Raw genomic sequence first — 57,671 nt, 5'->3', positions numbered from 1 at the left:
GCTGGCCTGCTGCCGTAACGGCATAGTCGGAAGCTTTCCGGCGTTGAATCAACGAGAAAGCAGTGGCTTCAAAGCCTGGCTGGAGGAAATCGAAGCCGGGCTGGCAGAAATGACCAACCCCGCGCCCTACGCCGTCAACCTGATAGTGCACAACAGCAACCCGCGCCTGCAGGCTGACCTGGATATCTGTATCGAGCACAAAGTGCCAATCGTGATTACCAGCCTGGGCGCGGTCAAAGAACTGGTGGATGCCGTGCATAGCTATGGCGGGCTGGTGTTCCATGACGTCACCACTCGCCGCCATGCAGAAAAAGCGGCGCAAGCCGGTGTCGATGGATTGATCGCCGTCGCGGCCGGTGCCGGTGGGCACGCCGGGACCTGGAGTCCGTTTTCTCTGATCGCCGAGATCCGTCAGTTCTTCGATAAAACATTGCTGCTGGCCGGTTGTCTGAACCACGGTCACGAGATTCTTGCCGCCCAGTTGCTGGGCGCGGACCTGGCCTACTTTGGTACGCGCTTTATCGCTACCCGAGAAAGCCATGCGCCTGACGCTTATAAAGAGATGCTGATGACCGCCAAAGCGGCCGACATCGTGCACACGGCCGCAGTTTCCGGCGTGCCGGCAAGCTTTATGCGGCAGAGTCTAGAGAACGCAGGCTTTGACTTGGCCGCTTTACAAGGCAAAGGAGAGATCAATTTTGGCGCTAAACTCAAGCCCATCAGTGATGAAGCCAAAGCCTGGAAAACGGTGTGGTCTGCCGGACAAGGCGTCGGTGAGATCGACGATCTGCCCGGCACCGATGAGCTGATTGAGCGTCTGGATGCCGAATACCGCCAGGCACAAAAGCGCATGAGCGAGCTGGCAGGCGTTTGGCCGCGCTAAAGGTTTGTGACCTGTCTCGCCGGCAGGTCATCGATTAAATTGGAACACCACCTCCGCGCCACCGAGACAAGGAAGCCAGATATGGCAGACACCCACTTCAAGATTATTTTCGAAGGGACGTTACGCAACGGCGTCGACCTTGAGACGGCCAAGCTGAATCTGGCTGCCTTGTTCAAAAGTGATACTGCGGTGGTGGAACGACTGTTCGGTGGCAAAGCTGTGATCCTCAAGCGCGGTCTGTCGCAAGAGAAAGCCAATCAGTATTTGAGCGCGCTGAATGATGCCGGGGTAGAGGCACGGATCGAGCCCGAGCCGGCGCCCGTCGTGCTTCAGGCAGAGGTTCGCGAACCTGATATTTACCGGGCGCCTTTGGAACAAAACGCACAGGACTCATCGCCTTACACTCCCCCTCGTGCCCCTGTCGGCGCCATGCTATCGGAGTACGCGGAACTCAAGGTGTTCAGCCTTCAGGGCCGAATCGGCCGGGTCCGTTATCTGGCCTGGAGCCTGGTGCTGATGGTCGCGCTCTTGGTTGTGACGTGCATGTGCGCGGCCATGCTGACTAATACGCTGGTCGGTGGTGGACTGTTTATTACCATCGTAGCGGTTGGTTTTCTCATCGTCAGCGTGCAGATCGGGGCACAGCGACTACACGACGCAGGCTGGTCCGCCTGGCTCTTGCTGATCAATCTCATCCCCTTCGTGGGAATGTTTTTTCCGCTGCTGATGATGATTATTCCGGGTAACACCGGGGCCAATCAGTACGGCGCACCGGAGCCGCCCGTGGGCAGAGGGGTTAAAGTCCTCGCCAGCATGTGGGTGCTGTTTATTGCGATGACCTCGACAGGGCTATACATAGGTGGAGTTAACATGTTCGAAGAAGAAGTGCAGACCAGCGCTACCCAATTCGAGAACACCCTGCCGCAAGATGACGATAATGATGGCGACAGCACACAGCCTGCCGATACCACACCTTCTGTAACCGAAAAAGATCAATAACGCACCCATTGGCGTCCGACGTGAATTGTCGCGGACGCTGAGTGTGTTGCCTGGAGAATTGCATGCCCCCTTACGCCTTGATCACTGGTGCTTCCAGCGGTATCGGACTGGCCATGGCCGAAGCTTTGGCGCGCCGTGGTCGCAGCCTGATTTTGGTTGCCCGCCAGCGCGATGTACTGGAAGGCATCGCGATCGAACTGACCCAGCGCTTTGGCGTGGAGGTCCTGTTTCGCGCCTGTGACCTGGGTGAACCACTGCGCCTCTCTGGCTTTTTGCTTGAACTGGAAGAAAGCGAACGCAAGATCGATTTGTTGGTGAATTGCGCTGGCGTTGGCACTTGCGGCCCTTTCATGGCTCAGGACTGGGGCGCCGAACAAGACCTGATCGAGCTGAACATCCTGGCCCTCACCCGTTTGTGTCATGCGATAGGCAACGCGATGGCGGTCCAGGGCGGCGGGCAGATCCTCAACGTCGCGTCAGTCGCCGCCTTCCAGCCTGGGCCATGGATGAGCACTTACTTCGCGAGCAAGGCCTATGTACTGCATTTCTCCGAAGGGTTGCGCGAAGAGCTGAAGAAAACCGGGGTGAAAATCTCGGTGCTGTGCCCCGGCATCACCCGCACCGCGTTTTTTCGCAACGCGCATCTGGTCGAAGACAGGTTGTCCACCAGCAAACTGATGATGAGCCCGGAAGAGGTAGCGCTGTATGCCGTTCGTGCGCTGGCAAAAAACCGTGCGGTGATCATTCCAGGCTGGCGTAACAAGCTGATGACCTGTTTCCCACGCCTTGGCCCGCGCTGGCTTACGCGGAAAATCGTCGGTTCGATGAACAAGGGTGTCTGCCCGCGCTAAACAACTGGGCGTCACGCCGCCCCCTCAGTACACTCAGGCTCTCAACAAAACGGAGAAATAGCTGTGGAGACTCTGTTCACCAAGATTATCAACCGAGAGATACCGGCGAAGATCATCTATGAAGATGATCAGGTGCTGGCCTTTCACGACATCGCCCCACAAGCGCCGGTGCATTTTCTGGTCATCCCGAAAAAAGCCATCCGCACCCTGAACGACGCGACTGAAGAAGATAAAGGCCTGTTGGGCCATATTGTGTTCACCGCGCAACGTTTGGCCAAGGAATTGGGTTGCGAAGAAGGCTTCCGGGTGGTCATGAACACTAACCCGCTGGGCGGGCAGACCGTCTATCACATTCATATGCATGTGCTGGGTCAGCGTCAGATGCACTGGCCGCCGGGCTGATACAGGGTTGCAATAGCTTACGCCCACCGGGACAGAGCACTCGGTGGGTTGATCCTGCTCAAGCCGCGCCCGTTCGATTCGGGTAAACTGGCCGCCGTGGACTTATCCGGAGGTGCCCATGGCTACCGAACGTCACTACTCCCCAGTTGACCGTCTTTTATTGCAGGCTGATGCTGCGATGCGCACGTTGCTGCCTTTCAGTGGGCAGCCGTATCGTCCATCCCCTGCCATTGTTCAGCCCGACGTCCAGATGAACGAGGCCGACACCCGGCATGTAGCAGGCCTGATGCGCATCAATCATACCGGCGAAGTCTGCGCGCAGGCGCTGTACCAGGGCCAGGCATTGACTGCGAAACTTCCAAAAGTGCGCGCAGCCATGGAGCACGCGGCCGAAGAAGAAGTCGACCATCTGGTCTGGTGCGAACAGCGCATCCGCCAGCTGGGAAGCCACACCAGTGTTCTCAATCCGCTTTTTTATGGCATGTCCTTTGGGATCGGCGCTGTTGCGGGCCTGATCAGCGATAAAGTCAGCCTGGGTTTCGTCGCGGCGACCGAGGATCAGGTGTGCAAACACTTGAATGAACATCTGCAGCAATTGCCTGTCGAGGACGAGAAGTCCCGGGCGATTCTTGAGCAGATGCGTACCGATGAAGAACTGCATGCCGAAAGCGCATTGGAAGCTGGCGGTTTCCGCTTTCCGCGGCCGATCAAATTCGGCATGAGCGTGCTGGCCAAGGTCATGACCAAAAGCACTTATCGTATTTAACGCAAGCCTCTGCAGGAGCGAACTTGTTCGCGAGTTGGTATTCCTGACATACCGCGTCAAGCCTCTCGCCAACAAGTTGGCTCCTACAATGTCTAGTCCTGAAATAGGTTTACACCTGTTTCACTTCAAAAACGCCCGATGCACCGCATCGGGCGTTTTGTATTTCAAGGCTAGGTGGGGCCGCTTCTCGTTGTAGATCCTTACAGACTCTCCAACTATGTGGGTCGCATCAGCCAAGTCCTTGGGGCGGTGCAGCAAGAATTCTGTTTTCAAAATGCCGTTCACACGCTCTGCGAGCGCGTTCTGATAGCAGTCATAGCCATCGGTCATCGAACACCTGACGCCATGCTTGGCGTGCAGCCTTTGGTAAAGATCAGAGCAATACTGGGCACCTCTATCCGAGTGATGAACCAGTAGCTGATCGGTTTTCCTTTGTCGCAGCGCTTTACTCATTGCCTGGATGACTGATGCCGTGTGCAGGCTTTCATGCACGTGATAGCCGACAATCTTGCGAGAGTAAGCGTCCGTCACCAAGCTCAGATAAACGACACTTTGCTGCGTAGGCAAGTAGGTGATATCTGCGACCCAAACCTGCTCGGGACCTGTAGCCACAGCCTGATTAGGGCCAGGTTTGAGCAGGTTGGGGTGTCGGCGAAAGCGATGATGGCTGTCAGTTGTCTTGTGATAGGCACGCTTGCGCTGAACCAGCTGACGGCGGTCACGCAAGATATCAAACAGCCGGTCTCGACCGACCTTCAGGGCCTCGTCGGGCTCTGAGTGCATCAGACTATGCAGCTTGCGAGTACCTAACCGAGGCAACTGAAGGCGCGTCTCAAGAACGAAGCCCATTACGGTTTGGGCGCTCTTCGCGCGCGCGTCAAACGCTCGGTTACGTTTGTAATATGCCTGTCGGGAAATGCCCATGAACTGGCAAGCCCTGGAAATGCTCAGGTCTTTGATTTGCCCTTGGGTGAGGACTTGCCGGATCGCTTTTTTACGACGCAAACACCGTAGTCGTTTTTCAGAACGTTCACGACAGCTTCAAAGAACTGCGCTTTCTGGTTGCTTAGCGCCAACTGTTCTTCAAGCTCTTTGATCCGTTGCTCGGGCGTCAACGGGAGGTTTGGTTCGGTCATGGACCTGCTCCTCGGCTCTCGAATTGATGCGCCTAGGCTCCAGTCCTGCCGACCGTGCTTGCGTAACCAGACCAGCACCGTGGACCGGCCTTGGATGCCATAGCGCCGTTGGGCTTCTTTATAACCCAACTCGCCTTTTTCGACTTGGTCTACGACCGATAATTTAAAGGCTAGCGTGTAGTCACGCTGGCTCCGCCTTTTGCCTGATTCCATTACATCCTCCTGAAGATAGGTCAGAAGGTGTAAACCTTATTCAGGACGAGACACAAGCCATAAAAAAGGCGCCTTGATAGGCGCCTTTTTTTGTTGCGTGAAGTCTTACACCGGCATGTTGCGGCCGTAGAAGATTTCCAGCATTTCGTGTTTCACGCGCGCAGTCACGTGGTCACGCTGCTCGACCGACAAGTTGCTGGTGGCATCGCCGAACAGGTAGTTGTCCAGTTCGAAATCCTTGAGCAACATCTTGGTGTGGAACAGGTGCTCTTGATACACGTTGACGTCAGTCATTTGGTAACCCGACTGCGTGTCTTCGGAGAGGTAATTCTGAATCGAGTTGATCTCGTGATCGATAAAGTGCTTCCTGCCTTCAACGTCACGGGTGAAACCACGTACCCGATAATCGACGGTCACGATGTCCGAATCGAACTGATGGATCAGGTAGTTGAGTGCCTTGAGCGGTGAAATCACCCCGCAAGTTGACACGTCGATGTCCACACGGAACGTCGCGATACCGTCAACCGGATGGATTTCCGGATAGGTGTGCACCGTGATGTGGCTCTTGTCGAGGTGGGCCAGAATGGTTTCTGGCAGCGGACCCGGCGACTCTTCGATCTGGCTGTCGGTAGGTGTCACCGGCTGCTCGGAGATCAGAATGGTCACGCTGGCGCCCTGCGGGTCGTAGTCCTGACGGGCGATGTTCAGGATGTTGGCGCCAATGATATCGACGACATCGGTGAGGATCTGCGTCAGGCGTTCGGCGTCGTACTCGCGATTGATGTACTCGACGTAAGCCTGCTGATCTTGCGGGGTTTCCGCATAGCAGATGTCATAGATGTTGAAGCTCAAGGTCTTTGTCAGGTTATTGAACCCGTGGAGCTTGAGTTTGCTTTTCACCGTTAAAAACTCTCTTTATATATGCGACCCAGGTCGCGTGATCAAGCATGCCCGTCAGATAAGAAACGCTCACCTGCGTAGGACGGTTAACACCTCTTCGCGTTGGCGATTTTGGTTGTCTGTTCGGGCGCAGACATAGCCCTTCCGGCTTGGATCGCACCCTGAAAAAGGGGCGCATTATGCAGATGTAAGCAACGGTCTGCCAGAGTGTGCGCCGCTTTTATGAATGTTGGGTGTCGAATCAGCCCAATTCAATGATTTCGTAGTCGTGGGTGATCTCTACGCCAGCGTTGCCGAGCATGATCGACGCCGAGCAATACTTCTCGGCGGACAACTCGATGGCACGCTTGACCTGGGTTTCTTTCAGGCCACGACCCTTGACCACAAAGTGTAGATGGATCTTGGTGAACACCTTTGGGTCTTCGTTCGCGCGCTCGGCTTCAAGAAATGCTTCGCAGCTTTCGATAGGCTGACGGGCCTTCTTCAGAATGCTGACCACGTCGAAGTTGCTGCAGCCACCCAGGCCGATCAACACCATCTCCATCGGGCGCACGCCCAGATTGCGACCACCGCTTTCGGGTGGGCCATCCATGACCACCACATGACCGCTACCGGATTCACCGAGGAACATGGCTTCGCCAGCCCATTGGATGCGTGCCTTCATCGCCAAGACTCCACTACTAAAAAAGGGTCGCCAGCTTAGCACAAGGCCAAGCCTTCACCGGATGTTGGGCTAAATGCCTATTCGGAATAAGCACGTAGGAAATTTCCCAAAAATTGGTAAATTCTCCTGATAAGCTGCGGCAAATCATCAGCACTGCCGATACCCATAAGGATGCCCTGTGGCGCAGTACTTTTCCGGGAAACATGCATGGTTGCTATTACCCTCACACCCAAAATAAAGAACCTCGACAAGCTGCTGACCCACTGCCAACGTCGACGCTTCTCATCGAAGAGCAATATCATCTGCGCGGGTGACCGCTCTGATTCACTGTTCTTCATCGTCAAAGGCACCGTTACGATCCTGATCGAGGACGACGAAGGTCGCGAGATGATCGTTGCCTATCTGAATACTGGTGACTTCTTCGGTGAGCTGGGCCTGTTCGACCAGATCGGACACGAGATCGAGCGCAGCGCCTGGGTTCGTAGCAAGACCGAGTGCGAAGTGGCCGAGATCAGCTACAGCAAATTCCGCGAAGTCACGCAGCAAGATCCGGAAATTCTGTACGCCATCGGTGGGCAGATGGCTGAACGCCTGCGCAATACCACGCGCAAAGTCGGTGACCTGGCCTTTCTCGACGTAACCGGACGTGTCGCCCGCAGCTTGCTGGATCTGTGCAAGCAGCCAGATGCCATGACCCACCCGGACGGCATGCAGATCAAGGTGACCCGCCAGGAAATCGGCCGCATTGTGGGCTGTTCGCGGGAAATGGTCGGCCGTGTACTCAAGGCCCTGCAAGAGCAGAACCTGGTACACGTCAAAGGCAAGACCATGGTGGTGTTCGGCACACGCTGAACCGCGCGCTTAAAATCCGGACAGGATGTCCTGATAAGCTTTCACCAATGGCGCCAGCACGTCGGCGCCTGGGAAGGCTTCGTGTAGGGCGATGTGGCTGTTGGCGCGTACTCGCTGATCTTGCCCACATATCTGGTTGAAGCGGTTGACCGACTCGACCATCGCTTCGCGCTCGTCATCCAGCAGCAGAGCACCGTGGGCCAGCACCACAGGACGTTGCCCGCCCTGACTTTGCCGCCAGCGCTGGGCCGTGCCGACCATCTTGCGACCATCAAGGTTGACGTTGTAACGCCCGTCACAGAACGCTCCGTCCACCTCACCGAGCGAAGCGTTGCCACCGAGTTCGATCAACACATCACAGATCGGCTGGCACAAACGCAGGTAAGCATTTTCGATGCGATCACGGTCAATGTCATTGCGCGGCTGCGCATAAACCAACGCGATATTTACCGTTGCCGATGATTGCGGGACAGGTTCACCGCCACTTTCGCGCAGCAGAATTGGCCAGCCGCTGTCGGCCAAAGCCTGAGTGGCCAGATCAAAATCCGGCAAGCGGCTCATGCGTCTTGGCATCACCAACGCCCGATCCGTCGGCCGCCACAACAGCAGGCCGTGCTCGATCTCGCCCTGGCAAACCGACGCGAGCAGATCCTGTTCGGCTTGCAGGCCAGCGGCGACGGTGGTTTCGATGAAGGGGTTATTCATGCGGTGATCCTGTCAGACGGTGTCGCACTGATCGCGGGCAAGCCCGCTCCTACAACATATTGAGCATCCCTGCAGGTGCGGGCTTGTCGGATCGCCGCACCGCCGCGATCAGCGATCTATCAGTTATTAAGCAACGGCCCACGCTCTGGGAAGAACAACCGCTGCAACTCAGCGCCCGGGTGTTCCGCGCGCATGAAGGTTTCGCCGACCAGGAACGAATACACGTCACTGATTTCCATCAGCTCGACGTCCGCGCGGTTGACGATCCCGCTCTCGGTCACCACCAGACGCCCTTCGGGAATACGCGGCAGCAGGTCCAGCGTATGTTCCAGGCTCACCTCAAACGTATGCAGGTTACGGTTATTGATCCCAATCAGCGGCGTGTCGAGGGTTTTCAGCGCGCGCTCCAGCTCATCGCCGTCATGCACTTCCACCAGAACATCGAGGCCAACGTCCTTGGCGACGGCGGCCAGTTCAGCCATCTGCATGTCATCCATCGCAGCAACGATCAGCAGCACGCAATCGGCACCCAAGGCACGGGACTCAACTATCTGGTAGGGATCGATCATGAAGTCTTTGCGGATCACCGGCAAACTGCACGCCGCGCGCGCTTGTTGCAGATAAGCATCCGCGCCCTGGAAGAAATCGATATCCGTCAGCACGGACAGGCACGTCGCGCCACCTGCCTGGTAACTCTTGGCGATGTCAGCCGGGTGAAAGTTCGGCCGGATCACGCCTTTGCTTGGCGATGCCTTCTTGATCTCAGCAATGACCGCCGGGTGCTTGGTCTTGGCCTGAGCCAACAACGCCTTGGCGAACCCACGTGGCGCGCTGGCCACCTTTGCCTGGCTTTCGAGCTCTGCGATACTGACCAGCGCACGGCGCGCTGCTACTTCCTCGGCCTTGCGAGCAAGGATCTTTTCCAGAACCGTCGGCACACTCATCCCTCATTCTCCTGTCTGAATACCGCGGTAAAGGCACCCAACTCTTCCAGTTTTTCCCGGGCAAGGCCGGTGTGCAACGCATCATGCGCCAGCGCAACACCCTCTTTCAGGGAGTAGGCGAGATCAGCGGCATACAACGCCGCGCCAGCGTTGAGCACAATCATCTCGGCTGCTTTCTGACCGTTTTCAGTCTTGCGTCGCCCCAGCGCATCGCGGATCAGCTCCAGCGACTGGGCCGGGCTGTCCACCACCAGACCGAACAGGCTCTGGCTCTTGATGCCCAGATCTTCTGGCTGCACCCAATACTCGGTGACTTCGCCGTTTTTCAACTCGGCAACAAAGGTCGGCGCGGCGAGGCTGAATTCGTCCAGCCCGTCTTGCGAATGCACGACCAGTACGTGCTTGCTACCCATGCGCGCCAGGACCTCAGCCAACGGACGGCACAACGCCTGACTGAAGACGCCCACTACCTGATGCTTGACCCCGGCAGGGTTGGTCAACGGACCGAGCATGTTGAACAAGGTACGCAAGCCCAACTCTTTACGCGGACCCGCCGCATATTTCATGGCGCCATGGTGCGATTGAGCGAACATGAAGCCGATGCCGACGCTGTCAATGCAGCGCGCCACTTGGACCGGCGTCAGGTTCAGATAAACGCCGGCTGCTTCCAGCAAATCCGCGCTACCGCTCTTGCCCGAGACAGCGCGATTGCCATGTTTGGCCACGGTGCAACCGGCTGCGGCAATCACAAAGGCCGAGGCGGTGGACACGTTGAAAATGTTAGCGCCATCGCCGCCCGTGCCGACGATGTCGACCACGCCGTCCAGAGTCTTGAGTTCAACCTTGTCAGCCAGTTCACGCATCACGCTCACGGCGCCGACGATTTCGTCGATGCTTTCGCTCTTCATGCGCATGGCCATCATGAACGCACCAATCTGCGCGTCGGTGCATTGGCCGGTCATGATTTCGCGCATGACGTCGCGCATTTCTTCAGTGCTCAGGTCCAGGTGGTTAACAATACGACCCAGCGCGGTTTTAATGTCCATAACGATCCTTAACCCTGACGACTGCCGCCGGTTTGTTTGAGGAAGTTGGCGAACAGCTCGTGGCCCTGCTCGGTCAGAATCGATTCAGGGTGGAATTGCACCCCTTCGATGTTCAGCGTCTTGTGGCGCAAGCCCATGATTTCGTCGACCGAGCCGTCGTCCAACTCAGTCCAGGCAGTCAACTCGAGGCAGTCCGGCAGGGTGTCACGCTTGACCACCAGCGAGTGGTAACGAGTGACCGTCAACGGATGATTCAAACCCTCGAACACACCGAGGTCCTGGTGGATCACCGGACTGGTCTTGCCGTGCATCACTTGCCGGGCGCGCACTACGTCACCACCAAAAGCCTGGCCGATAGCCTGATGGCCCAGGCAAACACCCAGCAGCGGCAGCTTGCCCGCGAAGTGCTTGATCACTTCCAGCGAAACACCTGCTTCAGTCGGGGTGCAGGGGCCTGGGGATACGACAATGCGTTCAGGATTCAGGGCTTCGATTTCGGCGACGGTCAATTCGTCGTTGCGGATCACTTTGACCTCCGCGCCCAACTCACCCAAATATTGCACGACGTTATAGGTAAACGAGTCGTAGTTATCGATCATCAGCAGCATGGTGCTTAACCTCTTGAAATCACTGACCTTTATTCAAACCTTCAGAAAACCGTTACCGCTTTGTTCAGTCACTGCAAAACGCTCGACTGGCGGGATAAGTCACGGTGTGAAGGCATAGTGTTGCAGGGCCGGTTAACCGGCAGGGAAAGAGTCAGGCGCGCCAACGCCAGCGGGCGTGTGCCTTGATAACGCGCATCAAGAGTTTGCTGACAGTCGTCACGGAAGGAGTCTCATCTATACGTCTCGGGACATTAGCTTACCGAATCACGGGGTGCAAGATCATTGTACTTTAGAAAAATAAAGCGAGATGTCATCCGCATGGCAGCTATACCACTCAAGTTGGCGTGACATCGCAAAGTTCTCCCGAGGTGCGCAAGCGTAGACGCGGCGTCACGAAGTCGAGGAACGCACGCAACTTCAATGGCAGGGGTGTTTGTCCTTTATGGACGAGGCTGACGGGCAATGGCGCCGACTCGAACGTATCGAGCACCACGCGAAGTGCGTTGTCACGTACCGCCTCCGCGACCTGGTAAGACAGTACGCGTGTCAATCCAACACCCAATGTTGCCGCCGCAATAGCCGCCTCCGCCGTATTCACCGCCAACCGTGAACGAACGGGCACCGACAGCTCCGACTTGCCTGCCCCGAAAACCCAGGCGCGCAGGGACGCAAGCACCTCAAACGTAATGCAGTTGTGCCCCGCCAGGTCGTGTGGGCTCAGGGGCACGCCATGGGTTGCCAAATAGGCCGGGCTCGCACAGATGACCCTGCGGACCGTTCCAACTTCCGTCGCCATCAGCGTGCTATCCGGCAGTGCTCCAATCCGCACCGCGACATCGCCTTGCTCGTCCATCAGGTGTACGACGCGATCGGTGAGCATCAGGCTGATGTCGATCTCCGGGTAGTGGGCAAGAAACTCGGCAACCACCGGCACCACATGCAAACGCCCGAACGCCACGGGGGCGGTGACCAGCAGCTCGCCTTTAGGCGCGGCGTATTCACCTGTCGCAGCGCGCTCGGCCTCACCAATCTCTTCAAGAATACGTCGGCAGGCAGCCACGTATGAACTCCCGGCTTCGGTCAACGAAAGACGACGAGTCGTGCGATGCAGTAAGCGCGTCTTCAGATGCGACTCCAGCTCGGCAACCTTGCGACTGACCGTGGCCAACGGCATGTCGAGATAGCGCGCTGCAGCCGACAGACTGCCCGAGTCTACGACGGCGACAAGAATAGACATGGATTCAAGGCGATTCACCTGACCCTCTCAATTAGTGGAAGGATGATTCTCAATCTTAGGGAATTATCTTTATATATGCGAACACGTAAGGTTTGAGCCTAACCTCCGACCTGCGGCACCCCGCTGCAAACCCTGGAGATATTTAGTTAAAAGGAGGGCGCCATGAGCGGCCAGCCGAATACATCTCAAAGTCAGCATACCCCCGCCGTCGCGTCTCGCGGCAAGATCGTCATGATGGCGATCATTGCCGGCGCGGTGATCACCAACATCTATTGCACCCAACCCATCCTGCCGTTGATAGCCTCGGATCTGGGGATCGACGTGTCGACCGTCGACCTGGTTGCCGCCGCAGCGTTGCTGGGCTTCGCCACCGGACTTGGCTTTCTGTTACCACTGGGTGACGGTTTTGACCGACGCAAGCTAGTGCTTATTCAAATCGCAGTAGCCTTCGGCTTTGCTATAGCGGCGGCACTCGCACCGGGTGTCTGGGCTCTGATCGCGGCCTCGTTTGGTCTTGGCATTGTCAGCTGCGTACCGCAGCAACTGGTGCCCTTCGCGGCAGTCATGTCAAACCCCAGCGAGCGCGGGCGTAACGTCGGTACGGTCGTCAGCGGCATCATGGTCGGCATCCTGGTCGGCCGCACGATTAGCGGCGTGGTCGGAGATGCCTACGGTTGGCGCGCGGTTTACGGCCTGGAAGCAGTGTTCATGATCCCGGTGTTCATCGCTGCCGCCATGCTCCTGCCGCGTGGTTTACCAACCACCAACCTGTCCTACGGCAAGTTGCTCGCCTCGCTCTGGCCGCTGATGCGCGACAATCGTCCGATTCGTGAATCGATGATTGTCCAGGCACTGTTGTGGGCCTGTTTCAACGCGTTTTGGGTCAACCTGGCGGCGCTCCTGAAAAATGGACCTTGGCACCTCAGCAGTGCCTGGGCGGGTGGCTTCGGTATCATCGGGGCAGCCGGTGCGCTTGCCGCGACACTGGGCGGCCGCGCCACTGACCGACTGGGGTCACGCACTGTAGTGGGCGCCAGTATTGCAATCGTCACCCTCGCCTACCTGCTTCTCTCCGGTGCGGAATCTTCGCTGGCCTTGCTGGTGATCGGCGTCATCGTGCTCGACATCGGCGTGCAATCGGGCCTGGTGTCCAACCAGACTCGTGCCTTTGCAGTCGATCCGAAAGCGCAGGGTCGCATCAATAGCCTTTATATGACTGCCACCTTCCTCGGCGGCGCCCTTGGCACAATGATCAGCGGATGGTTGATGGGCCGCTTCGGCTGGACGGGCATCGTTGTGTTCGGTATCGCGCTCGGCCTGGTCGCCGCCGCCATCCACTTGATCGGCGCCCCACGCAAGACAGAGGATCAACGCAGCGCGACTTCCTGATTCCGATCAATAGTACGAAGGTGTTCACTGATTGAGGTGGGCACCTTTTTTTGCTGGCTGATCAGCACAGGCTTACTCATAAATACGCAACACTTAAACACCGTTGGGCAGTTCACAGAACGGTACACCAAGGCTTTGCTACTTTCGTAAGAGGATGAAAAACAGAAATAACAAGGGTCTAAACAATGATAAAAAAGGTGCTGGCTCTACCCTTCGCAGTCTGCGTGCTTTCTTTGGCCTGCTCTCACGCCTTCGCAGCCCCCTCCCCTTATTCAACGATGGTGGTGTTTGGCGACAGTTTGGCCGATGCCGGGCAATTCCCGGACGTTGGCGGCCCACTGGGTTCAACACTGCGTTTCACTAACCGTACCGGCCCAACCTTCCAGGACAACAGTGGCGAAGCTTTCGGCGCAGTCTCGTCGACGCTACTGGGTCTCAAACTCGGCGTCGCCCCCGCAGACCTGCTTGCCTCAACCTCCCCGGTCAACGCTGCGCTCGGCATCAAGGACGGCAACAACTGGGCGGTGGGCGGGTATCGGACCGACCAGATTTACAACTCGATCACCTCCATATCGGACGTCTCCGTGGACGACGGCCAGGGCGGCACCATCGACTTGCGCAATAAACCGGGCTATCTGGTGGGCGCCAACTTCCGCGCTGACCCGAATGCGCTGTATTACCTCACCGGCGGCGGTAATGACTTCTTTCAAGGCGTGGTAACTGACGTGGCCTCGGCACAAGGGTCCGCGGATCAACTGGCCAATAGCGCACGCGCCCTGCAACAGTCCGGCGCGCGTTACATCATGGTCTGGCTGTTACCGGATCTGGGACTGATCCCCGCCATCAACGGCACGCCTTTGCAAAGTTCGTCGTCGCAACTCAGCAGTGTGTTCAACACAGAGTTGCTGAGCCAGCTGTCGCAAATCCATGCCGAAATCATTCCGCTGAATATTCCTTTGCTGATTCAGGAAACCCTGGCCAATCCAGGGCGTTTCGGTCTGGCGGCCAATCAAAATCTGGTCGGCACCTGCTTCAGTGGCGACAGCTGCACGGAAAATCCGGTGTACGGACTGCACAGCGCGACGCCCGATCCGACCAAGCTGCTGTTCAACGATGACGTGCACCCGACCATCGCTGGGCAACAACTGATCGCCGACTATGCCTACTCGCTGTTGTCTGCGCCGTGGGAAATCAGCCTGCTGCCAGAAATGGCCCTCAGCAGTTTGAACGCCCACCAGAGTGAACTGCGTAATCAGTGGCAAGCCGATTGGGGCAACTGGCAGGGCGTGGGTCAATGGCGGGCGATTGTTGCCGGGGGTGGCGACTACCTGAAAATCGATGATCAAAGCAGCTCCGCCAAGGGCGATGGGCATGGCTACAACCTGACCATCGGCGGCAACTATCGGTTGAATGAAGAATGGCGCGTCGGCATGGCGGCCGGTTTCTATCGCCAGCAACTGGAAGCGGGCGAGCGGGATTCCGATTACTCGCTCAACAGCTACCTGGCGACGGCGTTCGTGCAATACCAAACCAACCACTGGTGGGCCGATGCAGCGTTGACCGGGGGCAAGCTCGACGTCGAAGACGCCAACCGCAAGTTTCAGTTGGGCGTCGCCCAAGGCGAAGAAAAAGGCAATACCGACGGCGAGCTGTGGGCGTTCAATACTCGTCTTGGCTACGACCTGGCGTCAGCCGAAAGCATCTGGCATTTGTCGCCTTTCGTCAGCGCCGACTATGCCCACGTAACCGTAGATGGCTACTCGGAGGACAGCTCACGCTCAACGGCATTGAGCTACGAAACGCAACGCCGCAGCTCGCGGCGCCTGGGTGTCGGCCTGCAAGGCAAGTTCGACATCACGCCGCAGACTCAGCTGTTTGGCGAAATTGCCCACGAGCATGAATACGCCAATGACGAGCAAGACGTGACCATTGCCCTTAACAGCCTGCCCAACAACAGCTTCACGCTGGCCGGCTACAAACCCGAGGCAAGCCTCAACCGCGCAAGCCTGGGGGTTAACCAGAAGCTGACCAAGGAAGTGTCATTGAGGGGCAATTACAACTGGGTGAAGAATGGTGATGTGACCCAGCAAGGGATTGGCCTGGCGGTGAGTCTGGATTTCTAATCCTGTGTCCAAGCGCCTGTAGGGGCTGGCTTGCCTGCGATCAGCTTGACTGTGTGTCAGACATATTGCTATCGCGGGCAAGCCCACACCTACAGGGTTCAAGGGTCTCTTAGATTGGCTCTTGCTCTGCCAATGCCACCGCGCGGAACATCGCGCGGCGTTTATTCAGGGTTTCTTCCCACTCCAGCAACGGCACCGAGTCAGCAACGATCCCGCCGCCCGCCTGCACATGCAGCTCGCCGTCCTTGATCACCGCGGTACGAATCGCGATGGCGGTATCCATATTGCCGTTCCACGCCAGGTAACCCACCGCGCCGCCGTAGACGCCACGCTTTACCGGCTCCAGCTCGTCGATGATTTCCATCGCACGGACTTTTGAAGCGCCGGACAAGGTGCCCGCCGGCAGAATCGCCCGCAGTGCGTCCATCGCCGTCAGCCCGCTTTTGAGCTGGCCGGTCACGTTGGAAACGATGTGCATCACGTTGGAATAACGCTCGATGACCATCTTCTCGGTCAGTTTGACCGACCCGATTTCTGAAACACGCCCCGTGTCGTTACGGCCCAGGTCGATCAGCATCAAGTGCTCGGCGATTTCCTTGGCGTCGGACAGCAGGTCCTTTTCCAGCGCCAGGTCTTCTTCTTCGTTGGCGCCACGCGGACGCGTACCGGCAATCGGGCGCACGGTAATCAGGTTGTCTTCGACCCGCACCAGCACTTCTGGCGAACTGCCGACCACATGGAAGTCGCCGAAGTTGAAGAAATACATGTACGGCGTCGGGTTGAAGCAACGCAGCGCACGGTACAGATCGATCGGCGCGGCCTTGAAGTCGATGGACATGCGTTGCGACGGCACCACCTGCATCACGTCACCGGCAAGGATGTACTCCTTGATGGTTTCGACGGCACGCTCGTAATCCGCCTGGCTGAAACTGGAGCGGAAAATCGGGTCCGGTGCTTGCGGTCGGGTCAGGTCCAGACCGCGACGCGGCGTGATGGGCTGACGGAGTTTTTCCATCAGTGCTTCCAGACGCGCCTTGGCATTGTCGTAGGCATTTTCTTCAGACGGATCTGCCAGGACAATCGCGTGCATCTTGCCGGCGAGGTTGTCGAACACCACCACGGCATCGGACACCATCAGCAGAATATCCGGTACGCCGAGCGGGTCCGGGTTCGGGCACTTGCCCAGACGCGGCTCGACATAGCGCACGCAGTCGTAACCGAAATAACCCACCAGCCCGCCATTGAAGCGCGGCAAGCCAGGGATGGTCGGCACGTTGTAGCGCGCCTTGAATTCTTCGACGAATGCCAGCGGGTCTTCCGACTCGAGGCTTTCGATTTCGACGCCGTCCAGGGTCACGCTGATCTGGTGCTCGTGCACGCGCATCACGGTGCGGCACGGCAGACCGATGATGGAGTAACGCCCCCACTTCTCACCGCCCTGCACCGACTCCAACAGATAGGAGTTCGGCTGGTCGGCCAGCTTCAGGTAAATCGACAGCGGAGTGTCGAAATCGGCAAGGGTTTCGTAGGCAAGCGGGATACGGTTGTAACCGGCAGCGGCCAAACGCAGGAATTCTTCGCGGGTCATGATCAGCCTCGTGGCTTGAGGGTAAAACGGTCAGGTGTGCAAACGCGCCGGGGAGCCGGCCAGATTCAAGTCAGGCGCGCCAACGCCAACGGGCCAGGGCCTTGATGACTTTCATCCAGAGTTTGCGGGTGACCACCACGATGGAATCTCTTTGAGGGGGAGCGTTGACGTCGGCCAACGTTAGCTCAGCGGCCGGATCTAAGCAACCGGGGAGCAGTTTGCGCAGATCATCAATCACCAGCGACGGCGATTCCTCGGCAATCGGTCGACCGTGGTTGTAACCGTAAGTCAGCGCGACACTGGCAACACCAGCCGCCTTCGCCGCCAGTACATCGTTGCGCGAATCGCCGACAAACAGCGACTGCGATGCCGGAACACCGGCCATTTTCATCACAAAGAACAGCGCGGCAGGATCAGGCTTTTGTTGGGGCAAGGTGTCGCCACCAATGATCCACTTGAAAAAACGCCCCAGCTTCAGCTCATCCAGCAATGGTGCAACAAACCGCTCTGGCTTGTTGGTGATCAACGCCATGACCACACCCTGCTTTTGCAGCCATTTCAGCGTCTCACGCACGCCAGGATAAACCTGGGTCAGCGCATGATTACCGCCATAGACGTCCATGAAAATCGCCAGGGCTTCTTCGGTTTCTTCTTCGCCCACAGACGCGTGATCGAAGTGGTTGGCCAAGGCACGGCGCACCAGAACCCGTGCGCCATTGCCGATCCAGATCCGTACCGACTCAATACCCGCAGGCGGGCGTCCCAGAGTGAGCAGCATGCTCTCGATGGCTGCCGCCAGATCCGGCACTGAATCGACCAATGTGCCGTCCAGATCGAACATCACCAGCTTGGGCAGATGACCGGGAAACAACTGCTCGAAGCCACTCATGGGCGAGCCAACGCCAATTCAGAGCGCATTTTCTGGATCACTTCCTGGTAGTCCGGTGCGTTGAAAATGGCGGAGCCTGCAACGAAGGTGTCAGCACCGGCAGCGGCGATTTCACGGATGTTGTTGACGTTGACCCCGCCATCGATTTCCAGCCGGATGTCATAACCCGACTTCTCGATCAGCGCCCGTGCTTCGCGCAGTTTGTTCAGTGTGCCAGGGATAAATTTCTGCCCGCCAAAACCCGGGTTCACGCTCATCAGCAAGATCATGTCGACCTTGTCCATGACGTATTCGAGCAGGTTCAGCGGAGTGGCCGGGTTGAACACCAGGCCTGCCTTGCAGCCGCCCTCACGGATCAACTGCAACGAGCGGTCGATGTGCTGGGTGGCTTCAGGGTGGAAGGTAATGTAGGTGGCGCCGGCTTCAATGAAGTCACCGATGATGCGGTCGACCGGGCTGACCATCAAATGCACGTCGATGGGCGCGGTGATGCCGTACTTGCGCAACGCCGTACATACCATGGGACCGATGGTCAGGTTGGGGACGTAATGATTGTCCATGACATCGAAGTGAACGATGTCGGCGCCGGCGGCAAGAACATTGTCGACTTCCTGGCCCAGACGGGCGAAGTCGGCGGAAAGAATCGACGGAGCAAGAGCGAACGGCTGCATGACGCACCTTTGAGCAGAATCACGTTGGCGCGCATTGTACCTCATGAGTGATCGACAGCGCCCTGCAGCCGTGCCGATCCCCGATGAATGCCAAATCCAGATACACCGCATCGCGGGCAAGCCCGCTCCTACAACGGGCCGAAACTCACTATAGGAGCGGGCTTGCCCGCGATAGCGCCAGTTCAGTCAACCAAGGCTTCTGCCGCCACGCGCGCCGGTTCAACCACCACGGGCTTAACCACTGGCGCATCCGTCGTCGTCAAATCCTTGGTAAACGTCTTATCGTTCTCGCCCTTGAAGAAGTTCTTGCCGTAGATCAGCAGACACAACACCACCCCAATGGCAAACGCCCAACTCGCGCCCTTCACCGCCAACACCGCGCCGATAACACCGGCAATTCCCAAGTCACGCTGACTGCGCGCCTCAAGAATCCCCAGACGCACGCTGACATATCCCTGAATCAACAACGTCAGCGCCAGCGCCACACCCAGAATTGGCTGCACCAGGGTCACCACCGGCAGCAACAGCAAGCCGGTATTGGTGCCCCAACGGAACGAACCGACGCCGCCGATAATCGACTTCATCGCTTTCGGGCCGCCTTTGAAGCGCTCGATGATGACCACCAACATCGCCGCCCACTTCGGACCGCACATGGCAACATCCGGACCGAACACGCTCATGAACGCGTTGCGCGCACCAAAAATCAGGTGAGCACGATCAGGGTTGTAATCGACATTCTCATCGGTACGAATCTGCTGCGCCTCGTCCAGCAACACCTTGGCGCTCAGTACGTCACCGAACACGATGATGTACACCGCCAGCATCGTCGGCAGCGCCGAGATAAACATCGACAGCGGCGGCATGCCCAGCCCGAACACGGTGTAGTTGTTCCACAGGCCAGCAAAGTCAGGCTTGCTGAAACCCCACTGAATGGTCGGCCACGGCGCTTCGCTAAACAACGGGGCAATCACCACGGCCAGCAGAATAATCGGCAGGATCCCGAGCTTGGCAAAGTTCCACCATAGGCGATTGCGCTGCTTCAGTTGCTGGAAGTGCTGAGAGAAGATCAAGTAGAACGCGACACCGATGGCGATCGAGATGGTCCAGGGGAACACGTCGAACTTGCCACCGACCTGGAATACTGCCGACACCGCACTCAAACCGGCGCCGACTATAATCCCGGACTTGATCGCCGAAGGCACGTAAGCCACCACCTTCTTCGCCATCCCTGTCGCACCGAGGGCGATGGAGAACACCCCGAGCATCATCTGGAATGCAATCAAGGCATGCACACGCTCCGGGCCCATGGGGAAATGGGCACAGTAAGCCATGAGCAAGGGCACCGCAGGAGTGATCCAGCCCGGCACAGTGGGGTCACCCAGCAAGTGGTGCGTGAGGTACAGCAGGCCATTGAGCATGACCACCGCCAGCGCCACCTCGAAAGGCATGCCCAGCAATTCGGTCATCAGCGGAATGGCCGCCAGGTCCACCGCACACATCAACAGGCCTTGCAGGTAATCCGGCAATTCGAAGTTGTAGTGAATGAACGGCAGGCGCACTTTGAACGGGCCTACAGGGATATACGGGCTTTCACGACCCGCGTCGGAAACATCAGACATAAACGGCACCTGTTTTATTGGTATTGGTTGCGGTGTTAAGACAGAACAGTTGAGGCAAAGCGCCCAAAGCCGAAGCCGGGCGCCCAAGAGGGTTGGCGTGAAGAATCAATAGGCGGCGCGATAAATCTTCTCGATATCGGCGGCGGTCAATTTGCGCGGGTTATTGCGCATCAACCGATCGATCTTGCTGGCCTCTTCGGCCATCGCTGGAATCGCGTCTTCCGGCACGTTGAAACTGCGCATACCTGACGGGATGTCGACGGCAGCGCACAGGTCAGTCATGGCTTGCACGGCTTGATCGGCGGCGTCCTTGTCACTTAAGTGAGCAACACGCACGCCCATGGCTTCAGCGATATCACGGAAACGTTCGACGCAGGCCATCTTGTTCCAGGCCATGACGTAGGGCAGCAACAGCGCGTTGCTGACGCCGTGGGCAATGTTGAAACGCCCGCCCAGCGGATAGGCCAGCGCGTGTACGGCGCCCACGCCAGCATTACCGAACGCCATGCCGGCCATCAGGCTGGCGGTGGCCATGTCTTCGCGAGCGGCGAGGTTGTTTGGGTTGGCGTAAGCCTTGGGCAGCGCTTTGGCAATCAACTTGATGGCACCGATGGCCAGCGCATCGGTAATTGGCGAACCATTGACCGACAGGTAAGACTCAATGGCGTGCACCAGCGCATCGACGCCGCTGGCCGCTGTCACACTGCGCGGGCAGCTCAGGGTCATGGTCGGGCTGACCAACGCCACGTCTGGCAGCAGGTAATCGCTGACGATGCCCTTTTTCAGCTGCGCTTGCTTGTCGGAAAAAATCGCGACGTTGGTCACTTCGGAGCCGGTGCCCGCTGTCGTCGGAATCGCAATCAACGGTGGGCCTTTGCGCTTGACCTGGTCGACGCCGAACAACTCGGACAGCGGACCTTCATGCCCGGCAAACGCCGCAACACCTTTGGCGATATCAATCGCGCTGCCGCCACCGACACCGATCAGGCCGTCATGCCCGCCTTGGCGATAAACCAGAGTGCAGTCTTCGACGATAGAGATTTCCGGCTCGGGTTTGACCTGATCAAAAATCCCGTACGGGCGACCCCCCAACTGCGCGAGAGCCAGATCGACGGTGCCGGACTTGACCAGCACCGCATCGGTCACGATCAGTGGATTGGTGATATTCAGACGGGTCAGCTCAGCGGCCAGTTGCTCGATGGCAGCCGGCCCAGTGATCAGTTTGTTGGCAATTTTGAATGCAGAGATGCTCATCGGCTCGTCCTTTATTAGTTGTTGTGCGCGAGGGCGTGCCAGATCAATAGCGAAAGCTGTGCCAACACGCGCAAAACTCCGTAGAGCAAGGCCTTGAGCGTTTTAAAAAAGGTTTTATCGGTCAGTAGCGATCAGGATTCTAATCGCTGAAAGGTGCCTTGATTGAAATCTTAATCAGAGCGTTCCCAGCGCTTCATTTTCTGCACCACCGTGGCCTGGCTGACCCCGAGGGCCTTGGCCGCTTGACGGGTGGTTTTGTGCAGGTGTAACGCCGCGCGAATCGCTGTGCGCTCGGCGTTTTCCAGCACCTTGCGCAATGGCAGGCGGCTGTCGTCGGTGGACTGCGGGTTGAGGTGGAGGATTTCTTCGGGCAGGTCCAGCGCTTCGATCACATCAGCGCGACTGGTAACCACCAGACGCTCGACGATATTGATCAGTTCACGGATGTTTCCCGGCCAGGTGTAGTCGCACAACAGGTCGACGGCTTCGAGGCTCAATTGCACCTGACGCTGGTAACGGGTGTTGAAGCTTTCGAGGTAGTAATGCAGCAGCGGCGCGATTTCTTCGCTGCGCTCACGCAACGCCGGAATCGCAATCGGCACCACGTTGAGCCGGTAATACAGGTCGGCGCGAAAACGTCCTTCCGCTACCAATTGTTTGAGGTCGTGGTGAGTGGCGCTGATGATGCGCACATCCACTTCCTTGAGCTCAAGACCACCCACCGGAATAAAGCGATTCTCTTCGATGACCTTGAGCAACTTGACCTGCACCGGCAGCGGCAAGTCGCCGATCTCATCGAGAAACAACGTGCCGTGGTGCGCCAACTCCAAAAGCCCGCGCTTGCCTTTGGGGCCGGCACCGGTAAAGGCGCCGGGAGCGTAGCCGAACAGTTCCGCCTCGATCAGGTTTTCCGGCAATGCACCGCAGTTCAACGCCAAAAAAGGTTCTTTTGCGCGATTGCTGGCGTTGTGGATAAATTGCGCGACCAGGGTTTTACCGACGCCGGTTTCACCTTGCAGCAGGACTTTGACGTTGCTGTCGGCGACTTGTCGCGCCAGAGCGAAGACTCGACCCGAGACTTCCTGATCGGCCACCAATGGTGAATGCAGCAGGTTGTCGCGCTGTCCGGCGTGCAGTTTGGCGGTGCTGTTGCGCAGCTGCTTGAGTTGCTGCAACTCATCGCGCTCGTGCTTCATACGCAGCAACTCGGTCATGTCGCGGACCGTGCTGACCACGTAACGAATGCTCTTGTCTGACGCCAGGATCGGCGTAGCGCTGACCAACAGTTTCTTGCCTTGATGCAGGCTCTGCATCACCGACACCGGCCGGCCTTCCTGCAACACGCGCAGCGAGGCCGATTGCGAAATGACGCCTTCCTTGACCAGCTCCTGCATCGGGCGCCCGATCAATTCGGCACTGTCGAGGCCGGTCAGACGCTCGTAAGCCTTATTGACCTTCAGCGTCTTGCCGTCGCCATCGGTGATGTAGACGCCATCGTGCAAGGCATTGAGCAGTTCTTCAAAACTGGCGTCGTTGACGTTCACCTGAGACTCCACGGTGCAGCGGGAAAGGTGTGGAGTTTAAACGGTGATTGAGGGAGCGCTAAGGTTCTTTGTAGGAGCGGGCTTGCCCGCGATCAGCGATGTGTCAAATACAGCGCCATCGCGGGCAAGCCCGCTCCTACAGGGTATTGCGAGTATCAGGCGGCTTGGGTACGCAGCTTCTCACTGCGCCCACGCAACCACTCCAGCACCAGCAGCAACACCACAGAGAAACCGATCAACAGCGTCGCGGCCGCGGCGATGGTCGGGCTGAGGTTTTCACGGATGCCGCTGAACATTTGCCGAGGCAGCGTTGCCTGTTCAGGACCGGCGAGGAACAAGGTCACCACCACTTCATCGAATGAGGTTGCGAAAGCAAACAGCGCCCCGGAAATCACCCCCGGCGCAATCAGCGGCAAAGTCACACGACGGAATGCAGTCACTGGCGAAGCACCCAGACTGGCCGCCGCACGTACCAGGTTGTAGTTAAAGCCTTGCAGGGTCGCCGACACAGTGATGATCACGAACGGCACACCCAACACCGCGTGCACCAGAATCAGCGAGGTATAGCTATTGCCCAACCCCAGCGGGGCGAAGAACAGGTAGCTGGCAACACCGACGATCACCACCGGCACCACCATCGGCGAAATCACCAAGGCCATGACCAGCGCCTTGCCGCGGAAGTTGCCACGGGTCAAACCAATCGCTGCCAACGTACCGAAACTCATGGCCAGCACCGTTGCGGCAGGCGCAACGATCATGCTGTTTTTCAGTGACCGCATCCATTCGGCGGAGGCGAAAAAGTCCTGATACCAGTGCAAGGAAAAGCCTTGCATCGGGTAGACCAGAAAGCTACCGGTGTTGAACGACAGCGGAATGATCACCAGCACTGGCAGGACCAGGAACAACAACACCAGCCCGCAAAGAATGCGCAAGGCGTAATACCAGACTCGCTCGATAGGCGATGTGTAAGGGCTCAGCATGGTCAATCTCCTCAGCTCAGACGCATACGGCTAGCGCCGATCAGCCAGCTATAAATCAGATAAAGCACGACCGTCGCCGCCAACAGCAGACCGCCCAATGCCGTGGCCATGCCCCAGTTGATGCTGGTGTTGGTGTAGAACGCGACGAAGTAGCTGACCATTTGGTCGTTCGGGCTGCCCAGCAGTGCCGGGGTGATGTAGTAGCCAATCGACAAAATGAACACCAACAGGCAACCCGCACCGATGCCGGCGTAGGTCTGCGGAAAGTACACGCGCCAGAAGCTGGTGATCGGATGACAGCCGAGGGAGATCGCGGCGCGCATGTACGTCGGGGAAATGCCCTTCATCACGCTGTAGATCGGCAGGATCATGAACGGCAGCATGATGTGCACCATCGAGATATAAACGCCGGTTCGGTTGAACACCAACTCGATCGGCTTATCGATAACCCCCATCGCCATCAGCGCGCCATTGATCAGGCCGCTCGACTGCAACAACACGATCCAGGCCGCGACCCGCACCAGAATCGAGGTCCAGAACGGCAGCAGCACCATGATCATCAGCAGGTTGCTCTGCCGCGATGGCAAGTTGGCCAGCAGGTAAGCCAGTGGATAGGCCAGTAGCAGACAGACCACGGTAATGACCAGGCCCATCCAGAAGGTACGGCCGAAAATATCCAGGTAAATCGCTTGATCCGGGGTCGCAGGCGCTACTTCACCGAGGTCATCGATGCGGTGGTCAACTGCAGCCAGTAAATAAAAGGGCGTGACGCTGCTGGTATTTCGGCGGACCGCTTGCCAATAGGCAGGATCGCCCCAGCGCTCATCGAGTGCTTCGAGTGCATCTTTATAAGAAGCAGGTTCGGTTGCGAAAGGCAGTGCGCGCGCGGTTTTCGTCAGCAGGCTGCGATAACCGGCCAGTTCCATGTTCAGACGCTTGGACAAATCGCCGAGGGTCTGATTCTTGCGGGCGTCCGCCAGGTCCAGGCTCAGTGCCTTGTAGACCGGCTCCGGAGGCAGGCTTTTGCCGTCCCATTGCTTTACGGCAAGGACAGTGCGCGGCATGGCGTCGACCACTTCCGGGTTGCCGACGCTCTTATAGAGCAGAGCAACAATCGGTACCAGAAACACCAGCAGCAGAAACAGCACCAACGGCGCAATCAATGCCTGAGCCTTCCAGCGATTAACCCGTTCGGCACGCGCCAGGCGTTGCTTCAGGGTGAGGTTGGCGCCTTCGGTGAGGGGCACTGCGATGGCCATAGCGAACTCCGAAAATCTTTGAACAATGGATGCGCCCCTCCTGCGTGCCGTAACACGAGGAGGGAACTCATCTGCAACTATCTCAAACAGCTAACGCTTACTTGGCAGCCCAAGCAGTGAAGCGCTGCTCCAGTTGCTCGCCGTTGTCAGCCCAGAAGCTCACGTCGATCTGCACTTGGTCTTTGATGTTATCCGGGGTAGTCGGCATGTTTTGCAGCGTGTCCTTGCTCAACAACTTCACGGCCTGGACGTTTGCAGGACCGTAGGCGATGTTTTCCGAGTAGGTCTTCTGCTGTTCAGGCGACAGCGAGTAAGCGATGAACTTCTTCGCTTCGGCTGCAGTTTTCGAACCCTTCGGGATTGCCCATGCGTCGAAGTCGTAGATGCCGCCGGTCCATACCACTTTCAGGTTGCTTTCTTTCTGTACAGCAGCGATACGGCCGTTGTAAGCCGAGCTCATGACCACGTCACCGGAAGCGAGGAACTGTGGCGGTTGAGCGCCGGCTTCCCACCACTGGATGGATGGCTTCAGCTCATCGAGCTTCTTGAACGCGCGGTCTGCACCGTCTTTGCTGGCCAGCACTTTGTAGACGTCTTTCGGTGCAACACCGTCAGCCATCAGGGCGAATTCCAGGGTGTACTTGGCGCCTTTACGCAGGCCACGCTTGCCTGGGAATTTCTTGGTGTCCCAGAAATCAGCCCAGCTGGTCGGTGCGGTTTTCAGTTTGTCAGCGTTGTACGCCAACACGGTCGACCACACGAAGAAGCCAGCGCCGCAGGTCTGGATAGCGCCTTTAACGTAGTCTGCTGGATTGCCGAACATTTTCGGGTCGAGTTCTTCGAACATGCCTTCGTCGCAACCGCGCGACAGCTCAGGCGATTCGACTTCTACCAGATCCCAGGAAACGCTCTTGGTATCGACCATGGTTTTCACCTTGGCCATCTCACCGTTGTATTCGCCAGCGATGATTTTGCCGTTACCGGCTTTTTCCCACGGCGCATAGAACGCCTTCTCCTGTGCCGCCTTGTTGGCGCCACCGAAGGAAATAACGGTCAGATCTGCTGCCGCCATGGCGTGCGAAGCGCACATCATGCCCAGCGTAATAGCGGTGAACTTCAAGGATTTGAGCATTTATTGTTCTCTCCACAGTGCAGTGTTGGTTTTACGTGGGGCGATTCATTCGCCTCTGACTGTTAATGCGCTTCCAGCAAGGGATCGAGCGCGCGAGCGTGTTCGACCTGCCATCCAATTGGCACAACGTCGCCCACCGTCAACCCCGGATCCAGCTCCGCGATTGGCTGCTTGACGAAGAAGTCGGTTTTTCCAGCAACTTCCAGACGCACACGCACGTGGTCGCCCAGGTAAATGAATTCCGCAACGCGACCAGAGAACCGGTTCACGCAACTCTCACTGCTGCCGTTGACGCAGATGCGCTCGGGGCGGATCGACAAGGTCACCGGATCGCCGATTTCGCCAACATTGACGGCCAACGCCTCAACCTTCTCGCCACGGGCCAGCGCGATCACGCAACGGTCGCCATTGCGGCTGATCAGGTTGCCGCTCAGACGGTTGTTTTCGCCGATGAAGTTGGCGACGAAGGTGTTTTTTGGCTCTTCGTAGAGCGTGCGCGGTGGCGCGATTTGCTGAATCTCGCCCTGGTGGAACACGGCCACCCGGTCAGACATGGTCAGGGCTTCACCCTGGTCATGGGTCACGTAGACCACGGTCACGCCGAGGCGCTGGTGCAGGTGCTTGATCTCCATCTGCATGTGTTCACGCAGTTGTTTATCCAGTGCACCCAGCGGTTCGTCCATCAGCACCAGTTGCGGTTCGAACACCAGCGCACGGGCCAACGCCACACGCTGCTGCTGACCACCGGAAAGCTGCGCCGGGTAGCGATGGGCGAAGGTGTCCAGCTGCACCATGCTCAACACTTTTTTGACTCGATCACTGATGTCGCTTTTGTTCAGGCCACGTACCGACAGTGGAAACGCCAGGTTCTCCACAACGGTCATGTGCGGGAACAATGCATAGTTCTGAAACACCATGCCGATGTCGCGTTTATGTGGCGGCACGTTGTTGATCGAACGACCGGCCAGCAGGATTTCACCCGCGGTCGGCGTTTCGAAGCCGGCCAGCATCATCAAGCTGGTGGTCTTGCCCGAACCGGAAGGACCGAGCAGCGTGAGGAACTCGCCTTTGCGAATCTCCAGGTTGAGGTCTTTGACGATCAGGTTTTCGCCGTCGTAGCTTTTCTGCACACCACGGAAGCTGACCAGAACATCATTGGCCCCAGCACTTGAATCGACGTCGCTCATTACCCACACCTTTTGTTTTGTCTGCCGTGGATTAAGCCTAGATCAGGCTCAAGCACAGGCAAATCGGGCGGTATGAGAGATTGGGGTAGGGATTGCCCTACAAGGATGGCGTGAATAGATATGAAGTCTGCGATATCTTTTCTGTCCGGTCTGGCGTCATCGCGGGCAAGCCCGCTCCTACAATGGATCACCTGTGCACTGTAGGAGCGGGCTTGCCCGCGATAAGGGAGGAACAGACGCTAGATGATGTCGCTTTCAGACACGCGCCTATCAGAGCAACTTGTGCTCCATCGCGTACTTGACCAGATCCGCCAGCGAGGTGACGTTAAGTTTCTGCATCAGCCGCGCTTTGTGGGTGCTGATGGTCTTGCTGCTCAAGGCCAGTTGCTGGGCGATGTCGTTGACGTTGGCACCCTGAGCCAGGCGCTCAAACACTGAAAATTCGCGCTCGGACAACAGCGAATGCAGCGGACGGTTATCCGTCAGGCCCACCTCGAACACCATGCGGTCGGCCAGGTCCGGATCGATGTAGCGCCCACCCGCGGCCACTCGTCGAATCGCGGTCAGCAACAGTGCCGGATCGCTGTCCTTGGTGGCGTATCCCGCAGCGCCGACCTTCAGTGCCCGCGCCGCCATCTGCGCCTCATCGTGCATCGACAACACCAAAATCGCCGGCGGATTGCTCAATGCACGAATCCGTGGAATCGCCTCAAGTCCATTGACGCCGGGCATTGAAATATCCAACAACACCACTTCACACTCGACGTGGCGCAAGGTCTCCAGCAACTGTTCGCCATTGCTGGCCTCGCCCACCACCAACAGGTCTTTGGCCAGACCGATCAGCTGTTTGATGCCCTCGCGAACGATGGTGTGGTCTTCAGCTACCAATACACGAATCACAGTCATGCTCCTGCCCAACGGCATTCAACGATTAAACGGCCAGTGGAATATAAGCGCGCAAGGTTGTGCCTTCACCCGACTCGCTGTCCAGTTGCAATGTGCCGCCCAGCATCAACACCCGCTCGCGCATCCCCACCAACCCGAACGAGGTCGGCCTGCCCTGCTCCGGGACAAAACCACGGCCATCGTCGGCGATCGTCATGCACAACAGGCCTTCTTCAAGGGTCAGGCTCAGCTCGACCGTGTGCGCCTCGGCGTGACGCATCACGTTGGTCAGTGCTTCCTGCAAAATGCGAAACAGGCCGATGGCCTTGGCATCGCTGAGCATCGGCAAATTGTCCGGGACCTGCACCAGACACGGAATCTGCGTCCGCGCCTCAAAACGTCGCGCCTGCCACTCGATGGCCGACGCAATGCCTGCATCGAGAATCGGCGGACGCAACGCCGTGGCGACATCGCGCACCAGTTGAAAAAGTTGCGAAATCAGACGCTTCATACTGTTCAGTCGATCATGCAGGCCAGGGTCGAGATCAGCGTAGGCCAGTTCGCACATGGACGTTTCCAGCTTGAGCACGGTGAGCATCTGCCCCAGCTCATCGTGTACTTCGCGGGCGATGCGCGCCTTCTCTTCCTCACGCACACTTTCCAGATGCGCCGACAACTCGCGCAGTTGCTCGCGGGAACTGGCCAGTTCCAGTTCAATGCGCTTGCTTTCGGTGATATCCCAGACGATGCCGTCCCAGGCCACGCGTTTGTCGTCCAGGTGTCGGGCGATGGCTTTGATCTCGGCCCAGCGCTGTTCGCCTTCTCGAGTCAGAATCCGTCCTTGCCATGACCAATCACTGTCGCTGCCCAGTGAACGGTCCTGCACCACGTGATAGCCCGCGCGGTCATCCGGATGTACCAGATTGCGCAAGCCCATGTCCGGATGACGCAACGTCTCCGACGCATAACCCACCAGACTTTCACTGCCCTCACTGATGTAGGCGAACTCTGGCTCTTCCCCGACCTGCGCCCGCTCCAGACGAAACACCAGCCCCGGCACGTTGGCGGCGATGCCTTTCAGTCGCGCCTCACTCTCCTGCAAGGCCGCCAGCGCCCGCCGCCGCTCTGTCACGTCGGTGAGGAACACCACCAGATATTCGGCGTTGCTGAAGCGAAGAAAACTCAGGGACACGTCGGCCGGCAAGATACTGCCGTCGGCGCGAATGCAACTGGTCTCGAAGTTCTGCGGACTCTCCTCGGTGGAGCGAGCACGCTTCCACAGGTTCAACCAGCGATCCATATGCAGACCGGGCTCGAAATCAATCAGGGGGCGATCAACCACGCCGCCGGCGGCATAACCCAGCATCGCTTCGGCCGCATGGTTGGCGTAGCGCACATGACTGTCCCAATTCACCCAGAGAATGCCCACCGTGCTTTGGTCGATGGAGAACTGCGTCAGGCGCAGCGCTTGCTCACTGGCCTGGCGCCGGGCGATGTCATCGCGGGCAATGGCCAGGCTTTGCTCCAGCGCATGCTGTTGACGTCGCTGCCAGACCACTATCGCAAAACAGGCCAGCACCATCACCAGCAGCAAAAAGGTGAGGTTTTGCCAAAAGCCGGGGGACTGGCTCAAACTCGGGTACTGCGGCTGCAACCAGCGCGCATGCAGTTGTTCAAGATCGCGCGCCGGTATCGCGTGCAGCGCGGCGCTGATGATGCTCGCCAACTCCGGCCAGTCCTTGCGCGATGCCACCCGCAGCAACTGTGGCAAGCCGATATCACCCACCACGGCCAAACCGGCAAACTCGGGCTCGATGGACAGCCGGCTGAGCTGCGCCTCGTCGATGACCGCGTACTTGGCTTGCTGGCTCAATACTAATTGCAGCGCCTGTCGCTCCAACGGCACACCTTGCAGGTTGAGGTGGGTGTAAGTGCTGCCCAGATAGTCAGCGACAGAGCCCGGCATGCGCACAGCGACACGATCACGCGGATCGAGCTTTTCCAGATCCACCGCACCCGCACCGTTGCGCTCGCCAACCACCAGGTTCGGCACCCGCATGTAAGGATCGGAGTACAGCCACAACCGCAACCCGGCCGGGGTTTGGGTCAAGCCGGGCGCGAGGTCGATAGCGCCTTCTTGCAGCGCTTTCTCCAGCGACGCCTGGTCGGGATAGTTACGCCAGATCAGTTCGACTTGCAGGGTATTTTCCAACGCTTTGATTAAATCGACGTTCGCACCCGACAATTGCTGCAGGCGCCGATCAAACTGCGCATAGGGCGCCTGCAACACCAAACCGACGCGCAACTGATCGCGCTGCCCCAGCCAGTCGCGCTGCTCCGGGCTCAGGACCGCAGCCGGCGGCGCCGGTGCAGGGACAGCCGATGCCACGAATGAAACGGTCATCAACGGCAGCACCATCAAGAGCAACCTTGAGCAGCCGATAAGCCATGGGCGCATCGATCGAATCATCACGCTGTCATTCCAATTGCTTCCTGAACTGTTTTTCTCGTGCTGTCGCACCGCGCTGGCGCCTGACAAATGCTGATCAACCCATTAGGCTGCCAGGACTGTTTCTGGCCTGGAATATCCGATGTCCTACATCTTCCGCACAACGCTTCCTGCATTGTGTTTGTCACTGATACTACCCTGTGCCTTGCCCGTCATGGCAGCCGATCCAGTACCGGCCAAAGATTCAGCCGCTGCTCCGGCTGTCGAGCGTCAACCCTTGATCGAGCGCAGCCAGGAAGATGCCGCCGCACTGCAACGGCAACTGCCGCCACAAGAGCAACAGCAACTGGTGGCGGGTACTGACAGTTTCCTCGCGCTGTGGAAGCCGGCAAACATTGATCAACCCAAGGGCACGGTGATCATCATCCCGGGGACGGGCGAATCGGCGGACTGGCCACAAGCCGTCGGCCCACTGCGACGCAAGTTTCCGGATGATGGCTGGGCCAGCTTGAGCGTGACGCTGCCAGACGTGGCAATGGATGGCAGCCTGCCGCGCGTCGAGGACAAGCCAGCCGAACCCACCAAGGGCACAGCGCCCGCCAAAGATCCGAAAAAGGATGCCGTCGCGAAAGCGCCAGAGCCGGAAAAGACCGTCGAAGCGGAGGCTGCCGACGGCGTCGCGCGCGCCGCAGCTGCGCAAGAACAGGCCAAGGCTGAGGCCGAGCGCATTTTCGCTCGCATTGATAGTGCGATTGCCTACGCGCAACAGCAGAAATCCCACGGTATTGTACTGCTCGGCCATGGCAGTGGCGCGTACTGGGCCGCTCGCTACCTCAACGAGCACCCGTCGCCCACGATTCAGAAGCTGGTGCTGGTCGCCGCGCAGGAGCCGTCCGGCGCCAAGCCGCGTTTAGACGAGTTAGCCCCCCTGTTGAAGGTCAAGACAGCGGATTTTGTCTACAAGGACATGCCACTGAACGCCCAGGCCGCGCAGCAGCGCCTGCAAGCGAGCAAACGGGCGAAAACCACGGGTTACACCCAGGTCGCGCTGGCGGCAATACCGGGCAACGATAGCGCTGAGCAAGAGCAGATGTTTCGACGGGTTCGGGGTTGGCTGGAGGCGAAATAAATCGCGGCGCGCGCATTCGCAGGCGAGCCTGCGAATGCGGCGTAATTGACACACCCTGATCAGCGAAAATCCCGCCGCTCGCGAATCAAGGTATATGCCTGATGCAGCTCGCGGGTTTTGTCGGTGGCTTCACGCACTTGCAACGCATTCGCCCCCGCTCCCGCGACTTTATCCGGATGATGCCGACTGAGCAGCCGGCGGTAAGCACGCTTGATCTGCGCCGGTTCGGCACTGGCCGTCACCCCCAACAATTGCAGCGCGTCTTGATACAGGTCGGCACTGCTGGCGACAGGTTTTCGCTGTGGGTCATAGTCGATGGCCAAGGCCTGGACTCTCACCGCAGTCCAACCCAACCAGGACCCCCAGAGTTCGATCAACTCGCGCTCGGCCCGCGATGCTTTGCCATCGGCCCACGCCATGCGCCAACACGCGCGAAGCAATCCTTCGGCCGCGTGCGATTGGCTCCTCAAGCGGCGCAAATGCCCCCGCAGGCGGTCGCCGCCGCTCTTGCCGCGATTGAACGCGGCAATGGCCCGACGTTGAGCAGGGTCGCTAAGCCCCATCCGATGCATTTCCAATCGCGCCTGCTGGATATGGCCATCGACTACCCGTCCATTCGACTTGGCCAAACGACCCAGCACAATAAACAGCAATTCATCATCGTGCGGCACCGCACGGCCACCCAGACGCTCGCGCAAGTGCGCCCAGCTGTGCAGTTCCAGACGCCGATCCAGCGCCTGCCCAAGCAGCGCCCCTAATAGCGCGCCCGGAATGTTAGCGATGGCAAAACCCGCACCCGCGCCAATCAGCGTGCTTGGCCAGAGCATTTAGCGACTCACCGCGAGCAAGCGTTCGACGTCCGCCAGCCGCTCATGGGTGCCGACATCGACCCACCGCCCGGTAAAGTGCTCGCCTGAAACCCGACCTTGCGCCATGGCTTCGCGCAGCAAGGGTGCCAGCTTGAAAGCACCGGCCTCGCAGTCTTCGAACAAGTCCGGATGCAAAATCGCCATGCCGCTGTATGTCAGGCGCGGCAAAGACCGGCTCTCGATAACCTGTCCATCCACCAGGGCGAAATCGCCTGCCGGATGATGCTCGGGGTTATCCACCAGCACCAGATGCGCCAGGCCGCTGATCGGCCGGCTGAGCGCGCTGAAGTCGTAATCGGTCCAGATATCCCCGTTAACCACCAGGAATGGCCCGTCGCCCAGCAACGGCAAGGCACGGAAGATCCCGCCGCCAGTTTCCAACGGTTCGCCTTCCGGAGAGTATTGAATGCTTAAACCCAGGCGTTGCCCATCACCGAGGTACTCCTCGATCTGCTGGCCCAACCATGCGTGGTTGACCACGATTTCGGTGAAACCCGCAGCATGCAATGCGCGCAGGTGATACTCGATCAAGGGCACACCGCCAGCTCGCACCAATGGTTTAGGCGTGTGCAAGGTCAAAGGGCGCAGGCGTTCACCCTTGCCCGCGGCGAGAATCATCGCCTTCATGCGCGGACTACTTTTATTGTCATATTGCCGCTCCAACAGGTTGACGCAGGCTTGCCAGCAACTCGCCCAACTCAGCCAACTCCGGCCGCCGCGCCAATACAGCTTCTATATAGGCGAAGAAACGCGGGACATCGGCCAGGTAACGGGGCTTGCCGTCACGGTGGCAAATACGCGCAAAAATACCGATTACTTTCAAATGTCGCTGCACGCCCATCAAATCGCTGGCGCGCAGAAAATCTTCAAACTGTGCCTGCACTGGAATCCCGACTGCGCCCGCCGCCTGCCAATACTGTTTCAACCACCCCTGCACACGCTCTTCAGGCCAGCTCAAAAACGCATCTTTGAACAGGCAGGTCACGTCGTAAGTCACAGGCCCGTACACCGCATCCTGAAAATCCAGCACGCCCGGATTGGGCTCGCTGTGCATCAGGTTACGAGGCATGTAGTCGCGATGCACCAAGACCTTCGGCTGCGCCAGTGCGCTATCGATCAGCAGATCGCTGGCGCGCTGCCAGAGTGCCAATTGGTGCGAATCCAGCTCGATGCCCAAGTGTCGACGGATGTACCACTCGGGAAAAAGCTCGAGTTCACGACGCAACAAAGCGACGTCGTAACTGGGCAGTGGCGCATCCATCGGCAGCTGCTGATAGGCGAGCAAAGCATCCAGTGCATCGTCGAACAATGGGTCGGCATTTTCCGCATCAATCACGTCGAGGTAGGTTTTTTGACCCAAATCGTTGAGCAGAAGAAAGCCTTGTTTCAGGTCTTCGGCATAAATTTTTGGAACATTAATTCCTGATTTACTTAATAAATGTGCGATATCCACGAAAGGTTTGCAGTTTTCCTGGGGTGGCGGCGCGTCCATGACAATAAAAGTTCGGCCGGCACCCTCCCAGCGAAAATATCGACGAAAACTGGCATCACTACTGGCCGCAGTCAACGTGGCCGGGGGTACGACGCCCCAATCCTGAGCTAAAAACAGCTTCGGAAGTTGCGCTTCGAGCCAAACTTTCAGGTGTTGCAGGCGTACATCTTGATCTGGCATTGCAAGGGTCTCCGACGGCGCTAGCCGTCAAGCGGGTCATGCTTTATTATCCGACATCTTTTTCAGCCCATCGAGAGGCGTGCGGCCCCCCCGCGGGCAGATGGCGCGCAGGAAGCCCGGACTAATAAGATGGCATTGAAATCCCCCGCGTTTCGTAAAAAATTTCCGTTGCTCATGACCGGCAGTTTGCTGGCGATGCAACCTTTGGCCACTCAGTTTGCGGTTGCTGCTGAACAGTATGACTGTACAGTCTCTGCTTCGGGTGCCTGGGCGTGTGCCCCTAAAACCAATGCTGCTGTATTGCCACCGCGCCCTGTGCACGGTGCAGACAATGTCAGCACCGTGGCGACGCCTGAAAGCGGCTCAACCGCCAGCGACAAGCCCGCCACTGTACTGGTTACCGAAGCCAAGGGTCGTGGCCTGAAGTCGCGTAGTGCAGACTACAGCCACCTCGATTGGGTTCCACGGGAAAACCTCACGCCTGCGCAATTGGCCGAAACCGGTCCTTATTGCTCGGGTGCGTACATCGAGCCGATTCGTCCTGGCATGAATGACAAGACGAAGATGAGCGATGCGCCGATGTTCGTGGGTGCCAAAGCCTCTCGTTACGAGCAGGAAGCACAAACGGCGACGCTGGCAGGTGATGTCGTGCTGCGCCAGGGCAGTATGCAGGTACAGGCGGACGAAGCCAGCCTGCACCAGGCCGAGAACCACGGCGAGCTCAACGGCAACGTGCGCTTGCGTCAGAACGGCGCGCTCATTGTCGGCGATCACGCTGAGATTCAGCTCGATACTGGCGAAGCCAAGATCGACAACGCCGAATACGTGATGCACAAGTCCAACGTTCGCGGCAGCGCCTTGTACGCCAAGCGCGCCGAGAATGCGATCATTCGTCTGCGGGATGGTACTTACACCACCTGTGAGCCGAGCAGCAACGCCTGGGAACTCAGGGGTAACAACATCACCCTTAACCCGGCCACGGGCTTCGGTACTGCGACCAACGCCACGCTGCGGGTCAAAGACATTCCGATCTTCTACACCCCGTACATTTACTTCCCGATCGATAGTCGTCGTCAGTCCGGTTTCCTGGCACCGTCTATTGGTAGCGGTGGCAAGACCGGCGCAACCCTGCTTACGCCTTACTACTTCAACTTGGCACCGGATTACGACGCCACCTTGTATCCACGTCTGATGGCCAAGCGCGGCCTGTTGATGGAAGGTGAGTTCCGTTATTTGACCAAGTCGAGTGAAGGACAGATCGGCGGCGGCTATCTGAACGATCAGGATAACGAACGAGATCAGCAGACGGACGCCAAAAGCACCCGCTGGATGATCAACCTGCAACACAAGGGCGGCCTTGACTCGCGCCTGAGCACTCAGGTCGACTACACCAAGATCAGCGACCCGTATTACTTCCAGGATCTCGAGACTGGGGTTCTCGGCGTTCAGAAACTCGATTACCTGAACCAGCAAGCTTCTACGACCTGGCGCGGCGATACCTTTAACGCCCGCCTCAACGTGCAGGCTTACCAGTTGGCCACGGTGTCGGATATCACACCGTACAACCGCCTGCCGCAACTCACCATCAATGGTACGCTGCCGTATCATCCGGGTGGCCTGGACTTCTCCTACGAGACTGAGGCGGTCCGGTTTCAGCGCTCGCTACAGACAGGCAACTTTTCCGACGAAGATGGTAACGAAACTCCGCGGCTTGACACCAACGTTACCGGCCTGGCTCGGGCGAACGGCGACCGCCTGAACCTCGCGCCATCCGTTAGCCTGCCAATGAACGCCAGCTACGGGTTCGTGACGCCAAAGCTGAAATATGTCTACACCAAATATGACCTGGATCTGGGTAATACCGGCCAACAACAGATCGTTGATCAACAGACTGCGGCAGCAGCAGCCGGTACGCCGTTCCTTACGGGCGAATTCAACAGCTCCCAAGACCGCGCCGTCCCGATTTTCAGCGTAGACAGCGGCCTGTACTTCGACCGGAACACCAACTGGTTCGGCAAAGACTACCGCCAGACTCTGGAACCTCGTCTGTACTACCTGTACGTGCCGAACAAGAACCAGGAAGACATCCCGATTTTCGACTCGGGTGAAACCACGTTCAACTACGCCTCGCTGTTTCGCGACAACCGTTTCGTGGGCTCCGACCGTATCGGTGACGAGAACAAGCTGTCGCTGGGCATCACCAACCGCTGGATTGAAGACAACGGCTTCGAACGTCAACGCATCAGCATTGGCCAGGCGATGTACTTCCAGGATCGCAAGGTACAACTGCCAGGTATCGACTACCACACACGTGCGTCGTCCACCGCGAACGTTTCACCTTACGCACTGGACTATGCCTACGCCTTCAACCACGACTGGCGCGCGACTGCTGAATACAACTGGGACCCGGATAGCCGCAGCCCCCGTTCTGGCAACGCGATGATGCACTATCAGCCTGAAGACAATCCGAACAAGGTCGTCAACGTCGGCTACCGCTATCGCAACGACTTGATTCGTTATGACCAGAACACGGGTAAATGGGTCGATGGCGGCGGTGACCTCGGTACACCTGGCCAACCGGGCTTCATCAAGGATTACTACAAAATCCAGCAACACGATTTCTCGGTTATCTGGCCAATCGTGCCGCAATGGAGCGCTATCAGCCGCTGGCAGTACGATTACAACCGCAACCGTACGCTCGAAGCCTTTGGTGGTTTTGAATATGACAACTGCTGCTGGAAGCTGCGCTTCATCAATCGTTACTGGGTCAACTATGACGAGTTCAGTCAAGACGTATCTCAGAACGAAAAAGGCGACCACGGCATTTTCTTACAAATCGTGCTGAAGGGACTTGGCGGCGTTACTGGCCAAAAAGTTGAAAGCTTCCTCGACAAAGGCATCCAGGGTTATCGTGAACGTGAAGACCAAGCTTTCTAATTGCCTGCGCCCGCTGATGTTGGGCGCGTTACTCCTGAGCGCCGCCGCGCATGCCGAGGTGAAAAATCTCGACAGCGTGGTGGCCATCGTCGACAACGACGTGATCATGCGCAGCCAACTGGACCAGCGTGTTCACGAAGTGATGCAGACCATCGCCAAGCGCGGCGGTGGCATGCCACCTCCGGGCGTGCTGGACCAGCAGGTGCTGGAGCGCCTGATCGTCGAGAACCTGCAGCTGCAAATCGGTGAACGCTCCGGCATTCGCATTACCGATGAAGAGCTGAGCCAGGCTGTCGGCACCATTGCCCAGCGCAATAACATGAGCGTTGACCAGTTCCGCGCGGCACTGACCCATGACGGTCTGTCGTATGAAGCTGCTCGTGATCAGATCCGTCGCGAAATGATCATCAGCCGCGTGCGTCAGCGGCGGGTTGCCGAGCGTATCCAGGTGTCGGAACAGGAAGTGAAAAACTTCCTCGCCTCCGACGTGGGCAAGATGCAATTGTCCGAGGAATATCACCTGGCCAACATCTTGATCGCGACCAAGGACAGTGCCAGCTCGGATGAAATCCAGGCTGCGGCGCGTCAGGCTCAGGACGTTTATCAGCAGCTCAAAGACGGCGCCAACTTCTCGCAACTGGCTATTGCCAAGTCGAAAAGTGATAACGCCCTCGACGGCGGTGACATGGGCTGGCGTAAAGCCGCTCAATTGCCGCCTCCGTTCGACGATCAGATCAGAGCACTGAGCAACGGCGGTATCACCCAGCCAACGCGCACGCCTGGCGGCTTCATTATCCTGAAAAAGCTGGAAACACGTGGCGGTCAGAGTCAGGCACAGATGAAGGACGAAATTCATGTTCGTCACATCCTGCTCAAGCCAAACGCTATCCGCAGCGATGATGAGACCAAACGTCTGGCCGAGCGCCTGTACGAGCGCATCAAGAACGGCGAAGACTTTGGCGAACTGGCAAAAAGCTTCTCTGAAGACCCAGGTTCGGCACTCAACGGTGGCGATCTGAACTGGGTGGACCCGAACCAGCTGGTTCCAGAGTTCCGCGCAGTGATGGCTGAGAGCCCGATCGGTCAGCTGTCCAAGCCGTTCCAGACACAATATGGCTGGCACGTACTGGAAGTTCTTGGCCGTCGCGCCACAGACAGCAGCAACGAAGCACGCGAAGAGCAAGCCAAGACTGCACTGCGCAACCGCAAGTACGATGAAGAGCTGCAAACCTGGCTGCGTCAGATCCGCGACGAAGCCTACGTTGAAATCAAGCTCCCAGGCGCCGATCAGTCCGATCAGGCTGACGCGGCGGCGAAGTGAAACCGCAGCGTTTCGCTCTGACACCCGGCGAGCCGGCGGGTATAGGTCCAGACCTGTGCCTGCTGCTCGCTTCGCAACCTCAGCCGCACCCCCTGATTGCCATTACCAGCCGCGACCTGCTCCTCGAGCGGGCCGCGCTGCTGGGTGTGGCGGTCAATTTACTCCCGGTAGCCCCCGATGCCTGGCCAGACAAGCCTGCGCCGGCCGGTAGCCTGTATGTCTGGGACACCCCGCTGTCAGCGCATGTAACGCCGGGCCAGCTGGACAAGGCCAATGCCGCCTTTGTCCTGGAAACCTTGACCCGCGCCGGACAGGGCTGCATCGATGGCGATTTTGCCGGGATGATTACCGCCCCAGTACACAAGGGCGTAATCAACGAATCCGGCATCCCGTTTTCCGGTCACACCGAATTCCTCGCCGAACTGACCCACACCGAACAGGTGGTGATGATGCTCGCGACTGGCGACCTGCGCGTCGCTCTGGTGACCACTCACCTGCCGCTGCGGGACATCGCCGACGCGATCACGCCTGAGCGACTGGAACGTGTCACACGCATTCTGCATGCCGATCTGGTCAACAAGTTCGGCATCGCCCAGCCACGTATCCTGGTGTGTGGTCTCAACCCTCACGCTGGCGAAGGTGGACACCTGGGCCACGAAGAAATCGACATTATCGAACCTACTCTGGAGCGTCTGCGCAGCGAAGGCATGAACTTACGCGGCCCGCTGCCTGCCGACACTCTGTTTACCCCCAAATATCTGGAGCACTGCGACGCAGTGCTGGCGATGTACCATGACCAGGGTTTGCCCGTGCTGAAATACAAAGGTTTCGGCGCTGCAGTCAACGTGACTCTGGGCCTGCCGATCATCCGCACCTCCGTCGACCATGGCACCGCCCTGGATCTGGCGGGCACCGGCAAGATCGACACCGGCAGCCTCAAAGTCGCCCTGGAAACCGCCTACCAGATGGCCGAGACCCATTCATGACCGAGCAATTCCAACACAAGGCGCGCAAGCGCTTTGGGCAAAACTTCCTGCACGACGCTGGCGTGATCGACAAAATCCTGCGTGCTATTCGTGCCCGTCCGGAAGATCGCCTGCTGGAAATCGGTCCGGGCCAAGGCGCCCTGACTGAAGGTCTGCTCAATAGCGGCGCCCAACTGGATGTGGTTGAGCTGGACAAGGACTTGATCCCGATCCTCACCAGCCACTTCGGCGGCAAACCGAACTTCAATCTGCATCAAGGCGATGCGCTGAAGTTTGACTTCACCAGCTTGAACGCCGCGCCGAGCAGCCTGCGTGTGGTGGGCAACCTGCCCTACAACATCTCCACCCCGCTGATTTTCCACCTGTTGCAAAACGCGAACCTGATCCGCGACATGCACTTCATGCTGCAAAAAGAAGTCGTCCAGCGTCTTGCCGCCGGCCCTGGCGGCGGCGACTACGGTCGCCTGTCGATCATGGTTCAGTACCACTGCCGCGTCGAACACCTGTTCAACGTTGGCCCTGGCGCGTTCAACCCACCACCAAAAGTCGATTCCGCCATCGTCCGCCTGGTGCCGCACGAAACCCTGCCGCACCCGGCCAAGGATCACCGCCTGCTTGAGCGTGTGGTTCGCGAAGCCTTCAACCAGCGCCGCAAGACGCTGCGCAACACCCTTAAAGCCTTGCTCAGCAGCGAGGAAATCACTGCGGCAGGCGTTGACGGCGGCTTGCGCCCCGAGCAACTGGACCTTGCCGCTTTCGTCCGCCTGGCGGACAAATTGAGCGAACAGGCTCCCGCCGAGTAGAGTAGTTGGCCATGTAACGTGGGGTGAACAGCCACAGAATGCAGGCACAACGCCGCATCGTTGGTTTTTTACCCTCGACATGTCCTAGACTGGATTTCACCGGTATGGTCCGGCTTTTTCCGCTTTTGCTTTTAAGGCCTATTGCATGTCCGATTCCCGTTACCAAGTCGACGTCAGCGTCGTTACCCGCTTCCTGGCAGAACAATCGCAGCCCGAGCAGAACCGTTTCGCGTTTGCGTACACAATCACCGTGCACAACAGTGGTGAACTGCCGGCCAAGCTGCTTTCCCGGCACTGGGTGATCACCGACGGTGATGGCCATGTCGAAGAAGTGCGTGGCGATGGCGTGGTGGGTCAACAGCCGTTGATCAAGTCCGGACAGAGCCATACCTACAGCAGCGGCACCGTCATGACGACCAAAGTTGGCAATATGCAGGGCAGTTATCAGATGCTCGCGGAAGATGGAAAGCGTTTCGACGCCGTGATTGCCCCCTTCCGCCTTGCAGTACCTGGAGCCCTGCACTGATGGCGGTGTATGCCGTCGGCGACCTGCAAGGCTGCCTGGAACCCCTGCAATGCCTGCTCGAACACGTTGATTTCGATCCAGGCAAAGACCAGCTGTGGCTGGTCGGCGATCTGGTCAACCGTGGCCCCGAATCACTGGAGACCTTGCGTTTCCTGTACGCCATGCGTGATTCCGTGGTGTGCGTGCTGGGCAACCATGACCTGCACCTGCTGGCCATATCGTGCAATATCGAACGCCTGAAAAAGAACGATACGTTGCGCGAGATTCTGCAGGCGCCGGACCGCGACGAACTGCTCGCCTGGCTTCGCCAGCAAAAGCTCATGCACTACGACAGCGAACGCGATATCGCCCTGGTCCACGCAGGCATTGCCCCGCAATGGACGCTGAAGAAAGCGCTCCGGTATGCCGAAGAAGTCGAAAGCGCCTTGCGCGACGATAATCTGTACCAGCCCTTCCTCGATGGCATGTACGGTAATGAGCCGGCGCTCTGGGATCCCGAACTGCACGGCGTAACCCGGCTTCGCGTGATCACCAACTACTTCACCCGCATGCGCTTCTGCGACCGCCACGGCAAGCTCGATTTGAAGAGCAAGGAAGGCATCGGCAGTGCCTTGCCGGGCTACGCGCCATGGTTCAAGCACAAGGACCGCAAAACCAAGGGTCTGAAGATTATCTTCGGTCATTGGGCGGCACTTGAAGGCCAATGCGATGAACCAGGTTTGTTCGCGCTGGACACCGGTTGCGTGTGGGGCGGCGCCATGACCCTGCTTAACGTCGACAGCGGCCAATTGCATCGCTGTGTGTGCGACGGCAAGGGGCTGGCCAATGATGTTCCGGTCACATTGCCCCTTCCCGCCCCGCGCGGTGAAGTCAGGCATTAGCATTCACCTTTCAGTTCAAATCAGGAGCCAGTTCCATGACCGAGTTCAAACGCATTCCTCCTGCGCAAGCCCACGCCCTGCGCGAACAAGGCGCGGTGGTGGTCGACGTGCGCGACCCGCAGACCTTCAACGCCCAGCACATCCCTGGCGCGCAACATCTGGACAACCACTCCATCGCTGACTTTATTGCCAAAGCAGACCTGGACAAGCCCTTGGTCGTGGTGTGCTATCACGGCAACTCCAGCCAAAGCGCCGCTGCCTACCTCGTGGGCCAGGGCTTTTCGGACGTCTACAGCATGGACGGCGGTTTTGAGCTGTGGCGGAACACGTACCCTGACGAAACAGTTCAGAGCACCGCTGAATAATTTTTTTTCATCGGCCGACCCCGCGTCCTGAGCGGGCTCGCGCCGAAATCTGACGAACGGTCGCGCAGACTTATTCGTCAATCCGCCTTGACCTCTCCGATTCCGAACTATCCTTAGCCCTAGGCCATCCAAAACAGGGGAGAGCCGGTACTCCGGCGCGTGGGTCATCGGTAGTAATTTTATGGTGTTCTGGGGGGTAAACAGCAGCTGGATTTCAGCTGCCTGCCAGCATCAACTGACGATCCGCCGCCGGCTCCACGTATCGAGCGAGGTGACGTCATGAGTATTTTTAGCCACTTCCAACAACGCTTTGAGTCGACACGCCAGGAAGAGCTCTCGCTACAGGAGTATCTGGAGCTCTGCAAAAAGGAACGCCAGCGCCTACGCCTCTTCCGCAGAGCGTCTTCTGCTGGCCATTGGCGAGCCCGAGTTGCTCGATACGTCGGCCAACTCCCGGCTGTCGCGGATTTTCTCCAACAAGGTGATCCGCCGTTATCCGGCGTTCGAAGACTTCCATGGCATGGAAGAATGCATCGACCAGATCGTCTCGTACTTCCGCCACGCCGCTCAGGGCCTGGAAGAGAAGAAACAAATCCTTTATCTGCTGGGTCCGGTCGGTGGTGGTAAATCGTCACTGGCGGAAAAACTCAAACAACTGATCGAGAAAGTACCTTTCTATGCGATCAAAGGCTCCCCGGTGTTTGAATCGCCTCTCGGGCTGTTCAATGCCACTGAGGACGGTGCGATTCTTGAAGAAGATTTCGGCATCCCACGGCGCTATCTGAACACCATCATGTCGCCCTGGGCGACCAAACGTCTGGCTGAGTTCGGGGGCGACATCAGCCAGTTCCGCGTGGTGAAACTGTATCCATCGATCCTGAACCAGATCGCAGTGGCGAAAACCGAACCGGGCGACGAGAACAACCAGGACATTTCGGCACTGGTCGGTAAAGTCGATATTCGCAAACTGGAAGAATTCCCACAGAACGACGCCGACGCCTACAGCTACTCCGGGGCACTCTGCCGGGCCAACCAAGGCCTGATGGAGTTCGTCGAAATGTTCAAGGCGCCGATCAAGGTCCTGCACCCGTTACTGACCGCCACCCAGGAAGGGAACTACAACAGTACCGAAGGCCTGGGCGCCATTCCGTTCACTGGCATCCTGCTGGCCCACTCCAACGAGTCGGAATGGCACAGCTTCCGTAACAACAAGAACAACGAAGCCTTCATCGACCGGATCTACATCGTCAAGGTGCCGTACTGCTTGCGGGTCAGCGATGAAGTCAAAATCTACGACAAACTACTGTTCAACAGCTCGCTGGCCAAGGCTCATTGCGCGCCTGACACCCTGAAAATGCTTGCGCAGTTCACCGTCCTGTCGCGCCTCAAAGAGCCTGAGAACTCGAACATCTACTCGAAGATGCGTGTGTATGACGGCGAGAACCTGAAAGACACCGATCCAAAAGCCAAGTCGATCCAGGAATACCGCGATAACGCCGGTGTCGATGAGGGGATGAACGGCCTGTCGACCCGATTTGCATTCAAGATCCTGTCGAAAGTCTTCAACTTCGATCCCCACGAAATCGCCGCCAACCCGGTCCACCTGCTGTACGTGCTGGAACAGCAAATCGAGCAAGAGCAATTCCAGGCTGAAGTGCGCGAGCGTTACCTGCGGTTCATCAAAGAATACTTGGCACCGCGCTATATCGAGTTCATTGGCAAGGAAATCCAGACGGCCTACCTCGAGTCTTACAGCGAATACGGTCAGAACATCTTTGACCGCTATGTGCTCTACGCAGACTTCTGGATTCAGGATCAGGAATACCGCGATCCGGAGACCGGTGAAATCCTCAACCGCGTCGCCCTTAACGAGGAACTGGAAAAAATCGAGAAGCCAGCCGGTATCAGCAATCCGAAAGATTTCCGCAACGAGATCGTTAACTTCGTATTGCGTGCCCGCGCCAACAACAACGGCAAAAACCCAACCTGGCTCAGCTACGAGAAGCTGCGAGTAGTGATCGAGAAGAAAATGTTCTCGAACACCGAGGATCTGCTGCCGGTCATCAGCTTCAACGCCAAAGCCAGCAAAGAGGACCAACAAAAACACAACGACTTCGTCACACGCATGGTCGAGCGTGGGTATACCGACAAACAGGTACGGCTGCTGTCCGAGTGGTATCTGCGGGTCAGGAAGTCGCAGTAAAGCAGCAGCAAGTCACACGCCTCAAGTGGCAAGCAAACAGCCCGTCGAGCCAATGTTTCCGGCCCGACGGCGCTTACCGCTTGGCCTTGAAACCTGTAGCTTGTAGGGAAGTTTGCGACTTGGAGCTTGTGGTTTGAGCTCCCCGAAGGGGTCTCTTATGAGTTATGTGATCGACCGACGTCTCAATGGAAAGAACAAAAGCACGGTAAACCGCCAGCGTTTCCTGCGGCGGTATCGTGATCACATCAAAAAAGCCGTCGAAGAGGCGGTCAGTCGCCGCTCCATCACTGATATGGAGCACGGTGAACAGATCAGTATTCCTGGTCGCGATATCGATGAACCGGTCCTGCATCACGGTCGCGGCGGCAAACAGACCGTCGTGCATCCCGGCAACAAGGAATTCACCACCGGCGAACACATCGCCCGTCCGCAAGGGGGCGGCGGCGGCAAAGGTCCTGGCAAAGCCAGCAACTCCGGCGAAGGCATGGATGAGTTTGTGTTTCAGATCACTCAGGAAGAGTTTCTTGAGTTCATGTTCGAAGATCTGGAACTGCCCAACCTGGTCAAACGCAACCTGACCGGCACCGACACCTTTAAAACCGTACGCGCCGGGATCAGCAACGAGGGCAACCCGTCCCGCATCAATATCATTCGCACGCTGCGCTCGGCTCATGCGAGACGTATTGCACTGTCCGGCAGTAGCCGCAAAAAACTGCGCGAGGCGCTCAGCGAGCTAGAGCGTATAAAACGCGAAGAACCTGACAACTTCGGCGACATTCAGGACCTTGAAACCGAAATTGAGCGCCTCAAGGCCCGAATTAATCGAGTGCCTTATCTGGACACTTTTGACCTCAAATACAACCTGCTGGTCAAACAACCGAACCCCAGCTCCAAGGCGGTGATGTTCTGTCTGATGGACGTTTCCGGCTCCATGACCCAAGCAACCAAGGACATCGCCAAACGCTTCTTCATCCTGCTGTACCTGTTCCTCAAGCGGAACTACGACAAGATCGAAGTAGTGTTCATCCGCCATCACACCAGCGCCCGTGAAGTGGACGAAGAGGAGTTCTTCTATTCCCGGGAAACCGGCGGCACAATCGTTTCCAGCGCGTTGAAAATGATGCAGGAGATCATGGCCGAGCGTTATCCCGTCAACGAGTGGAACATTTACGCCGCCCAGGCTTCTGACGGTGATAACTGGAACGACGACTCGCCGATCTGCCGCGACATCCTGATCAAGCAAATCATGCCGTTCGTGCAGTACTACACTTATGTGGAAATTACCCCACGTGAGCACCAGGCACTGTGGTTCGAGTACGAGCGCATCAGCGAAGCATTCCCCGATACGTTTGCCCAGCAACAACTGGTATCTGCCGGCGATATCTATCCGGTATTCCGTGAACTCTTCCAGCGCAGGCTAGTGACATGAACGCTAGAGAGCAGAAGCGCCAACCTATCTCCACGGGTTCAGAGTGGACGTTCGAGCTGATCCAGGCCTACGACCGGGAAATCAGCCGTATTGCCGAACGTTATGCGCTGGATACTTACCCCAACCAGATCGAGGTCATTACCGCTGAGCAGATGATGGACGCCTATGCGTCCGTCGGCATGCCGCTGGGTTATCACCATTGGTCCTACGGCAAACACTTCCTCAGCACTGAGAAATCCTACAGCCGCGGACAGATGGGGCTGGCCTACGAGATCGTCATCAACTCCGACCCGTGCATCGCGTACCTGATGGAAGAAAACACCATCTGCATGCAGGCACTGGTCGTGGCGCACGCCTGCTATGGGCATAACAGCTTCTTCAAAGGCAATTACCTGTTCCGCACCTGGACCGATGCCAGCTCGATCATTGACTACCTGGTCTTCGCCAAGCAATACATCATGCAATGCGAGGAGCGCCACGGCATCGACGCCGTGGAAGACCTGCTCGATTCCTGCCATGCGCTGATGAATTACGGAGTAGACCGTTACAAGCGTCCTTACCCGATTTCTGCCGAGGAAGAACGGCGCCGCCAGAAAGACCGCGAAGAGCACCTGCAGAAGCAGATCAACGACCTGTGGCGGACCATTCCTAAAGGCGCGGACAAAAACAGCGACAAGGACAACGCCCGTTTTCCCACGGAGCCGCAGGAAAACATCCTCTACTTCATCGAAAAACACGCACCGCTACTGGAGCCGTGGCAACGAGAAGTGGTGCGGATCGTGCGCAAAATTGCGCAGTACTTCTACCCACAACGCCAGACCCAGGTGATGAACGAAGGCTGGGCGACCTTCTGGCACTACACATTGATGAACGATCTTTATGACGAAGGTCTGGTGACTGACGGCTTCATGATGGAGTTTCTGACGTCGCATACCAGCGTGGTGTATCAGCCCGGCTTCGACAGCCCGTATTACAGCGGTATCAATCCCTACACCCTGGGATTTGCCATGTACCGGGATATCCGCCGGATTTGCGAGGCGCCTACTGACGAAGATCGCCACTGGTTCCCCGACATCGCTGGTAGCGACTGGCTGGCCACCATCAAGTTCGCCATGAGCAGCTTCAAGGATGAGAGTTTCATCCTGCAATACTTGTCACCCAAGGTGATTCGCGACCTGAAGCTGTTTAGCATCATGGACGACGATCAGAAGGATGACCTGCTGGTTCCGGCAATCCATGACGAACCTGGCTACAAGATCATTCGGGAAACCCTGGCTGCGCAATACAACCTGGGCAACCGCGAACCCAACGTACAGATCTACAGCATCGACCGTCGCGGCGACCGCTCGCTGACCCTGCGCCATCAGCAGCACGACCGTAAGCCGCTGGGCGACTCCACCGAGGAAGTACTCAAGCACCTGCACCGTTTGTGGGGCTTTGATATTCATCTGGAGACATTGCAAGGCGACCAGGTGATGAAAACCCACCACGTACCGCCGAGAAGCGATCACGCCGACAGTGAATATCCCCGGCTCGATTTGGCGGTCATACACCTATAAAACCTGATTCGGGTCGGTAGACGACCTCCGCTAGTGCGATCCACAGGTTATCCTGTCGCGCTAACGGAGGTTTTTTATGCAGATTTATAAAGTAGGCGGCGCGGTACGCGATCGCCTCCTCGGCAAGAACGTCGCCGACACTGATTGGGTCGTCGTCGGCGCCACCACCGATGAAATGCTCAATCAGGGATTTCGCCCGGTCGGCGCGGATTTTCCGGTATTCCTGCACCCGAAAACCGGTGAGGAATACGCCCTCGCGCGCACCGAGCGCAAGAGTGGACGCGGCTATGGTGGCTTCACTTTTCACGCCAGCCCTGAGGTCACGCTTGAAGAAGATCTGATCCGCCGCGACCTCACGATCAACGCCATCGCAGAGGACGATCACGGCCAACTGACTGATCCTTACCACGGCCAGAAAGACCTTGAAGCACGTATTTTACGCCACATTTCCCCGGCGTTTGCCGAAGATCCACTCCGCGTACTGCGCGTCGCCCGCTTTGCCGCCCGCTATGCGCCGGACGGGTTCAGCATCGCCCCAGAGACCCTGGCGCTCATGCAGCAGCTTAGTGAGTCAGGTGAACTGGAAGCCCTGACCCCGGAGCGTAGCTGGAAGGAAATATCCCGCGCACTGATGGAAAACCAACCACAGGTGTTCATCCAGGTGCTGCGCGCATGCGGCGCGCTCAAAGTGCTGTTCCCGGAAGTCGATGCATTGTTCGGCGTCCCGCAGCCTGAGGCACACCACCCGGAAATCGATACCGGCGAACACGTCCTGAGCGTCCTGCAACAGGCCGCCATTCATCAGCAACCATTGAGCGTACGCTGGGCATGCCTGCTGCACGATCTGGGCAAGGGACTGACCCCAGAGAGCGAATGGCCACGGCACATCGCCCATGAACACACAGGCCTGAAGCTGATCAAGGCAGTGAACGCGCGCTATAAAGTGCCGAGAGAGTGTCAGGAGTTGGCGATGCTAGTGGGTCAGTACCACACCCACGGGCACCGCGCGCTTGAATTGAAAGCCGCGACCCTGCTTGAGCTACTGCAAAGCTTCGACATCTACCGCCGCCCACAGCGCTTCGAAGAGTTCATCGCCGCTTGCGAGATGGATGCGCGAGGTCGCCTGGGATTGGAACAGAGAGAGTACCCACAGGCTGATTACCTGCGCGGTGCCGCCAACGCAGCACGAACCGTGGCGGTGCAACCGTTGCGCGAGCAAGGGTTTGAAGGACCTGAACTGGGCGAGGCGCTCAAACGCGAACGGCTGCAGGCGCTGAAGACCTACAAGCAAAATCATTCAGCCTGAAACCGTATCAACCCCTTCAGACCGGTCAGAGCGCGGAAGGCGTCAACTGCACGCCCCGCCATTCAAACCCTACCGGCGCCAGCACCTGATCGATCTGCGCCTCTTGCCACAACGCTTTGAAGCTCTTGAGTACACCCGGATGCTCACGATCCGGCGCAATCAGCGACAACGGCCACAGCACAAACGCGTTCTTGAGAATTTCCGCGCGCGGCAGAATCAATCCATCAAAGTTACCGACCAGCTCGCCATACAGCAGCACGTCGATATCCAATGGCAAGCCCTTACGCTCCGGCGCATATCGACCGTTGTCAGCCTCGATGAATTTCAGACGGCGATCCAGCTCCATCAATGGCAGATCGGTAAAGGCCGTCACCACCAGATTGAAGAATGGGCCGCTCTTGATCCCCACCGGCTGGCTTTCGAATACCGGGGAACAGCTCATCCGCGTCAGAAAGCCATCCAGCGCTTCAAGCCCCGCCTGCAGGTGTTTTTCGCGCTCGATGTTGCTGCCGAGGCCAAGAAATATCTGGGTTAGCGACATCCGCGCTCGATCTCCACGCCCACACCTTTGGCCGCCGCGACGGCGCCTGGCTTGGTCAGTTTGAGGTGCAGCCAGGGAATCTGGAATTCACTCATCAACACCTCGGCCAGACGCTCGGCGAACGTCTCCACCAGCTGGAATTGCGAGGCTTCGGCAAACGCCTGAATACGTGTCGAGACACTAGCGTAGTCGAGCGCCTTGCTCAGGTCATCACCCGCCGCAGCTGGCCGATTATCCCAGGCGAAGCTAAGGTCCAGGCGCAAGCACTGACGAATGCTGCGCTCCCAGTCGTAGGCACCAATCACCGTATCGACCTCCAGACCCTCGATAAAAACTCTGTCCAAGCACTGTTCTCCGCTGCACGACAAGGGCGCGATGCGCCGTTAGAATCAGGGCATCCTCGCCCGGAATGGTTAGCATGTTTTGGTTACTGGCGATCCTCGCCTACCTGCTCGGCTCACTCTCCTTCGCCATCTGGCTCAGCCGCCTCACCGGCAGCCCGGATCCGCGTGCCAGTGGTTCAGGCAACGCCGGCGCTACCAACATGCTGCGCCTGGCCGGAAAGAAGCTCGCCGTTCTAACCCTGATCGGCGACGTTTGCAAAGGTTTGCTACCTGTCCTGATGGCCAATCTGCTCGGTCTCGACCCTGAACAGCAAGCGTGGGTAGGGCTTTTCGCAGTACTGGGCCATCTCTTTCCCCTGTACTTTCGCTTTCACGGAGGCAAGGGTGTCGCCACGGCAGCCGGCATGTTAGTGGGCCTTTACCCACCCGCAGCCGCGCTGGCGATCTGCACGTGGCTACTGGTGTTTTATTTGACTCGCACCAGCTCGCTCGCCGCCCTGATCGCCACCCCGCTAAGCCTGCCACTGTTGGCCTGGCAAGAGCCGAAGGCACTGCTGCCGATGAGTTTCATCACGCTGATTATCGTCTGGCGTCATCGCGGCAATTTACGCGACCTGTTTGCCGGGCGCGAACGGCATTTTTGAATCCCGCCAATGAAACCGGCTCAGGTTGTAGCCGTCACAGCCCCGTCAACTGCTCCATCGGCCAACGTGCCTGCACACTGATGCTTAAATCTTCTTTCTGCCCAGCCAGTAAGCGCTGACAGCCGGCAAACGCAATCATCGCGCCATTATCGGTGCAGAATTCGGGGCGGGCGTAGAACACGTTGCCATGCAACTCGCCGAGCATTTTTTCCAGCGACAGGCGCAAAGCTTTGTTGGCGCTGACGCCGCCCGCAATCACCAGGCGCTTAAGGCCAGTCTGCTTGAGGGCGCGCTTGCACTTGATGGTCAAAGTCTCCACCACCGCATGCTGGAAGGCCAGAGCGATGTCGCAACGGGTTTGCTCACTGTCGTCCCCAGCGCTCTGGCACTGCTGCCACGTGTTGAGGGCGGACGTTTTCAAGCCGCTGAAGCTGAAGTCCAGGCCAGGACGATCGGTCATCGGCTTCGGAAAAACGAAACGCCCCGCCACGCCCTGCCCCGCCAGACGCGCGATTTCCGGACCACCTGGATATTGCAGCCCCATCATCTTGGCAGTCTTGTCGAATGCTTCACCGGCCGCGTCATCCAGGGTCTCGCCCAACAGCTGATACAGACCGATGCCATCGACCCGAACCAACTGCGTATGGCCACCCGAGACCAACAAAGCGACGAACGGGAATTCTGGCGGCTGCGCTTCAAGCATCGGCGCCAGAAGATGGCCTTCCATGTGGTGCACGCCCAAGGCTGGAATGCCCCAGGCGAAGGCCAGCGCTTGAGCGCAGGAGGCACCCACGAGCAAAGCCCCGACCAGGCCAGGACCCGCGGTGTAGGCGATTGCATCGATCTCGGTGGCCACACAATCCGCCTCCGCCAACACCTGACGAATCAAGGGCAGCATGCGCTTGACGTGGTCACGGGAGGCCAGTTCAGGCACTACCCCACCATAGGCGCGGTGCAGATCAATCTGGCTGAACAGCGCGTCGGAAAGAAGACCGCGCTCACTGTCGTAAAGTGCGACACCTGTTTCGTCGCACGATGTCTCTAATCCCAGTACTAGCATGGGTTTGCGCCTTGTAGAGGCTGAATTCGAAGGCGCGCATAATAGTCGTCAGTCCAGGTGCCTGCCAGCGCTTTTCGATCAGAGGCTTTGCATTCCTTGCGATGAGGGGTTAACATCCGCAACCCTTAAAAACCGACGTACTTATGTGCAGTTTTTGCACGAGGCGTTGACCCCGGTAATGAATGAAGGTAGCTCTGGATGCCAGCCGTCAAAGTTAAAGAGAACGAACCCTTCGACGTAGCTCTGCGTCGTTTCAAGCGCTCCTGCGAAAAAGCCGGTGTTCTGGCTGAAGTTCGTAGCCGCGAATTTTACGAGAAGCCGACTTCTGAGCGTAAGCGTAAAGCAGCAGCCGCTGTTAAGCGTCACGCCAAGAAAGTACAGCGCGAACAGCGCCGCGCCGTTCGTCTGTATTAATTTACAGACAACCGTCGCAAGCTTCTGCCACGCCCGGCCCCAAAGCCGGGCTGCCGGCAGTTGCCGATCAAGCCTCACGTTTCACTGACAGAGGCTGTCTAAGCCGCAGGTGCATGTCAACTGCGACTCGGACAAATCCCGTCAAGGCACGTCTTGCTCTGACTTCGCAAGGATTCAAGCAGCATTGATCAGGTCTACACTGACTCTGAATCAACGCACGGACGAGCACGCCTCGCTGTTCTTCGAAAGAAGCCCAACCGAGGCAGCGTCTCCCAATGTCAGCTTAGTGAACACAGTGGCCCGCGATGATCATCGCATGGGTTGATGTAGCTACGTTTCAGTTTCGCCGCGATTAGCTGGCGGGCGCCTGATAATGAGAACGCCATGGCCGGGCTAATTCCCCAAAGCTTTATTGACGACCTGCTGAACCGCACCGACATCGTCGATGTTGTCAGCTCGCGCGTGCAATTAAAGAAAGCCGGGAAGAACTACAGCGCCTGCTGCCCGTTCCACAAAGAAAAAACACCCTCATTCAGCGTCAGCCCGGACAAACAGTTCTATTACTGCTTTGGCTGCGGCGCAGGCGGCAATGCCCTCGGCTTCATGATGGACCACGACAACCTGGACTTCCCCCAGGCCGTCGAGGAACTGGCCAAGGCCGCCGGCATGGAAGTGCCGCGCGAACAAAGCGTCAAAGGGCAGAAACCGCGTCAGCCGACCGATTCACCGCTGTATCCGCTACTGACCGCGGCTGCCGAATTTTATCGCCAGGCCCTGAAGAGCCACCCGACGCGAAAAGCAGCGGTGGACTACCTGAAAGGTCGCGGCCTGTCCGGCGAAATCGCGCGCGATTTCGGCCTGGGGTTTGCCCCACCTGGCTGGGACAACCTGCATAAGCACTTGAGCAGCGACACCCTTCAGCAGAAGACCATGATCGATGCCGGGCTGCTGATCGAAAACGCCGAGACCGGCAAGCGTTACGATCGCTTCCGTGATCGCGTGATGTTTCCGATCCGCGACAGTCGCGGACGAGTGATCGCTTTCGGCGGCCGCGTACTGGGTGACGACAAGCCCAAGTACCTGAACTCACCGGAAACGCCGGTGTTTCACAAAGGGCAGGAGCTTTACGGCCTGTTCGAAGCACGCAAACACAATCGCAACCTTGACGAGATCATCGTTGTCGAAGGCTACATGGACGTCATTGCCCTCGCCCAACAAGGCCTGCGCAATGCCGTCGCCACCCTGGGTACCGCCACCAGCGAAGAGCACCTGAAACGCTTGTTTCGAGTGGTACCTAACGTGTTGTTTTGTTTCGATGGCGACCAGGCGGGTCGCAATGCGGCATGGCGCGCCCTGGAGGCCGCGCTGTCGAGCTTGCAGGATGGACGTCGTGCGCGATTCCTGTTCCTGCCCGAAGGCGAAGACCCGGATACGCTGGTCCGCTCCGAGGGCACAGATGCCTTCAAAGCCCGGATCAATCAGCATGCGCAACCGCTGGCCGACTATTTTTTCGAGCAGTTGACCAAGGAAGCCGATCCGCGCTCGCTGGAAGGCAAAGCCCATATGGCGACGCTGGCAGCACCGCTGATCGATAAAGTACCGGGCGCCAACTTACGCACCCTGATGCGTCAACGCCTGAGTGAAATTACCGGCCTCAACAGTGAGGCCATGCATCAACTGGTGCAGAGCGCCCCCAGCGAAGCGCCGCCCAGTTATGACCCGAACATCGATTATGACGCCATTCCGGACTACGCTGATTATCAGCAGCAGGGCAGTTACGAGGCTCAGCCGGAGTGGACGCCGAAGAAATCCGGCGGACAGAAACAGTGGGAGAAGAAGCCCTGGGACAAGAAAGGCAAGCGGCCTGACTTCGAACCTCGAACCCCGCGTACACCCGCGACGGTTGAACCCCCGACACTGACCGCATTACGAACATTACTGCACCATCCGCAATTGGCGGAGAAAGTAGAAGATGCCAGCCACTTTGCTGCAGAAGATCATGTTTATGCGCAATTGCTGGTCGCTTTGCTCGAAGCGCTGCAGAAAAATCCAAAGCTGCGCTCGCTTCAGTTGATTGCGCGGTGGCATGGAACGGACCAGGGTCGATTATTACGCGCACTGGCCGAGAAAGAATGGTTGATCGAGGCCGATAACCTTGAACAACAGTTTTTCGACACTATAACTAGCCTGTCAGCCCGCCAACGCGAGCGCAGTCTGGAACATCTGATCAGGAAAGAGCGTCAAAGCGGATTGAGTGCGGAAGAGAAAGTCCAGCTACTCAATCTGTTAAAACGCAATGTTCCTGCACAAACCCCGACCTCAACTGGCGCGTGAGGTCCATGCTCGGGTATAATCCTCGGCTTGTTTTTTGCCCGCCAAGACCTTCAGTGGATAGGGTGTTATGTCCGGAAAAGCGCAACAGCAGTCTCGCCTCAAAGAGTTGATCAGCCGCGGTCGTGAGCAGGGTTACCTGACTTACGCGGAGGTCAACGACCACCTGCCGGAGGATATTTCAGATCCGGAACAGGTGGAAGACATCATCCGCATGATTAACGACATGGGGATCAACGTATTCGAGAGTGCCCCGGATGCGGATGCCCTTTTGTTGGCCGAAGCTGACACCGATGAGGCGGCCGCAGAAGAAGCGGCCGCAGCGTTGGCGGCAGTCGAAACCGACATTGGACGCACCACCGACCCGGTGCGCATGTATATGCGCGAAATGGGCACGGTCGAGCTTCTGACCCGTGAAGGCGAAATCGAAATCGCCAAACGTATCGAAGAGGGCATCCGTGAAGTGATGGGCGCAATCGCGCACTTCCCAGGCACGGTTGACCATATTCTTTCCGAATACACGCGTGTCACCAGCGAAGGTGGTCGTCTCTCTGACGTTCTGAGCGGTTATATCGACCCCGACGACGGCATTGCGCCGCCTGCCGAAGTACCGCCGCCGGTAGACCCGAAAGCGGACAAGGCAGCGGATAGCGACGACGACGAGGAAGAAACGGCCGAAAGTTCGGACGATGAAGACGAAGTCGAAAGCGGTCCTGATCCGATCATCGCGGCTCAGCGTTTCGGTGCGGTTTCCGATCAAATGGAAATCACCCGCAAGGCGTTGAAGAAGCACGGTCGTGACAACAAGCAAGTGATCGCCGAACTGGTGGCGCTGGGCGAGTTGTTCATGCCGATCAAACTGGTTCCTAAACAGTTTGAGGGTCTGGTCGAGCGTGTTCGCAGTGCACTTGAGCGCCTGCGTGCTCAGGAACGCGCCATCATGCAGCTGTGCGTACGTGATGCACGTATGCCACGCGCCGATTTCCTGCGCCAGTTCCCTGGCCACGAAGTCGACGAGAGCTGGACCGATGCGCTGGCTAAAGGCAAAAGCAAATACGCTGAAGCCATTGGCCGCCTGCAAGTCGATATTCAGCGTTGCCAGCAGAAGCTGACTGCACTCGAGACCGAGACCGGTCTGAAGATCTCCGAGATCAAGGACATCAACCGTCGCATGTCGATCGGTGAGGCCAAGGCCCGCCGCGCGAAGAAAGAGATGGTTGAAGCGAACTTGCGTCTGGTGATCTCCATCGCCAAGAAGTACACCAACCGCGGCCTGCAATTCCTCGACCTGATCCAGGAAGGCAACATCGGTTTGATGAAAGCGGTAGACAAGTTCGAATACCGTCGTGGTTACAAGTTCTCGACTTATGCCACCTGGTGGATCCGTCAGGCGATCACTCGCTCGATCGCCGACCAGGCTCGCACCATCCGTATTCCGGTGCACATGATCGAGACGATCAACAAGCTCAACCGTATTTCCCGGCAGATGTTGCAGGAAATGGGTCGCGAACCGACGCCGGAAGAGCTGGGCGAACGCATGGAAATGCCTGAGGATAAAATCCGCAAGGTATTGAAGATCGCTAAAGAGCCGATCTCCATGGAAACCCCGATCGGTGACGACGAAGATTCGCACCTGGGTGACTTCATCGAAGACTCGACCATGCAGTCGCCAATCGATGTCGCCACGGTCGAAAGCCTCAAGGAAGCGACGCGCGAAGTGCTCTCGGGCCTGACCGCTCGTGAAGCCAAGGTGCTGCGCATGCGTTTCGGCATCGACATGAATACCGACCACACCCTTGAGGAGGTTGGTAAGCAGTTTGACGTAACCCGCGAGCGGATTCGTCAGATCGAAGCCAAGGCACTGCGCAAGCTGCGCCACCCGACGCGAAGCGAACACCTGCGTTCGTTCCTCGACGAGTAAGTAAGCACGTAACAACAAAACCCCCGGCCTGCCGGGGGTTTTGCATTGTGCAGAATTAAGTTGCCACTATCCCCCCTCACGGTTCTTCGCCCGGCTACACTCGACTCATTCCCGACTGCCGAATGAGACTGTGATGTCACGACTGCCGGCCATTATTTTCTTTTTTTTGATGGGTGCGACAGTAACGGCTAATGCCCTGACCCTCTCGGATGAGGAGAAAGGCTGGCTTAGTTCACATAAAGAACTACGCCTGGGCGTAGACGCTACCTGGCCACCCTTTGAGTTTCGCGACGAACAAGGCACCTATCAGGGCCTTGCCGCGGAATACATCGCCTTGATTGAAAAACGCCTCGCGATCAGCCTGAAACCGGTCGAGCCGGTGAGCTGGAATGAGGTACTCAACAAGGCAAAGAAAGGCGATGTCGACTTACTGCCGGGCATCATGTCGACACCGGAACGCCATCAGTACCTGTCGTTCACCCATCCGTATCTGGACTTCCCGATCGTTATCCTGGCCCACGAAGGCAACGCACACCCGCGCAATTTGCAGGAGCTGTACGGCCTCAAGGTCGCAGTGGTCGAGAGCTATGCACCGCACGAGCTGCTACGCACTGAGCACCCGGATCTCAATCTGATAGCCCTGCCCAATACCAGCTCTGCGCTAGAGGCATTGGCGACCGACAAGGTGGATGCCGTCGTCGCCGACCTGGCGTCCAGCGTCTGGAGCATACGCCAACTGAAAGTTGACGGGATTTATGTCAGCGGAGAGACGCCTTATCGCTACAAACTGGCGATGGCAGTGCCGACGGGTGAAAAGCTGCTCGCCAGTATTCTAGACAAGGCCCTTTCGGATCTAAGCCCGACAGAGATCAGCGCCATTCAGGAGCGTTGGGTCGGCGGCGTGCTCAATCGCCCGAGGTTCTGGCAGGACTTTCTCCTATACGGACTTCCCGGACTGTTATTACTGTCGGCTGTGTTGCTGGTGGTCGTCCGCATCAACCGCCGATTGAGCTCGGAAATCTCGCGCCGCATTGCCCTGGAGCAGGAGCTGCGCACCAGCGAATATCACTATCGCGGGCTGGTGGAGAGTCTGTCAGCGGTTGCCTGGGAGGCGAGCATCAGCGATTTGACCTACAGCTACGTGTCGCCCCACGCCGAAGACCTGCTGGGTTATCCACAGGCGCAATGGCTCCAACCTGGCTTCTGGCGCAGCATCGTGCACCCGGCGGACCTTGAGGAGGCCGCCCGCTTCAGC

Annotated in this window: 50 protein-coding genes and 1 pseudogene (2 of these 51 cut by a window edge); 25 read left to right on the top strand and 26 right to left on the bottom strand. The window is 58.0% G+C overall.

Going from position 1 to position 57,671, the window contains the following annotated elements; genetic code table 11:
• The 5 genes from ACF0H7_RS01630 to coq7 all read left to right on the top strand — a co-directional run.
• On the top strand, window positions 1-883 hold the 3' portion of the coding sequence (locus ACF0H7_RS01630) for an NAD(P)H-dependent flavin oxidoreductase (protein ID WP_397451106.1). 86 nt of this gene lie to the left of the window's left edge; only the last 883 of its 969 coding nucleotides appear in the window; its start codon lies beyond the left edge, outside the window; its stop codon occupies window positions 881-883.
• 81 nt (window positions 884-964) lie between these two features.
• Entirely contained in the window at window positions 965-1,882 is a 918-nt protein-coding gene (locus ACF0H7_RS01625; RefSeq protein WP_397451105.1) for a DUF805 domain-containing protein, read from the top strand.
• Between the two features lie 62 nt (window positions 1,883-1,944).
• Entirely contained in the window at window positions 1,945-2,733 is a 789-nt protein-coding gene (locus ACF0H7_RS01620) for an SDR family NAD(P)-dependent oxidoreductase (protein ID WP_397451104.1), read from the top strand.
• Window positions 2,734-2,796: 63 nt separating this feature from the next.
• On the top strand, window positions 2,797-3,135 hold the full coding sequence (locus ACF0H7_RS01615; protein WP_397451103.1) for a histidine triad nucleotide-binding protein: 339 nt from the start codon (window positions 2,797-2,799) through the stop codon (window positions 3,133-3,135).
• A gap of 118 nt (window positions 3,136-3,253) precedes the next feature.
• Entirely contained in the window at window positions 3,254-3,901 is a 648-nt protein-coding gene (coq7, locus tag ACF0H7_RS01610; protein ID WP_397451102.1) for a 2-polyprenyl-3-methyl-6-methoxy-1,4-benzoquinone monooxygenase, read from the top strand.
• A 120-nt stretch (window positions 3,902-4,021) separates the two neighbouring features.
• Here coq7 and ACF0H7_RS01605 read toward each other — a convergent pair.
• The 3 genes from ACF0H7_RS01605 to ACF0H7_RS01595 all read right to left on the bottom strand — a co-directional run bounded on the left by ACF0H7_RS01605 (window position 4,022) and on the right by ACF0H7_RS01595 (window position 6,814).
• Window positions 4,022-5,250, bottom strand: a protein-coding gene (locus ACF0H7_RS01605; RefSeq protein WP_397451101.1) for an IS3 family transposase whose coding sequence is annotated in 2 segments (ribosomal slippage) — window positions 4,022-4,899 and window positions 4,899-5,250 — 1,230 coding nt in all. Because the reading frame shifts where the segments join, the coding sequence is not laid out codon by codon here.
• Between the two features lie 105 nt (window positions 5,251-5,355).
• Window positions 5,356-6,150 (bottom strand): adenosylmethionine decarboxylase, encoded by a 795-nt coding sequence (speD, locus tag ACF0H7_RS01600; RefSeq protein ID WP_397451100.1) that lies wholly within the window; start codon window positions 6,148-6,150, stop codon window positions 5,356-5,358.
• 241 nt (window positions 6,151-6,391) lie between these two features.
• Window positions 6,392-6,814 (bottom strand): OsmC family protein, encoded by a 423-nt coding sequence (locus ACF0H7_RS01595; RefSeq protein ID WP_397451099.1) that lies wholly within the window; start codon window positions 6,812-6,814, stop codon window positions 6,392-6,394.
• Window positions 6,815-7,021: 207 nt separating this feature from the next.
• Between ACF0H7_RS01595 and crp the strand changes: the two genes are divergently transcribed.
• Complete coding sequence (crp, locus tag ACF0H7_RS01590; RefSeq protein ID WP_397451098.1) at window positions 7,022-7,666, top strand: cAMP-activated global transcriptional regulator CRP; 645 nt, start codon at window positions 7,022-7,024, stop codon at window positions 7,664-7,666.
• A gap of 9 nt (window positions 7,667-7,675) precedes the next feature.
• Here the strand turns inward: crp and ACF0H7_RS01585 are convergent, their stop codons facing one another.
• The 5 genes from ACF0H7_RS01585 to ACF0H7_RS01565 all read right to left on the bottom strand — a co-directional run bounded on the left by ACF0H7_RS01585 (window position 7,676) and on the right by ACF0H7_RS01565 (window position 12,224).
• On the bottom strand, window positions 7,676-8,371 hold the full coding sequence (locus ACF0H7_RS01585; RefSeq protein ID WP_397451097.1) for a biotin/lipoate A/B protein ligase family protein: 696 nt from the start codon (window positions 8,369-8,371) through the stop codon (window positions 7,676-7,678).
• A gap of 119 nt (window positions 8,372-8,490) precedes the next feature.
• Entirely contained in the window at window positions 8,491-9,315 is an 825-nt protein-coding gene (gene trpC, locus ACF0H7_RS01580) for an indole-3-glycerol phosphate synthase TrpC (RefSeq protein WP_397451096.1), read from the bottom strand.
• Window positions 9,312-10,361 carry an anthranilate phosphoribosyltransferase gene (trpD, locus tag ACF0H7_RS01575; RefSeq protein WP_397451095.1) on the bottom strand — a complete coding sequence of 350 codons (1,050 nt, stop codon included), beginning with the start codon at window positions 10,359-10,361 and terminating at the stop codon, window positions 9,312-9,314. The genes trpC and trpD overlap by 4 nt, the downstream gene beginning before the upstream one ends.
• Window positions 10,362-10,369: 8 nt before the next feature.
• The gene (locus tag ACF0H7_RS01570; protein ID WP_397451094.1) at window positions 10,370-10,969 is read right to left on the bottom strand and encodes an aminodeoxychorismate/anthranilate synthase component II; all 600 of its coding nucleotides are present in this window, start codon (window positions 10,967-10,969) and stop codon (window positions 10,370-10,372) included.
• Between the two features lie 334 nt (window positions 10,970-11,303).
• Complete coding sequence (locus ACF0H7_RS01565) at window positions 11,304-12,224, bottom strand: LysR family transcriptional regulator (RefSeq protein WP_397451093.1); 921 nt, start codon at window positions 12,222-12,224, stop codon at window positions 11,304-11,306.
• Between the two features lie 144 nt (window positions 12,225-12,368).
• Here ACF0H7_RS01565 and ACF0H7_RS01560 point away from each other — a divergent pair, with 144 nt between their 5' ends.
• Window positions 12,369-13,595 carry an MFS transporter gene (locus ACF0H7_RS01560; RefSeq protein WP_397451092.1) on the top strand — a complete coding sequence of 409 codons (1,227 nt, stop codon included), beginning with the start codon at window positions 12,369-12,371 and terminating at the stop codon, window positions 13,593-13,595.
• 185 nt (window positions 13,596-13,780) lie between these two features.
• Complete coding sequence (gene estP, locus ACF0H7_RS01555) at window positions 13,781-15,718, top strand: esterase EstP (RefSeq protein ID WP_397451091.1); 1,938 nt, start codon at window positions 13,781-13,783, stop codon at window positions 15,716-15,718.
• A gap of 109 nt (window positions 15,719-15,827) precedes the next feature.
• Here estP and trpE read toward each other — a convergent pair whose 3' ends face one another.
• The 12 genes from trpE to ACF0H7_RS01495 all read right to left on the bottom strand — a co-directional run bounded on the left by trpE (window position 15,828) and on the right by ACF0H7_RS01495 (window position 31,196).
• Window positions 15,828-17,306: an anthranilate synthase component I gene (gene trpE, locus ACF0H7_RS01550; RefSeq protein ID WP_397451090.1), complete on the bottom strand. Its 1,479-nt coding sequence runs from the start codon at window positions 17,304-17,306 to the stop codon at window positions 15,828-15,830.
• A 70-nt stretch (window positions 17,307-17,376) separates the two neighbouring features.
• Window positions 17,377-18,195 (bottom strand): phosphoglycolate phosphatase, encoded by an 819-nt coding sequence (locus tag ACF0H7_RS01545; protein ID WP_397451089.1) that lies wholly within the window; start codon window positions 18,193-18,195, stop codon window positions 17,377-17,379.
• Window positions 18,192-18,866 (bottom strand): ribulose-phosphate 3-epimerase, encoded by a 675-nt coding sequence (rpe, locus tag ACF0H7_RS01540; RefSeq protein ID WP_397451088.1) that lies wholly within the window; start codon window positions 18,864-18,866, stop codon window positions 18,192-18,194. The genes ACF0H7_RS01545 and rpe overlap by 4 nt, the downstream gene beginning before the upstream one ends.
• A gap of 182 nt (window positions 18,867-19,048) precedes the next feature.
• Window positions 19,049-20,485: a hypothetical protein gene (locus ACF0H7_RS01535; protein ID WP_397451087.1), complete on the bottom strand. Its 1,437-nt coding sequence runs from the start codon at window positions 20,483-20,485 to the stop codon at window positions 19,049-19,051.
• Window positions 20,486-20,590: 105 nt separating this feature from the next.
• Window positions 20,591-21,739, bottom strand: coding sequence for an iron-containing alcohol dehydrogenase (locus ACF0H7_RS01530; RefSeq protein ID WP_397451086.1), 1,149 nt, complete (start codon window positions 21,737-21,739; stop codon window positions 20,591-20,593).
• Between the two features lie 170 nt (window positions 21,740-21,909).
• Window positions 21,910-23,283 carry a sigma-54 interaction domain-containing protein gene (locus ACF0H7_RS01525; protein ID WP_397451085.1) on the bottom strand — a complete coding sequence of 458 codons (1,374 nt, stop codon included), beginning with the start codon at window positions 23,281-23,283 and terminating at the stop codon, window positions 21,910-21,912.
• Between the two features lie 155 nt (window positions 23,284-23,438).
• Window positions 23,439-24,263: an ABC transporter permease gene (locus ACF0H7_RS01520; RefSeq protein ID WP_397451084.1), complete on the bottom strand. Its 825-nt coding sequence runs from the start codon at window positions 24,261-24,263 to the stop codon at window positions 23,439-23,441.
• An 11-nt stretch (window positions 24,264-24,274) separates the two neighbouring features.
• Complete coding sequence (locus tag ACF0H7_RS01515; RefSeq protein ID WP_397451083.1) at window positions 24,275-25,522, bottom strand: ABC transporter permease; 1,248 nt, start codon at window positions 25,520-25,522, stop codon at window positions 24,275-24,277.
• A gap of 97 nt (window positions 25,523-25,619) precedes the next feature.
• Complete coding sequence (locus tag ACF0H7_RS01510; RefSeq protein ID WP_397451082.1) at window positions 25,620-26,654, bottom strand: ABC transporter substrate-binding protein; 1,035 nt, start codon at window positions 26,652-26,654, stop codon at window positions 25,620-25,622.
• A gap of 62 nt (window positions 26,655-26,716) precedes the next feature.
• Window positions 26,717-27,841 (bottom strand): ABC transporter ATP-binding protein, encoded by a 1,125-nt coding sequence (locus ACF0H7_RS01505; protein WP_397451081.1) that lies wholly within the window; start codon window positions 27,839-27,841, stop codon window positions 26,717-26,719.
• 270 nt (window positions 27,842-28,111) lie between these two features.
• A complete protein-coding gene (locus tag ACF0H7_RS01500) occupies window positions 28,112-28,747 on the bottom strand; it encodes a response regulator (RefSeq protein WP_397451080.1) in 636 nt (211 codons plus the stop codon).
• A 25-nt stretch (window positions 28,748-28,772) separates the two neighbouring features.
• Window positions 28,773-31,196: a PAS domain S-box protein gene (locus ACF0H7_RS01495; RefSeq protein ID WP_397453802.1), complete on the bottom strand. Its 2,424-nt coding sequence runs from the start codon at window positions 31,194-31,196 to the stop codon at window positions 28,773-28,775.
• Window positions 31,197-31,317: 121 nt separating this feature from the next.
• Here ACF0H7_RS01495 and ACF0H7_RS01490 point away from each other — a divergent pair, with 121 nt between their 5' ends.
• Complete coding sequence (locus tag ACF0H7_RS01490) at window positions 31,318-32,304, top strand: alpha/beta hydrolase family protein (RefSeq protein ID WP_397451079.1); 987 nt, start codon at window positions 31,318-31,320, stop codon at window positions 32,302-32,304.
• 59 nt (window positions 32,305-32,363) lie between these two features.
• Here ACF0H7_RS01490 and ACF0H7_RS01485 read toward each other — a convergent pair whose 3' ends face one another.
• From ACF0H7_RS01485 to ACF0H7_RS01475, 3 genes are read right to left on the bottom strand one after another with little or no spacing between them, the layout of a single operon-like run.
• A complete protein-coding gene (locus ACF0H7_RS01485) occupies window positions 32,364-33,131 on the bottom strand; it encodes a DnaJ domain-containing protein (protein ID WP_397451078.1) in 768 nt (255 codons plus the stop codon).
• Complete coding sequence (murU, locus tag ACF0H7_RS01480; RefSeq protein WP_397451077.1) at window positions 33,132-33,800, bottom strand: N-acetylmuramate alpha-1-phosphate uridylyltransferase MurU; 669 nt, start codon at window positions 33,798-33,800, stop codon at window positions 33,132-33,134.
• 19 nt (window positions 33,801-33,819) lie between these two features.
• Entirely contained in the window at window positions 33,820-34,845 is a 1,026-nt protein-coding gene (locus ACF0H7_RS01475; RefSeq protein ID WP_397451076.1) for an aminoglycoside phosphotransferase family protein, read from the bottom strand.
• Between the two features lie 129 nt (window positions 34,846-34,974).
• Here ACF0H7_RS01475 and ACF0H7_RS01470 point away from each other — a divergent pair, with 129 nt between their 5' ends.
• The 11 genes and pseudogenes from ACF0H7_RS01470 (at window position 34,975) to ACF0H7_RS01420 (ending at window position 49,161) form a co-directional block, all read left to right on the top strand.
• A complete protein-coding gene (locus tag ACF0H7_RS01470; RefSeq protein WP_397451075.1) occupies window positions 34,975-37,782 on the top strand; it encodes an LPS-assembly protein LptD in 2,808 nt (935 codons plus the stop codon).
• Window positions 37,757-39,103 (top strand): peptidylprolyl isomerase, encoded by a 1,347-nt coding sequence (locus ACF0H7_RS01465; RefSeq protein ID WP_397451074.1) that lies wholly within the window; start codon window positions 37,757-37,759, stop codon window positions 39,101-39,103. Before ACF0H7_RS01470 ends, ACF0H7_RS01465 begins: the two co-directional genes overlap by 26 nt.
• Window positions 39,100-40,089 carry a 4-hydroxythreonine-4-phosphate dehydrogenase PdxA gene (pdxA, locus tag ACF0H7_RS01460; RefSeq protein WP_397451073.1) on the top strand — a complete coding sequence of 330 codons (990 nt, stop codon included), beginning with the start codon at window positions 39,100-39,102 and terminating at the stop codon, window positions 40,087-40,089. Before ACF0H7_RS01465 ends, pdxA begins: the two co-directional genes overlap by 4 nt.
• Window positions 40,086-40,892 carry a 16S rRNA (adenine(1518)-N(6)/adenine(1519)-N(6))-dimethyltransferase RsmA gene (rsmA, locus tag ACF0H7_RS01455; protein ID WP_397451072.1) on the top strand — a complete coding sequence of 269 codons (807 nt, stop codon included), beginning with the start codon at window positions 40,086-40,088 and terminating at the stop codon, window positions 40,890-40,892. Before pdxA ends, rsmA begins: the two co-directional genes overlap by 4 nt.
• A 145-nt stretch (window positions 40,893-41,037) precedes the next feature.
• Window positions 41,038-41,418 carry a Co2+/Mg2+ efflux protein ApaG gene (gene apaG / locus ACF0H7_RS01450; protein WP_397451071.1) on the top strand — a complete coding sequence of 127 codons (381 nt, stop codon included), beginning with the start codon at window positions 41,038-41,040 and terminating at the stop codon, window positions 41,416-41,418.
• A complete protein-coding gene (locus ACF0H7_RS01445; RefSeq protein WP_397451070.1) occupies window positions 41,418-42,299 on the top strand; it encodes a symmetrical bis(5'-nucleosyl)-tetraphosphatase in 882 nt (293 codons plus the stop codon). The genes apaG and ACF0H7_RS01445 overlap by 1 nt, the downstream gene beginning before the upstream one ends.
• A gap of 35 nt (window positions 42,300-42,334) precedes the next feature.
• Window positions 42,335-42,664 (top strand): thiosulfate sulfurtransferase GlpE, encoded by a 330-nt coding sequence (glpE, locus tag ACF0H7_RS01440; protein WP_397451069.1) that lies wholly within the window; start codon window positions 42,335-42,337, stop codon window positions 42,662-42,664.
• A 279-nt stretch (window positions 42,665-42,943) separates the two neighbouring features.
• A pseudogene (locus tag ACF0H7_RS01435) lies at window positions 42,944-44,867 on the top strand (PrkA family serine protein kinase).
• Window positions 44,868-45,024: 157 nt separating this feature from the next.
• Entirely contained in the window at window positions 45,025-46,296 is a 1,272-nt protein-coding gene (locus ACF0H7_RS01430; protein WP_397451068.1) for a YeaH/YhbH family protein, read from the top strand.
• Entirely contained in the window at window positions 46,293-47,855 is a 1,563-nt protein-coding gene (locus ACF0H7_RS01425) for a SpoVR family protein (protein WP_397451067.1), read from the top strand. The genes ACF0H7_RS01430 and ACF0H7_RS01425 overlap by 4 nt, the downstream gene beginning before the upstream one ends.
• Window positions 47,856-47,931: 76 nt before the next feature.
• Complete coding sequence (locus ACF0H7_RS01420; RefSeq protein ID WP_397451066.1) at window positions 47,932-49,161, top strand: multifunctional CCA addition/repair protein; 1,230 nt, start codon at window positions 47,932-47,934, stop codon at window positions 49,159-49,161.
• A gap of 25 nt (window positions 49,162-49,186) precedes the next feature.
• Here ACF0H7_RS01420 and folK read toward each other — a convergent pair whose 3' ends face one another.
• Both folK and folB read right to left on the bottom strand, forming a co-directional pair.
• A complete protein-coding gene (folK, locus tag ACF0H7_RS01415) occupies window positions 49,187-49,702 on the bottom strand; it encodes a 2-amino-4-hydroxy-6-hydroxymethyldihydropteridine diphosphokinase (RefSeq protein ID WP_397451065.1) in 516 nt (171 codons plus the stop codon).
• A complete protein-coding gene (gene folB / locus ACF0H7_RS01410) occupies window positions 49,693-50,046 on the bottom strand; it encodes a dihydroneopterin aldolase (RefSeq protein ID WP_397451064.1) in 354 nt (117 codons plus the stop codon). Before folB ends, folK begins: the two co-directional genes overlap by 10 nt.
• 74 nt (window positions 50,047-50,120) lie before the next feature.
• Between folB and plsY the strand changes: the two genes are divergently transcribed.
• The gene (plsY, locus tag ACF0H7_RS01405) at window positions 50,121-50,690 is read left to right on the top strand and encodes a glycerol-3-phosphate 1-O-acyltransferase PlsY (protein ID WP_397451063.1); all 570 of its coding nucleotides are present in this window, start codon (window positions 50,121-50,123) and stop codon (window positions 50,688-50,690) included.
• A 34-nt stretch (window positions 50,691-50,724) separates the two neighbouring features.
• On the opposite strand, the gene tsaD is transcribed toward plsY, so the two are convergent.
• Window positions 50,725-51,750 carry a tRNA (adenosine(37)-N6)-threonylcarbamoyltransferase complex transferase subunit TsaD gene (gene tsaD, locus ACF0H7_RS01400; RefSeq protein ID WP_397451062.1) on the bottom strand — a complete coding sequence of 342 codons (1,026 nt, stop codon included), beginning with the start codon at window positions 51,748-51,750 and terminating at the stop codon, window positions 50,725-50,727.
• Between the two features lie 198 nt (window positions 51,751-51,948).
• Between tsaD and rpsU the strand changes: the two genes are divergently transcribed.
• The 4 genes from rpsU to ACF0H7_RS01380 form a co-directional block, all read left to right on the top strand.
• Window positions 51,949-52,164 carry a 30S ribosomal protein S21 gene (gene rpsU, locus ACF0H7_RS01395; RefSeq protein WP_002551877.1) on the top strand — a complete coding sequence of 72 codons (216 nt, stop codon included), beginning with the start codon at window positions 51,949-51,951 and terminating at the stop codon, window positions 52,162-52,164.
• A gap of 384 nt (window positions 52,165-52,548) precedes the next feature.
• Entirely contained in the window at window positions 52,549-54,498 is a 1,950-nt protein-coding gene (gene dnaG, locus ACF0H7_RS01390; RefSeq protein WP_397451061.1) for a DNA primase, read from the top strand.
• A gap of 67 nt (window positions 54,499-54,565) precedes the next feature.
• Window positions 54,566-56,416, top strand: a complete 1,851-nt coding sequence (gene rpoD, locus ACF0H7_RS01385; protein WP_397451060.1) for an RNA polymerase sigma factor RpoD — start codon at window positions 54,566-54,568, stop codon at window positions 56,414-56,416.
• A 133-nt stretch (window positions 56,417-56,549) separates the two neighbouring features.
• A protein-coding gene (locus tag ACF0H7_RS01380) for a bifunctional diguanylate cyclase/phosphodiesterase (protein ID WP_397451059.1) crosses the window boundary here: on the top strand, window positions 56,550-57,671 show its beginning. The gene runs 2,622 nt beyond the window's last position; only the first 1,122 of its 3,744 coding nucleotides appear in the window; the start codon lies at window positions 56,550-56,552; its stop codon lies beyond the right edge, outside the window.

The sequence above is a fragment of the Pseudomonas sp. NA-150 genome (assembly GCF_044336365.1).
In the GTDB taxonomy this organism is placed as follows: Bacteria; Pseudomonadota; Gammaproteobacteria; order Pseudomonadales; family Pseudomonadaceae; genus Aquipseudomonas.
This window is presented reverse-complemented; position numbering and strand designations above follow the sequence as displayed.

Bases quoted from the DNA above. Each gene is read 5' to 3' on its own strand.
- trpE (WP_397451090.1), bottom strand. From the start codon at position 17,306: ATGACCCGCGAAGAATTCCTGCGTTTGGCCGCTGCCGGTTACAACCGT.
- murU (WP_397451077.1), bottom strand. From the start codon at position 33,800: ATGAAGGCGATGATTCTCGCCGCGGGCAAGGGTGAACGCCTGCGCCCT.
- ACF0H7_RS01515 (WP_397451083.1), bottom strand. From the start codon at position 25,522: ATGGCCATCGCAGTGCCCCTCACCGAAGGCGCCAACCTCACCCTGAAG.
- crp (WP_397451098.1), top strand. From the start codon at position 7,022: ATGGTTGCTATTACCCTCACACCCAAAATAAAGAACCTCGACAAGCTG.
- ACF0H7_RS01505 (WP_397451081.1), bottom strand. From the start codon at position 27,841: ATGAGCGACGTCGATTCAAGTGCTGGGGCCAATGATGTTCTGGTCAGC.
- ACF0H7_RS01420 (WP_397451066.1), top strand. From the start codon at position 47,932: ATGCAGATTTATAAAGTAGGCGGCGCGGTACGCGATCGCCTCCTCGGC.
- ACF0H7_RS01510 (WP_397451082.1), bottom strand. From the start codon at position 26,654: ATGCTCAAATCCTTGAAGTTCACCGCTATTACGCTGGGCATGATGTGC.
- tsaD (WP_397451062.1), bottom strand. From the start codon at position 51,750: ATGCTAGTACTGGGATTAGAGACATCGTGCGACGAAACAGGTGTCGCA.
- ACF0H7_RS01570 (WP_397451094.1), bottom strand. From the start codon at position 10,969: ATGCTGCTGATGATCGATAACTACGACTCGTTTACCTATAACGTCGTG.
- estP (WP_397451091.1), top strand. From the start codon at position 13,781: ATGATAAAAAAGGTGCTGGCTCTACCCTTCGCAGTCTGCGTGCTTTCT.
- plsY (WP_397451063.1), top strand. From the start codon at position 50,121: ATGTTTTGGTTACTGGCGATCCTCGCCTACCTGCTCGGCTCACTCTCC.
- ACF0H7_RS01500 (WP_397451080.1), bottom strand. From the start codon at position 28,747: ATGACTGTGATTCGTGTATTGGTAGCTGAAGACCACACCATCGTTCGC.
- ACF0H7_RS01535 (WP_397451087.1), bottom strand. From the start codon at position 20,485: ATGTCTGATGTTTCCGACGCGGGTCGTGAAAGCCCGTATATCCCTGTA.
- ACF0H7_RS01495 (WP_397453802.1), bottom strand. From the start codon at position 31,196: ATGATTCGATCGATGCGCCCATGGCTTATCGGCTGCTCAAGGTTGCTC.
- ACF0H7_RS01545 (WP_397451089.1), bottom strand. From the start codon at position 18,195: ATGAGTGGCTTCGAGCAGTTGTTTCCCGGTCATCTGCCCAAGCTGGTG.
- ACF0H7_RS01520 (WP_397451084.1), bottom strand. From the start codon at position 24,263: ATGCTGAGCCCTTACACATCGCCTATCGAGCGAGTCTGGTATTACGCC.
- ACF0H7_RS01485 (WP_397451078.1), bottom strand. From the start codon at position 33,131: ATGCTCTGGCCAAGCACGCTGATTGGCGCGGGTGCGGGTTTTGCCATC.
- trpD (WP_397451095.1), bottom strand. From the start codon at position 10,361: ATGGACATTAAAACCGCGCTGGGTCGTATTGTTAACCACCTGGACCTG.
- folK (WP_397451065.1), bottom strand. From the start codon at position 49,702: ATGTCGCTAACCCAGATATTTCTTGGCCTCGGCAGCAACATCGAGCGC.
- ACF0H7_RS01530 (WP_397451086.1), bottom strand. From the start codon at position 21,739: ATGAGCATCTCTGCATTCAAAATTGCCAACAAACTGATCACTGGGCCG.
- rsmA (WP_397451072.1), top strand. From the start codon at position 40,086: ATGACCGAGCAATTCCAACACAAGGCGCGCAAGCGCTTTGGGCAAAAC.
- coq7 (WP_397451102.1), top strand. From the start codon at position 3,254: ATGGCTACCGAACGTCACTACTCCCCAGTTGACCGTCTTTTATTGCAG.
- ACF0H7_RS01425 (WP_397451067.1), top strand. From the start codon at position 46,293: ATGAACGCTAGAGAGCAGAAGCGCCAACCTATCTCCACGGGTTCAGAG.
- ACF0H7_RS01430 (WP_397451068.1), top strand. From the start codon at position 45,025: ATGAGTTATGTGATCGACCGACGTCTCAATGGAAAGAACAAAAGCACG.
- ACF0H7_RS01445 (WP_397451070.1), top strand. From the start codon at position 41,418: ATGGCGGTGTATGCCGTCGGCGACCTGCAAGGCTGCCTGGAACCCCTG.
- ACF0H7_RS01560 (WP_397451092.1), top strand. From the start codon at position 12,369: ATGAGCGGCCAGCCGAATACATCTCAAAGTCAGCATACCCCCGCCGTC.
- rpoD (WP_397451060.1), top strand. From the start codon at position 54,566: ATGTCCGGAAAAGCGCAACAGCAGTCTCGCCTCAAAGAGTTGATCAGC.
- glpE (WP_397451069.1), top strand. From the start codon at position 42,335: ATGACCGAGTTCAAACGCATTCCTCCTGCGCAAGCCCACGCCCTGCGC.
- ACF0H7_RS01475 (WP_397451076.1), bottom strand. From the start codon at position 34,845: ATGCCAGATCAAGATGTACGCCTGCAACACCTGAAAGTTTGGCTCGAA.
- apaG (WP_397451071.1), top strand. From the start codon at position 41,038: ATGTCCGATTCCCGTTACCAAGTCGACGTCAGCGTCGTTACCCGCTTC.
- ACF0H7_RS01595 (WP_397451099.1), bottom strand. From the start codon at position 6,814: ATGAAGGCACGCATCCAATGGGCTGGCGAAGCCATGTTCCTCGGTGAA.
- ACF0H7_RS01585 (WP_397451097.1), bottom strand. From the start codon at position 8,371: ATGAATAACCCCTTCATCGAAACCACCGTCGCCGCTGGCCTGCAAGCC.
- ACF0H7_RS01620 (WP_397451104.1), top strand. From the start codon at position 1,945: ATGCCCCCTTACGCCTTGATCACTGGTGCTTCCAGCGGTATCGGACTG.
- ACF0H7_RS01625 (WP_397451105.1), top strand. From the start codon at position 965: ATGGCAGACACCCACTTCAAGATTATTTTCGAAGGGACGTTACGCAAC.
- rpsU (WP_002551877.1), top strand. From the start codon at position 51,949: ATGCCAGCCGTCAAAGTTAAAGAGAACGAACCCTTCGACGTAGCTCTG.
- ACF0H7_RS01490 (WP_397451079.1), top strand. From the start codon at position 31,318: ATGTCCTACATCTTCCGCACAACGCTTCCTGCATTGTGTTTGTCACTG.
- rpe (WP_397451088.1), bottom strand. From the start codon at position 18,866: ATGCAGCCGTTCGCTCTTGCTCCGTCGATTCTTTCCGCCGACTTCGCC.
- ACF0H7_RS01470 (WP_397451075.1), top strand. From the start codon at position 34,975: ATGGCATTGAAATCCCCCGCGTTTCGTAAAAAATTTCCGTTGCTCATG.
- trpC (WP_397451096.1), bottom strand. From the start codon at position 9,315: ATGAGTGTGCCGACGGTTCTGGAAAAGATCCTTGCTCGCAAGGCCGAG.
- dnaG (WP_397451061.1), top strand. From the start codon at position 52,549: ATGGCCGGGCTAATTCCCCAAAGCTTTATTGACGACCTGCTGAACCGC.